35 protein-coding genes and 2 pseudogenes (1 of these 37 only partly in view) are annotated in these 53483 nt (G+C 63.3%); 18 read left to right on the forward strand and 19 right to left on the reverse strand.

Annotated elements, in window-relative coordinates; all coding sequences use genetic code 11:
- On the forward strand, window positions 1-751 hold the 3' portion of the coding sequence (locus tag ACF8C6_RS08490) for a metal ABC transporter ATPase (protein WP_392498868.1). The gene continues 155 nt to the left of window position 1, outside the view; 751 of the gene's 906 nt are visible here — the last part of the coding sequence; the start codon falls outside the window, past its left edge; its stop codon occupies window positions 749-751.
- 2 nt (window positions 752-753) lie between these two features.
- Here ACF8C6_RS08490 and hldE read toward each other — a convergent pair whose 3' ends face one another.
- Together hldE and msbA are read right to left on the reverse strand one after the other, a co-directional pair.
- The gene (gene hldE, locus ACF8C6_RS08495; RefSeq protein WP_392498869.1) at window positions 754-2175 is read right to left on the reverse strand and encodes a bifunctional D-glycero-beta-D-manno-heptose-7-phosphate kinase/D-glycero-beta-D-manno-heptose 1-phosphate adenylyltransferase HldE; all 1422 of its coding nucleotides are present in this window, start codon (window positions 2173-2175) and stop codon (window positions 754-756) included.
- A gap of 77 nt (window positions 2176-2252) precedes the next feature.
- The gene (gene msbA / locus ACF8C6_RS08500; protein ID WP_392498870.1) at window positions 2253-4088 is read right to left on the reverse strand and encodes a lipid A export permease/ATP-binding protein MsbA; all 1836 of its coding nucleotides are present in this window, start codon (window positions 4086-4088) and stop codon (window positions 2253-2255) included.
- A gap of 110 nt (window positions 4089-4198) precedes the next feature.
- On the opposite strand from msbA, the gene ACF8C6_RS08505 reads away from it, so the two are divergent.
- Entirely contained in the window at window positions 4199-4804 is a 606-nt protein-coding gene (locus tag ACF8C6_RS08505; protein ID WP_392498871.1) for a toluene tolerance protein, read from the forward strand.
- A gap of 83 nt (window positions 4805-4887) precedes the next feature.
- Here the strand turns inward: ACF8C6_RS08505 and ACF8C6_RS08510 are convergent, their stop codons facing one another.
- From ACF8C6_RS08510 to glnE, 14 genes are all read right to left on the reverse strand, one after another.
- A complete protein-coding gene (locus ACF8C6_RS08510) occupies window positions 4888-6018 on the reverse strand; it encodes an O-antigen ligase family protein (RefSeq protein WP_392498911.1) in 1131 nt (376 codons plus the stop codon).
- A gap of 55 nt (window positions 6019-6073) precedes the next feature.
- The gene (locus ACF8C6_RS08515) at window positions 6074-7183 is read right to left on the reverse strand and encodes a capsular biosynthesis protein (RefSeq protein WP_392498872.1); all 1110 of its coding nucleotides are present in this window, start codon (window positions 7181-7183) and stop codon (window positions 6074-6076) included.
- A gap of 372 nt (window positions 7184-7555) precedes the next feature.
- Entirely contained in the window at window positions 7556-8806 is a 1251-nt protein-coding gene (locus ACF8C6_RS08520) for a capsule biosynthesis protein (RefSeq protein ID WP_392498873.1), read from the reverse strand.
- Window positions 8796-9941, reverse strand: coding sequence for a glycosyltransferase (locus ACF8C6_RS08525; RefSeq protein ID WP_392498874.1), 1146 nt, complete (start codon window positions 9939-9941; stop codon window positions 8796-8798). Before ACF8C6_RS08525 ends, ACF8C6_RS08520 begins: the two co-directional genes overlap by 11 nt.
- Entirely contained in the window at window positions 9928-11682 is a 1755-nt protein-coding gene (locus tag ACF8C6_RS08530) for a carbamoyltransferase (protein ID WP_392498875.1), read from the reverse strand. Before ACF8C6_RS08530 ends, ACF8C6_RS08525 begins: the two co-directional genes overlap by 14 nt.
- A gap of 140 nt (window positions 11683-11822) precedes the next feature.
- Window positions 11823-13244 carry a lipopolysaccharide kinase InaA family protein gene (locus ACF8C6_RS08535; protein ID WP_392498876.1) on the reverse strand — a complete coding sequence of 474 codons (1422 nt, stop codon included), beginning with the start codon at window positions 13242-13244 and terminating at the stop codon, window positions 11823-11825.
- Complete coding sequence (locus ACF8C6_RS08540; RefSeq protein WP_392498877.1) at window positions 13244-13987, reverse strand: lipopolysaccharide kinase InaA family protein; 744 nt, start codon at window positions 13985-13987, stop codon at window positions 13244-13246. The genes ACF8C6_RS08535 and ACF8C6_RS08540 overlap by 1 nt, the downstream gene beginning before the upstream one ends.
- Window positions 13984-14721: a lipopolysaccharide kinase InaA family protein gene (locus tag ACF8C6_RS08545; RefSeq protein ID WP_392498878.1), complete on the reverse strand. Its 738-nt coding sequence runs from the start codon at window positions 14719-14721 to the stop codon at window positions 13984-13986. Before ACF8C6_RS08545 ends, ACF8C6_RS08540 begins: the two co-directional genes overlap by 4 nt.
- Window positions 14718-15533 carry a lipopolysaccharide core heptose(I) kinase RfaP gene (rfaP, locus tag ACF8C6_RS08550; protein ID WP_392498879.1) on the reverse strand — a complete coding sequence of 272 codons (816 nt, stop codon included), beginning with the start codon at window positions 15531-15533 and terminating at the stop codon, window positions 14718-14720. Before rfaP ends, ACF8C6_RS08545 begins: the two co-directional genes overlap by 4 nt.
- Window positions 15530-16651, reverse strand: coding sequence for a glycosyltransferase family 4 protein (locus tag ACF8C6_RS08555; RefSeq protein WP_392498880.1), 1122 nt, complete (start codon window positions 16649-16651; stop codon window positions 15530-15532). Before ACF8C6_RS08555 ends, rfaP begins: the two co-directional genes overlap by 4 nt.
- A 121-nt stretch (window positions 16652-16772) precedes the next feature.
- Complete coding sequence (gene waaC / locus ACF8C6_RS08560; protein ID WP_392498881.1) at window positions 16773-17777, reverse strand: lipopolysaccharide heptosyltransferase I; 1005 nt, start codon at window positions 17775-17777, stop codon at window positions 16773-16775.
- A 2-nt stretch (window positions 17778-17779) separates the two neighbouring features.
- On the reverse strand, window positions 17780-18814 hold the full coding sequence (gene waaF / locus ACF8C6_RS08565; RefSeq protein WP_392498882.1) for a lipopolysaccharide heptosyltransferase II: 1035 nt from the start codon (window positions 18812-18814) through the stop codon (window positions 17780-17782).
- 130 nt (window positions 18815-18944) lie between these two features.
- Complete coding sequence (locus ACF8C6_RS08570; protein ID WP_392498883.1) at window positions 18945-19868, reverse strand: branched-chain amino acid transaminase; 924 nt, start codon at window positions 19866-19868, stop codon at window positions 18945-18947.
- Between the two features lie 38 nt (window positions 19869-19906).
- A complete protein-coding gene (gene glnE / locus ACF8C6_RS08575; protein ID WP_392498884.1) occupies window positions 19907-22813 on the reverse strand; it encodes a bifunctional [glutamate--ammonia ligase]-adenylyl-L-tyrosine phosphorylase/[glutamate--ammonia-ligase] adenylyltransferase in 2907 nt (968 codons plus the stop codon).
- Window positions 22814-23053: 240 nt separating this feature from the next.
- Here glnE and aceE point away from each other — a divergent pair, with 240 nt between their 5' ends.
- From aceE to ACF8C6_RS08590, 3 genes are all read left to right on the forward strand, one after another.
- Window positions 23054-25699 (forward strand): pyruvate dehydrogenase (acetyl-transferring), homodimeric type, encoded by a 2646-nt coding sequence (gene aceE, locus ACF8C6_RS08580; RefSeq protein ID WP_392498885.1) that lies wholly within the window; start codon window positions 23054-23056, stop codon window positions 25697-25699.
- Between the two features lie 11 nt (window positions 25700-25710).
- The gene (gene aceF, locus ACF8C6_RS08585; RefSeq protein WP_392498886.1) at window positions 25711-27375 is read left to right on the forward strand and encodes a dihydrolipoyllysine-residue acetyltransferase; all 1665 of its coding nucleotides are present in this window, start codon (window positions 25711-25713) and stop codon (window positions 27373-27375) included.
- A gap of 959 nt (window positions 27376-28334) precedes the next feature.
- Complete coding sequence (locus ACF8C6_RS08590; RefSeq protein WP_392498887.1) at window positions 28335-28538, forward strand: hypothetical protein; 204 nt, start codon at window positions 28335-28337, stop codon at window positions 28536-28538.
- On the opposite strand, the gene ACF8C6_RS08595 is transcribed toward ACF8C6_RS08590, so the two are convergent.
- Window positions 28504-29034 (reverse strand): hypothetical protein, encoded by a 531-nt coding sequence (locus tag ACF8C6_RS08595; protein ID WP_392498888.1) that lies wholly within the window; start codon window positions 29032-29034, stop codon window positions 28504-28506. The two genes, ACF8C6_RS08590 and ACF8C6_RS08595, sit on opposite strands and share 35 nt — an antisense overlap.
- A gap of 81 nt (window positions 29035-29115) precedes the next feature.
- On the opposite strand from ACF8C6_RS08595, the gene ACF8C6_RS08600 reads away from it, so the two are divergent.
- The 5 genes from ACF8C6_RS08600 (at window position 29116) to ACF8C6_RS08620 (ending at window position 38377) form a co-directional block, all read left to right on the forward strand.
- On the forward strand, window positions 29116-31809 hold the full coding sequence (locus ACF8C6_RS08600; RefSeq protein WP_392498889.1) for an EAL domain-containing protein: 2694 nt from the start codon (window positions 29116-29118) through the stop codon (window positions 31807-31809).
- 131 nt (window positions 31810-31940) lie between these two features.
- Window positions 31941-32588, forward strand: a complete 648-nt coding sequence (gene msrA, locus ACF8C6_RS08605) for a peptide-methionine (S)-S-oxide reductase MsrA (protein ID WP_392498890.1) — start codon at window positions 31941-31943, stop codon at window positions 32586-32588.
- Window positions 32589-32905: 317 nt separating this feature from the next.
- Complete coding sequence (locus tag ACF8C6_RS08610) at window positions 32906-34540, forward strand: autotransporter domain-containing protein (RefSeq protein WP_392498891.1); 1635 nt, start codon at window positions 32906-32908, stop codon at window positions 34538-34540.
- Window positions 34541-34673: 133 nt separating this feature from the next.
- The gene (locus tag ACF8C6_RS08615; RefSeq protein WP_392498892.1) at window positions 34674-36506 is read left to right on the forward strand and encodes an amidohydrolase; all 1833 of its coding nucleotides are present in this window, start codon (window positions 34674-34676) and stop codon (window positions 36504-36506) included.
- Entirely contained in the window at window positions 36506-38377 is a 1872-nt protein-coding gene (locus ACF8C6_RS08620) for an amidohydrolase (RefSeq protein ID WP_392498893.1), read from the forward strand. Before ACF8C6_RS08615 ends, ACF8C6_RS08620 begins: the two co-directional genes overlap by 1 nt.
- A 256-nt stretch (window positions 38378-38633) precedes the next feature.
- Here the strand turns inward: ACF8C6_RS08620 and ACF8C6_RS08625 are convergent, their stop codons facing one another.
- A complete protein-coding gene (locus ACF8C6_RS08625) occupies window positions 38634-40277 on the reverse strand; it encodes a phytoene desaturase family protein (protein ID WP_392498894.1) in 1644 nt (547 codons plus the stop codon).
- A gap of 117 nt (window positions 40278-40394) precedes the next feature.
- On the opposite strand from ACF8C6_RS08625, the gene ACF8C6_RS08630 reads away from it, so the two are divergent.
- The 3 genes and pseudogenes from ACF8C6_RS08630 to ACF8C6_RS08640 all read left to right on the forward strand — a co-directional run.
- Entirely contained in the window at window positions 40395-40931 is a 537-nt protein-coding gene (locus tag ACF8C6_RS08630; RefSeq protein ID WP_392498895.1) for a PadR family transcriptional regulator, read from the forward strand.
- 67 nt (window positions 40932-40998) lie between these two features.
- The gene (locus ACF8C6_RS08635; RefSeq protein ID WP_392498896.1) at window positions 40999-42252 is read left to right on the forward strand and encodes an HD-GYP domain-containing protein; all 1254 of its coding nucleotides are present in this window, start codon (window positions 40999-41001) and stop codon (window positions 42250-42252) included.
- Between the two features lie 614 nt (window positions 42253-42866).
- Window positions 42867-43355 (forward strand): annotated as a pseudogene (locus ACF8C6_RS08640) (methyl-accepting chemotaxis protein); the annotation flags it as partial.
- Here ACF8C6_RS08640 and ACF8C6_RS08645 read toward each other — a convergent pair.
- A complete protein-coding gene (locus ACF8C6_RS08645; RefSeq protein WP_392498897.1) occupies window positions 43341-44177 on the reverse strand; it encodes a 23S rRNA (adenine(2030)-N(6))-methyltransferase RlmJ in 837 nt (278 codons plus the stop codon). The pseudogene ACF8C6_RS08640 and the gene ACF8C6_RS08645 sit on opposite strands and share 15 nt — an antisense overlap.
- A gap of 159 nt (window positions 44178-44336) precedes the next feature.
- Between ACF8C6_RS08645 and ACF8C6_RS08650 the strand changes: the two genes are divergently transcribed.
- From ACF8C6_RS08650 to ACF8C6_RS08670, 5 genes and pseudogenes are all read left to right on the forward strand, one after another.
- Window positions 44337-46139 (forward strand): acyl-CoA dehydrogenase, encoded by a 1803-nt coding sequence (locus ACF8C6_RS08650; RefSeq protein WP_392498898.1) that lies wholly within the window; start codon window positions 44337-44339, stop codon window positions 46137-46139.
- A 149-nt stretch (window positions 46140-46288) separates the two neighbouring features.
- The gene (locus tag ACF8C6_RS08655) at window positions 46289-48037 is read left to right on the forward strand and encodes a potassium/proton antiporter (protein WP_392498899.1); all 1749 of its coding nucleotides are present in this window, start codon (window positions 46289-46291) and stop codon (window positions 48035-48037) included.
- Window positions 48038-48116: 79 nt separating this feature from the next.
- On the forward strand, window positions 48117-51446 hold the full coding sequence (mscK, locus tag ACF8C6_RS08660; RefSeq protein WP_392498900.1) for a mechanosensitive channel MscK: 3330 nt from the start codon (window positions 48117-48119) through the stop codon (window positions 51444-51446).
- A gap of 63 nt (window positions 51447-51509) precedes the next feature.
- The gene (selO, locus tag ACF8C6_RS08665; protein ID WP_392498901.1) at window positions 51510-52970 is read left to right on the forward strand and encodes a protein adenylyltransferase SelO; all 1461 of its coding nucleotides are present in this window, start codon (window positions 51510-51512) and stop codon (window positions 52968-52970) included.
- Window positions 52971-53364: 394 nt separating this feature from the next.
- Window positions 53365-53483, forward strand: a pseudogene (locus ACF8C6_RS08670) (type VI secretion system tube protein Hcp); the annotation flags it as partial.

Raw genomic sequence — 53483 nt, forward strand, 5'->3', positions numbered from 1 at the left:
CCCGCAGCACTTCGCCGTGGAGCTGGCCAACCTGGGCGTCTCGGTGCGGCTGACCCTCAACTGGCAGGGCCGCGACTACTGGCTGGTGGTGCGCCAACGCCGCCCCGACCGTGGCGATGTAGTGCTCAAACTGATCTCCGGCTATGTACCGGCCCACGAACTCAATCTGCCGCTGCTCACCGCCATTCAGGAGGTAGCCGAGGAGTGCCTGATCGAGAGCGAAGGCAGCTGGTTGACTGGCCGCTTTGCCGACACCTGGCTGCCGGCACCGTACCAGAACGCCCTGCGCTACCGGGAGAGCAGTCACTTTCGCCTCAGCCCGCTATCAGGCGCAGCCCGCCCGGTACATTGCGGCAACCTGACCCTGCTGGAGCGACCCAGGGCCTACGTGCACCTGCCCACAGCCTCTCTGCAACTGGTCTACGACCTGCGTCTGGAGCTGCCTGAAGATTGCCGCCAACCCAGCCTGTTCCATGTCGACGAGCGCCTGGAAGAACAGCAACTGGTAGCCCGCCTGGAGCGCCGCCGTCCGGATCTCTACCTGCTGCCGCTCAGCAGTGGCTTGCCCAGTGGCGAGCTGCTGCACCTGCAACAGGGCGAACTGCGCACGGCCAGCACACGCGGACTGTGGTTGTCGGAAAGTTTCGCCGCTCAGGAAGGCTGGCTGGTGCGTGATGAGCGCATCCGCTGGAAGGACTGGCTGGCCGGACTGGAACGTCCGACCAGCAAACCGGGGCGGCGCACCGGCTGACGCTATTTGCTGCGAATTTTCTCGACGATGGCGGTAGTCGAGCTGTTTTCCACCAGCCCCAGTACCCGCACTTCGCCTCCGTAGGCTCGAACGATGTCGGCACCGACCACCTGGTCGATGCCGTAATCGCCGCCCTTGACCAGCACATCCGGCTGGATGGCACGCAGCAGGTTCTCCGGGGTGTCCTCGCTGAAGCTCACCACCCAATCCACCGCGCCCAGACCGGCCAGCACCGCCATGCGTCGGTCCACCGAATTGATCGGCCGGCCCGGGCCTTTGAGGCGCGACACCGAGCCGTCATCGTTGACCGCCAGCACCAGGCGGTCGCCCTGGGCGCGAGCCTGCTCCAGATAGGTCACATGGCCGGCGTGCAGAATGTCGAAGCAGCCATTGGTGAAGACGATCTTCTCGCCATGAGCACGGGCATCGTCGATGGCCACCAGCAGTTGCTCCAGGCCCAGCACGCCACGTTCGGAACCCTGCTCGCGCTGCACCGCACGGCGTAGCTCAGGCGCGCTGATGGCGGCGGTGCCCAGCTTGCCGACGACGATACCGGCCGCCAGGTTGGCCAGGGCCACCGCCTGCGGCAGTTCCTCACCCGCAGCGATGGAGGCCGCCAGGGTGGAAATCACCGTGTCGCCGGCACCGGTCACATCGAACACTTCTCTGGCCCGGGCCGGCAGGTGCAGCGGTGCGTGGTCCGGGCGCAGCAGGGTCATGCCATGCTCGCCGCGGGTGACCAGCAGCGCACCCAGTTCCAGCTCGCGCATCAGCTTGGCGCCCTTGGCCACCAACTCGGCCTCGTCGTCGCAATGCCCGACGATGGTCTCGAACTCGTTGAGATTTGGGGTGATCAGGCTGGCGCCACGGTAGATGGAGAAGTCCTTGCCCTTGGGGTCGGCCAGCACCGGAATCCCCTTGGCCCGCGCCAGTTGCACCAGCGCCTGATGGTTCTGCAGCGCGCCCTTGCCATAGTCGGACAGCACCAGCACCTTGACGCCATCGAGCAGCCGCTCGACATCCACAGCCAAGGCGGCAGCGTCAGTGTTGAAAGGTTCTTCGAAGTCCATGCGCAGCAGTTGCTGGTGACGGCTCATCACCCGCAGCTTGACGATGGTCGGCTGAGTATCGATACGCTGAAAATGGGCGCTGACACCCGCCGCAGCCAGGCTGTCGGTGAGGCTATCGGCAGCTTCGTCCTCGCCGGTCACACCCACCAGCAGCGCCGGAGCACCGAGGGCAGCAATGTTCAGCGCAACGTTGGCCGCACCACCGGGACGATCCTCGATCTGCTCGACCTTGACCACCGGCACCGGCGCCTCGGGGGAAATCCGCGACGTGCCGCCATGCCAGTAGCGGTCGAGCATGACGTCGCCCACCACCAGAACGGGGGCTTGATCGTAACGGGGCATGGAAAGCTTCATTGCGGCTCCGGGCAGCGGAAAAACGGCGGCAATGATAACACAGCAGCCCACCCGCCCCAGGCAGGCGGGCTGCCCGATCAGGCCTCCTGCTCAGTCGGCGATGCCTCGTCGGCATCCTCGAACTGCTTGGCATGCAGACGCGCGTAGTAACCATTCAACGCCAGCAAATCGGCATGACTGCCGCGCTCGACGATCTCCCCCTGGTCCATCACCAGGATCTGGTCGGCCTTTTCGATGGTGCTCAGACGGTGGGCAATGACCAGCGTGGTGCGTCCTTTCATCACTTCGTCCAAAGCGGCCTGAATGTGTCGCTCCGACTCGGTATCCAGGGCCGAGGTCGCCTCGTCGAGAATCAGCAACGGTGCATTCTTGAGCAGCGCCCGGGCAATGGCCAGACGCTGGCGCTGCCCGCCGGACAGCAGCACACCGTTCTCGCCGACCAGCGTGTCGAAGCCCTGCGGCAGCTTGTCGATGAACTCCGCTGCGTAGGCGGCTTCGGCCGCCTGGCGCACCTGTTCGAAGGGCGCGCCAGCAAGATCGCCGTAGGCAATGTTGTTGGTCACACTGTCGTTGAACAGGGTGACGTGTTGGGTAACCAGGGCGATATGTTGGCGCAGGTTGCGCAGGGTGAAATCCTCGACATCCAGGTCGTCCAGCAGAATCTGCCCATGCTCGTGGTGGTAGAAGCGCGGAATCAGGCTGGCCAGGGTCGATTTGCCACTGCCGGAACGCCCCACCAGGGCGATCATCTGCCCAGGCTCGGCGACGAAGGAAATATCCCTCAGTACCGGCTTCTCGGCCCCAGGATACTGGAAGCTCAGGTTGCGCACCTCCAGACGACCACTGACCCGCTCACGCTCCTGCGTGCCACGATCGATCTCGGGAGCCTCATCCAACTGCTCGAAGATACTTTCCGCGCCGGCTACACCCTTCTGAATGGTCGAGCTGACTTCGGAAAGCTGGCGAATTGGCTTGGGCAACAGTCCCGCCAGAGTGATGTAGGCCACCAGATCGCCGGTAGTGGCATCGCCGCGCAGCAGTAACACCAGAAACATCAGCACGGCCATGGCGCTGTAGATCACCAGTTGCAGGCTGGGTGTATACACAGCGCTGGTCTTGACCATGCGCAGCTGTTTGGCCTTGTTATCATCGGCCGCCTTGAAAAAACGCTGACGCTCGTAGGCCTCACCACCAAAGCTGCGCACCACCCGGTAGCCCTGGATGGTTTCCGAGGCCACATGGGTCACATCCCCCATGGCCACCTGGATCTTCTTGCTCTGCTTGCGGAATTTCTTGCTGGCACTGCTCACCATCAAACCGATCACCGGCAGAATCGCCAGCATGACCATGGTCAGTTTCCAGTTCATCCACAGCAGGCTGGTGAAAAGAAACAACACAGTCATGCCTTCACGTACTACCACCTTGATCGCATCGGTGGCAGCACCGGTGACCATGGTGACGTTGTAGGTGATTCGGGAAATCAGGTGCCCCGAGTTATGGCTGTCGAAATAGCGGTTGGGTAGGGTGAGTAAGTTGTTGAACAGGGCGATGCGCAAATCCTGAACCAAGCCCATGGAGACCTTTGCCAAGTAGAAGTTGCCCAAAAAAGAACCAATACCTTGCCACAAGGCGATTACCACTATCAGCAACGGTACGGCCTGCAGGAGTGGCAAATTAGCCACCCAGGGCGCATATTCGAGCAGCCAAGGTACTTCGGCAAACAGCCCGGCCTCAGGGTTATTCAGACCATCGACGAAGAACTTAAGCATGTACCCCAGCATCGGCTGGGTCGAAGCGAAAATCAGGAACCCTAGAATACTGATGGCGAAAAGCCCCCAGTAAGGCACCACGTATTTCAGCAAACGCAGATAAACCTTGAGGCTTGAAGGGGCAGCGGTATTCTGTTTGCTCATGAGGACATCACTGGTTCAAAGGTGGCGCGAGTCTACCATAGAGGCTATCGGCGCTTAGCCAAGGCACTGCCGAGTCGGCTATGATTCACCCTTTTGCACCGAGCCGCCGCATGCAGACGCTAGACCTTGCGAGTTACCAGACCCTGCGCAGTGGCGCCACAGTGCTTGAAGCCGACGGCCATGGCGACAAGGTGCTGCAGTTGCCGGACGGCAGATTTCTCAAGCTGTTTCGCCGCAAACGTTTGATCAGCTCCGCAGCGCTCTACCCCTATGCCCAGCGCTTCAGCGACAACATCACAGCGCTACAGCAACGCGGTATCCCCTGCCCCGAGGTCGAAGCAATCTTCCGAATACCCGCCATTGAACGTGACGCTGTACTCTATCGCCCACTGCCCGGCCACACACTGCGCCAGGTACTGAAGGCCAGCCAGCCTGACATCAATGGACTAGACGCGAAACTGGCAACCTTCGTTGCCCACCTGCACAACAACGGCGTGTACTTCCGCTCACTGCACCTCGGCAATATCCTCCTTACCGACCGTGGCGAACTAGGATTGATTGATGTCGCCGACATGCAGTGCCAGAAGCGCCCGTTAAATGTCTGGAAGCGCAAACGCAACTTCAAGCATCTGCTGCGTTACACCAAAGATCAGCAACTGCTTGAGCAGTATCTTGGCTTGGACAACCTCAAGCGCTTATATCAACTGGCACTTTGATAAAGCGTACTCAGGCAATGAGCACAGATGATTCACAGCCTCAGCCGAGCTCATTCTCGATGCATCGGTTAGACCCCGCCAGCTCAATGAAGACCATCGATAACCCCTGACTCAGGATCGCGCTCTGAAGTACGCGCTGCCAACACCAGACTAAGTGCGATGGGCAGCCAGGTGATCAACCAGTCTGCATTGGGCTTAAACCACAGCCCGATGCCATCGGTCAGCAGAGCAACGGTGGAAAAGGCCCACAGCCCCAGCAGGGCGAATCCCAGCCGAGAGTATCGATTACGCCAGGCACGCAAGAGCACACAGCCCCATAAAGCAACGAAAAGCGCCAATCCAACAATGCCCCAGCGGATCCCAAGATCGAGATAGATGTTATGCGGATGCCTGTAGGTCTTCCCTTGCGACTCAACGAGAATGCTGTAGTCATTGAAGCCAAGGCCAAACTTCCAATGCTCTGCAAAGATCACAAGCCCTTTGTGCAACAGCTCCGGGCGGTGTGAAAGTCCGCGCTGTGCCAAGAACTCGGGCATACATAGCGCTAGTACCAATACTCCTAGGGTGCCCAGCACCAAAGCAGCAACACCCATGCGAGAGGGACGAGCCATCACACAGACCAGAAAGGCCGCCAATAAGGCGATCCATACACCGCGCGTCTGACTGAAAAGCAGGAAAACTGCCAGTCCTCCCCCCACCAAAGGAAGAAGCAGATAGCGCCAGCCACCCTTCCAATGAAAACCCAGCAAACATCCGAGCACGGCCAGCGCGCCTACAGCGTGAGCCGCCATAATAATGGTGTCCCACAGACCAATCGCCGCTACACGACTACTGGCCGGATGATCGTTCAGCACATAGAAATCGATGACTGACCACAAAGCAAAGGGTCCCGCAACCAGCGCGGCTATCCGCAGCTGCCACTCAATCGAGTAATGCCGTTGCTGCGCAGCAGCCAGCACACCTAGCAGCGACAGAAGCACATAGAAAGGGAGTTTGGCATCCCTCAACCCATCTACCCCGTCCTGCACAGCAATGACTAGCAGGGTCCAAGCCGACAGAAGGACAAATAGAATCAGCTCTGGCTGCGGCAACAGGCGCCTAAACTGTACGCAACCCAACGCAAGTAAACCCGGAAGCCAGAGCAAGAGGATTAGTCCCTGATGGTAGAGCTTGTTGCTGGGAAAAACCCAGGGTGCACAAAGCAACACCAGCACACCGACCAAGGCCCAACTCGCCAGGACGTCTAGGCGTGGATACGCGACTCTCATCTCAACACCTTGCCATCAACATACGCTGCGCGACCCGCTGTAGTTGGGCAGCATCGGCATCGCGCCAGCTTCCCTGGATGCAATACTCGGCCGCCAGATAGCGTAGAAACCCTTCGCGCACCTCCGGCTCCAGCTCCCACTCCGGAAAACACCGCGCCAGCGCCAATAACTCACTGACGGAGTCAGCATGTGCCACCAGACCCGGTATATTGAAAAAAGCCTGCCCCAGTGTGAGCACCGGCTTACCCAGCAGCAAGCTCTCGAGCCCGACAGTCGAGTTGATGGTAACGACATAATCGCTGGACTCGATTAGCTCCTGAGTAGCATTGCCGTTGGCAAACAGAAGTCGCTCATGCACCTGTTCGTGCAAGTCTGGATAACGCTCTCGACTTGAAGGGTGCTCCTTGAACACCACGGTCAAACTGCATTCCTCAACCAACATTTTGCCCAAGGCGAACAGCTGACGCATGTCAGCTATCCAGGGGGAGTACAGACGAATTTGAGTGTCGCGGTCATCCTGAAACGGGATGAAGACATAATGAGGCGGCAACTGAACCGGCTCCGCCCCTTGACCTCTTGACTTGCGCGGCACCAGTTCGAGACGCGCTTCGGCAGCGCCCTCGTCGGCCTGATATGCACGATAGAAAGCAGCATCCCGTGGGACAGAATTGCGGTAATTGACCCCCATGGGATCCAGCGTCGTAGTATCCGGGAGCAAGCCATTCTCGAAGAAGAAGGTGCCGCAACGCTCAGGCCGCAGGGCCAGTAATAGCTGACAATAGCGATGAGAGCCATTCCACATGGCCAGATTGACAGGTTGCTCCCTGCACAGAAGGGCTTCGACTCGAAGCGCCACCCAGGCAAGCTCAAGGCGCAGCAACATGCGGTAGACAACCCCTGCATACTTGCGCTTAACCCTACGCTCCTGGCACTTTTCCTCGATCAAACCACGCCAATCTATGCGAGCGATAATTGCAGGCAAGCGCCACAGGCGCGGCCAGGGCAACTGCCCGGGCTCAACGACTTTACCCTGTAAATCCGTCTCATCGAGCAGGCGTTTGAAGTAGATACTCTGATGCTTGGCCAGAGCGAAAAATAGAAATTGGGTCATTCGTCAATCCAGCTAGAGGCGTTGAGCATCGAATCAGGCATGTCGCGTACGCACAGCTTGGGCGATATGACTGAACATGTGGCGAGCGCGAGAGGCGCTATCCACCATACAGAAGGGCGGGAGCTCAATCAGTATCCACGCGGAAGCAGCATCATGGTGCCCCCTCTCGCCACTGATGAGGCACATATCGGGTTTAGCGGCCCCGCACTTGCGCGCCTCGGCGCGAAGCCAGCCATGCCACATAGGACAGGCCTTGAGGATGCGAATACCCATCTCATATGCCAAGACACAGATCAGCCTGACGACAATCCGGTAACCATGATGTTTGTTCCGGAAGGTATCGTTGAATACGTTTGCTCGGAGCATCTACTTCTACTCGACTGTCGACTCCAGCATCTGGGAGTGAACAGGCAAGGCCTTCCGATCCAGCAATGCGGTCAATGCCTCAAGGTTCCTGGCTAAACCAGCACAACCATGGGTCAAATGGTACTCGGCAAAAGCGTGCCCCTGTTGCAATGCAACCTCATACTCGCGCTCAACCGAGGCGATACGGGCCTGTAGGGCGTCTACCGAAGTGATACAAGGCCCGAAGAAACGCTCCTGTGAAAAGATATCTCGCTCGCCACTGGCATTGACATAGATCACCGGGCGCCGGGCCAGCGCAGCTTCGATCACCGCATTAGACATGATGTTAACCACCACCGACGCAGCTTGGAGGGCCTCCGCCAATCCACACTCTCGAGGTAAAACACGCAGGTTATCGAGCAATGGTGCAGTTTCCTGCCAGAACAGCACCCGGCTGCGCGGATGCGGCTTTACCAGCACCTGATACTCAGGATGCTGCACGGCCCAATCACGAAGCAGTGCATAGGTAGCCTGGTAGCCAGACTGTTTTTCCTTGTCCGGACCGACCCCCAAGATCAGCAATACTCGCCGCGCTGACTCCGCCGGAAGCAAGTCGTAGGTCTGATCGATCATGTGCGAGCCCGCCAGCACCGCCTGCGAGCTGCCGAATCGCAGTTCGCGGGCCTGCAGAGCCTCCAGTGAGCTCTGACCGAACAGAAAGTAGTAGTCGTAGTCATTCATCCCCAGGCGCCGCGACCCTTCGACGGTCGTGGCGTGAGCCAGATGCACGAGCAGCCCCTGGCGGGCATTCAGCGCAAGACGCAGAAACGGCGCGAACAGGCTACCGTTGCGGTCGTTCAGCAGTATGCACGGGCGATAATGCTCCACCAGCCACTCGGCGTGCGCAGCAAAAGCGAAATAGCGCGTCGGTACAGGATGGGGTGGAAGCTTGAGCATTCGTTCACGCAGAATCAGCGACGAATCCTGCAGAGCTATTTCCACCAAGTTAAAACCACCCGAGACCAATGCGTCTTTGAGCAGTTTCTTGCGCTGCAAAGGGATGACTTTGGGCATCGACTGCAGCAACAGAAAGTCACACGCCTGTACCGAATTTGCATCGGAAAGGCGCCTGCGTGCTCGCACACCAAGCCACCAATCCTCACAGGCCTCACGCAAGAAGCGCAAGCCGCTTCCCAGCAGACCGTAACGCTCGCGCAGTAAGAGCCAACGATAACGATCCAGAGCACGCGCCCTAGTCAACCAAGGATTAGTGGACATCGACATGTTCCAAGTTGACCAGCAGTGGCAGTGACCAGAACTGACGACACGCCGCCTGATCAGAAAACTCAGACTCGAGTTTCATCAGCATATCCTGGCGCTGCATGGGCAGCCTTTCGGTGGCTACCTGCTGTAGAAGAACAGTTGCCAACGCCGAAGCGTTGCCCAAAGGAAACAACTGCCCTGCGGCAGCTGCGACCTCACGCCCCCCACCGCAGTCTGTAGCAATCAGCGGCACCCCGGCCGCCATCGCCTCCAGCAGTACCATGCCGAACGGCTCGTGGTCGGAACTCAGTGCGAACACATCGAAGGCTTTGAAATAGCGGCGCCCGTGGGCAACCTGGCCGAGAAAGCGTACCGACTCGGCCACGCCGAGTTCGGCCGCCAGGGCCTTGAGCGAATGCTCCAGGCGGCCGCTGCCCATGATCGCCAGCAGGCTGCCGGCAGGCAGCTGCGGCAGGGCCAGGGCGAAGCCGCGGATCAGGGTGGCCTGGTCCTTATCCGGATGCAGGCGGCCGACGTTGCCGACCACCCAGGCGTCCTGCGGCAGCCCGAGGTGGGCGCGGGCCTCCTCACGGGAAACCTGTTCGGCCTGCACGGCCTCAATGTCGATGCGGTTGTACAGCGTCTCGATGCGCTCGTCCGGCCAGCCACGCAGAGCCCGGCGAATCTCGTCGCGCACGGCGTTGGACACCCCGAGCAGCAGCAAACGCTCACGGAAACGGTTGATGAACAGGCGGCGACTCAGACGACCATAGACGCCGAACGCGTGGTGCACGCCGATCACCGGCAGCGCTGTGCCCAGCAGCGCCACGTAGATCGGCTTGAAGCGATGGGCGATGCACAGGGCAAAATCACGCGTGGCCGCGATACGGCGGATGTCGCGGATCGCCTTGAGCTTCAGACCACTGACGTCCTTGCTGCGGTAGTCGAGAAAGATCACCTCGTCCGAGGCCGAGCCCTGCTCCACTTCGGCGCTCGGCGCGCCCGTCAGGTAGACGGTGCAGACCTTATAGCGCGTGCCTTGGAACAGCACGGCGTACTGCCGCGCGCAGTCCAGGAAGGGCCCGTCGTAGCCATGACAGAACTGCAGAACCCAGTGCTGCCCGGCAGCCTCTGCGTTAGACGTGGTCATACCAGTCACGGCCGTCCTTGACCACGAGGATGTCTTCCATGATCAGGTACTGCAGGTCAGAGCCGTAGAACATGTTCAGCGCGTCGGTCGGCGAGCAGATCATCGGTTCGCCACGACGGTTGAGCGAGGTGTTCAGCGACACGCCGTTGCCGGTGAGCTTTTCCAGCTCGACCATCAGGTCGTACCAGCGCGGGTTGTACTCACGCTTGAGCACCTGGGCGCGCGAGGTGCCGTCCTCGTGCACCACTTCGCCGACACGGGTCTTCCACTCTTCGTTGACCTCGAAAGTGAAGGTCATGAACGGGCTCGGATGGTCGACCTTGAGCATCTGCGGCGCCACGGTGTCGAGCATCGACGGGCAGAAGGGTCGCCAGCGCTCACGGAACTTGATCTGCTCGTTGATACGGTCGGCGACGCCCGGCACGCTCGGGCAGCCAATGATCGAACGACCACCGAGCGCGCGAGGCCCGAACTCCATGCGCCCCTGGAACCAGGCCACGGGATTGGCGTCGACCATGATCTTGGCGATGCGCTGCGCGGTGTTGTCGATGCGCTTGAACACCGGTTTGTTCGGGTGTTTGGCGCAGGCGGCGATGATTTCTTCGTTGGAATAGGACGGGCCGAGGTAAACGTGCTCCATCTTCTCCACCGGCACGCCGCGCTGGTGCGAAACGTAGGCGGCAGCGCCGACCGAGGTACCGGCGTCGCCGGAAGCGGGCTGCACGAACAGCTCCTTCACATCGTCGCGGGCGATGATCTTCTGATTCAGCTTGACGTTCAGCGCACAACCGCCGGCGAAGGCGATCTTGCCGGTTTCCTTGAGAATGTCGCCGAGGTAGTACTCCATCATCTCCAGCGCCAGCTTCTCGAAGAGTGCCTGCATGCTGGCGGCATAGTGGATGTAAGGGTCGTCGGCGATGTCGCCCTGGCGCTTCGGGCCCAGCCACTCGATCAGCTTGGGCGAGAAGTAGTAGCCCTTGCCGTTTTCCTTGTAACGACGGAAACCGATCACGTTGGCGTAGTCGGTATTGATGATCAGCTCGCCGTTCTCGAACTTGGCCAGGCGCGAGAAGTCGTACTTGGCCGCATCGCCGTACGGCGCCATGCCCATGACCTTGAACTCGCCATCGAGCATCTCGAAGCCGAGGAACTCGGTGATCGCGCCGTACAGGCCGCCGAGCGAATCCGGATCGTAGAACTCCTTGATCTTGTGGATCTTGCCGTTCTCGCCGTAGCCGAAGAAGGTGGTGGCGTACTCGCCCTTGCCGTCGATGCCGAGGATCGCGGTCTTCTCGGTGAAGCCCGAACAGTGATAGGCGCTGGCAGCGTGGGCCAGGTGGTGCTCGACCGGCTCGATCTTGACCTTCTTCAGGTCGAAGCCCAGTTGCTCCAGGCACCACTGGATCTTCTTGTGGTAGCGCTTGTAGCGGCGATTGCCCATCAGGATCGCGTCGAGGGAGCGATCCGGCGCGTACCAGTAGCGCTTGGCGTAGTGCCAGCGGGCCTTGCCAAACAGGCTGATGGGGGCGAAGGGAATCGCCACCACGTCGACGTCGGACGGTTTGATCCCGGCCTGTTCCAGGCAGAACTTGGCGGATTCGTAGGGCATGCGGTTCTTCGCGTGCTTGTCGCGCACGAAGCGCTCCTCTTCGACCGCAGCGATCAACTTGCCGTCGATGTACAGGGCGGCGGACGGGTCATGGCTGAGCGCGCCGGACAGGCCGAGAATGGTCAATGCCACGGAAAAGCCTCTTGCTGCTACGGGCGGCCGAGCCGCCACGGAAAGTGGAAGGCGAGCCACGGCTCGCCCAAACAAAGCCAGGGATTATAGCCGCAGCGCCGGGCCGAGGGTATCGCCGACTGCTGACCGAGCGGTCGTTGTCATAGACGCGGCAGACGCTGGTCCAGCAGGCGATGGAGCGCCGAGTCCTGCGGCCAGTTGCGCAGGAAGCGGGCACGGTCCCGAGCGAAGGCCGGCGCGAACGAGGCCTGACTGCGGTGCTGGCGCATGGCGTCGAGGTCGATCAGGCTCCAGCGGCCGCCCTCCCAGAACAGGTTGGTGCCCTTGCAGTCACCATGGCTGATACGCTCGCGAAGCAGCGCCGCGAACAGCCGATCCAGCGCCTGCAGCTCCTCTTCCGGCGGCGCGCTGTCGAGATAAGGGGCGAAGCGCGTCAGCAGATCCTCGCCCGCGCAATGCTCGGTCAGCAGCCAGGCCCGGCTGCGCAGCCAGCACCAGCGCTGCTCGCGCACCGCCAGCGGGCGCGGCGTGGCGATCCCCAGCAGTTCCAGGCGATGGCCCTCTACCCAGCTGTGCCACGCCCGGCTCGGCCGCCAGAAGCGTTTGAGCCAGTGGCCCCAGCCCTTGATGTTGTAGCGTTTGAGCACCAGCGCGCGATTGCCCGACTGCACCAGCGCCACGGTGGCGCTGCCGCCATCCTTGAGCAGGCGACCGGCCGCGATGGCGGCATCCGGGTCGTCCAGCAGCGGCGCCAGCTCGGCTTGCTGGGCACGCCGCACCACCCGCAGCCCGAAGGCGCCGACGCGCGCCGCAAACAGGCTGCAATCGCGCCCGACCTTCTTCAGGTAGTCGCGCAGGCGCCACTGGCGCACCTTGGCGATTTCCTTGAGCAGCGCCTCCAGCGGCAGTGCATGCTCGCCGTTGGCCAGCAGATAATGGATCAGCAACTCTTCGAGATAGGGCTCCAACTCGGCCGGCAACTGGGCGAAAAATACCCCGAGGTTCTCCAGCACACGCTGGCGCGATAGCGGCTGACCGGGCGTCTCGGACTGCACGCCGCCGCCATCGATCAGATAGAGCCGGCCCTGCTGGCGCAGCAGATTGTCCAGATGCAGATCGGATTGCCACAGGCCGCGGGCATGCATGCCGGCGATGGCGCTCAAAGCCTCGGCCAGCACCGCCTGCTGCCCTTCGGACAGAAGAGCTTCGCGCTCGACCAAGCACCAGGCGTCCCACAAGCTTTCCGCGGCGTCGAGGTAGTCGAACAGCAGCCAGCCGCCCTGCCCCTCGACGAAGCCATCGGCCAGCAGAGCTGGCGTGATCAGTCCCTGATCGGCCAATAGGCGCGCGCCTTGCAGTTCGCGCCGGTAGTGACGCTCGGCACGGCCGCCGACCAGCAGCTTGGCCAGCACAGGGCGGCCACGCCAATGTGCCAGGCCGACATAACGTTGCCCCGGCAACACCCGCAGCAGGCGCTGCAAGGCCAAAGGCTCACCGGCCAACTCCAGCGTCTGTGGCAGGTTGGGCTCACGTCCGCTCTGCGCCAGCTGTGCCAACTGCATCAACGCGCCCCCTTACGTCGACGCCGTGCGCCGAGCCGCTCATACCAGCCCTCGACTCCCCCGGCTTGCCCAAGGTAGGCAGCCAACAGCTGGCGCACATCCGCCTCACTCCAGACATTGGCTCGGCGCAGCAACGGCTCCAGGTCCCTGATGCGGTCGCGCGCACCAAAGAACAGAGGGCGAGTCTTCTCCAGATCGATCAGCTGCGCAGCGAAATCATCGCCTTGCTCGCGCAGAAAAATGTGCTTGGGATAGAAGCAGCCATGCACCTGGCCGGCCCCGTGCAGGCGCCGGGCCAGCTCGCCGCAGGCCTTGAGGATCGCCGCGCGCGACGCCTCGTCCAGGCGCGCCCAACCCTGCAGCCAATGCTCGAGGTCCTGCCAGCCATCCAGGGCACGGGTCAGCAGCACGGCCCGCTGCTCGCCGGGCAGCTTGCGCTCGGCGAAGAAGGCCGCCTGCAACGCCGGAATGCCCAACTCGGCATAACGGCGAATATTGCGAAACTCGCAAGCGAAGGTCGGCTCGCCGAAGGGATGGCGCAGGGTACGGGTCAGGTGGTTGCTCTGCCGCTTGAGGTAATAGGCCGCGCCATCCAGCTCCAGGCGATAGACGCTACTCCAGCCACCGCGCTCGGTGTTCGGCTCATCGACCGCCTCCAACTGCAGCGCCCACAGCGCATCGAAATTCGCCAATCCATGGCGTTCAAGGATCGGGCGATCCTCAGCGGCGATAAAGTCGCTCATTCCCTGCCCTCGAAGAATTGCAAAATCTTGTGAATAACGCGCTTGTCCGCGGCGCTCAGGCGCGCGTTGCCGCTGTATTGCTGGTAAAAGCGCAGACGCTGGGTACGCGACAGCTGGTACTTGGCCACCTTGTCCAGACAGGCCAGATCCTTGATGATGCGCCGCCCTAGCAGCGGCCCCCACCAGAAGCCGCCGGAGGGGCAATCGATGAAAAACAGCTCGGCGCGGTCATTGACTAGCAAGTTGCGCCACTTCAGATCATTGTGCGTGAAGTGATGCTCATGCAGCGTCCGCGTGGCTTGGGCTAGCTGGCGACTGACCCGGTCGACCCAGCCACCATCCTTTAGGCGTGCATCACCACGCTTGGCCAGCTGGGCTAGATCCTGAGTGTTCTCTATTTCACGGGTAATCAGCGCACCGCGCACGAACGCCCCCCTGCGCCGCTCCAGGCCATAGCCAACGATCTCAGCCGTCGGCACGCCCCACTTGGCGAAATACTTGAGGTTCTGCCACTCAGCCTTGACCCGCGGCCGTCCGATATAACGCCGCAGCCCCTTGCCGGCGCCCCAGTAGCGCTTGACGTAATAGCGCACGCCCTCGCGCTCGATCAGGATCACCTCGGACAGCGGGTCGCGGGTCAGGCGCTTGCCTTGCAAGGCAAATACCTGCTCCAGGCTGGCCAGTTCCAGCGCCAGCGCCGCCGGCAGATCATCACTCACACGCCAACCGCTCACCCCTGAGCCCCCGGCGCATATTTACGCGCATAGCGCGCCAGCAGCTTGTCGGCCTTGCGCTCCAGCCAGGCCAGCAGCTGCGCCTCGTCACGCAGGATTTCACGCAGCGGTCGCTGGAAATAGGTCTTGAGAAAACGCAGCTTGTCGCGACGGGTCAGGCCGATGTTCAGCGCCGAGAAATACAGCCCGGCCAGATCCTTGTTACGCCAGCGCGGCGGCGTAGCACTGCGTACCTGGGCGCGGTGCAGGTCGATCAGCGATAGACGCAGGTCGCTCGCCGTCACCGGCCTGTCGGTGTGCAGCAGGAAGTGGCAGATATAACAGTCACGATGATTGACCCCGGCGCGGTGCATGGTGCCGGTCATCCGCGCCACCTCCCTGATAAGCGCGCGCTTGAGCTGGGGCTCGGGCGGTTGCTGCAGCCAGTTCAGGCTCAGCTGCTCCAGATCGGTGGTCGGCGCCAGCTCCTCGGTGACGATAAAGGAATGCTGCGCCGCCGGATTACTACCACGCTCGCCGTAGGCCACGGCGGTCATGGTCGGCACCCCTGCCTCGGTCAGGCGCTGGATCGCCGCCCACTCCTGGCCGGCGCCGAGCACCGGCGCCTTGGCGGTGAGCAGGTTCTTGACGATCTCGCCCCAGCCGATGCCGCGATGGATCTTGACGAAGTAACCGCGCCCGTCGACCTCGGTGCGCAGCGTGCGACGTCCTTCCAGTTCACGATAGACCTGGCCCTGCAGGGCCTCGACCGCAGCGAAGGCGTCCTGCCCCGCCCATAGCGACTTGAAGGGTTCGGCGAGCACCAGCTTCATGGGCGCTCCGCCAGAATCACTTCGGCCGCGCGCTGCGGCATGGAATACAGGTCAGCCGAATCAGCAAAGGCCAGCCCATTGGCACTCCACTTGCTACGCGCCGCATCGTCGCCGAGCATCTCGGCCAGCATACGGTTGAGGTCATCTTGGGCGAACGGCGCCGGCACCACCCGCCCGGCATCAGCCTCGGCGATGTAGTGAGCGTAACCACATACCTCGCTGACCAGCACCGGCAGACCGGCGACCACCGCCTCTAACAGTACGGTGCCGGTGTTCTCGTTATAGGCCGGGTGGATCAGCAGGTCGGCGCCGAGCAGGAAGCGCGGAATATCATTGCGGCCCTTGAGGATCTGCACCTGGTCGGACAGGCCCAGCGCCTTGACCTGCAGCAGGAACGGCTTCGGATCATCCTGGCCGATGGCGATCAGGCGGGTGCGCTGCTTCAGTTCGCGCGGCAAGGCGGCCAGCGCCTTGAGGCTGCGATCCAGGCCCTTGGTCTTAAAGCCCGAGCCGATCTGCACCAGCAGCAGGTCGTCGTCGGCCAGCTGGAACTCGCGGCGGAACTCGGCGCGGATCTCGGCCGCATTGGCCGGTGCGCGGCGATCGGCGGCGATGCCCGGCGGCAGCAGATGGAAGCGCGCCTGCGGCGTGTTGTAGTGCTTGATGAACAGCGGCTGCTGCACCTCGGAGATCATCAGGATCTCGGTCTTCGACTCAGGGGCGAACACCGCCCGCTCGTAGTCGGCGAAGTGCTTGTAGCGGCCCCAACGCTTGTAGATCGGCGCGCGCAGGGTCTGCGCCTTGTCCTCGTAGCAGCCATCGGCAGCGTAATAGACGTCGAGGCCCGGCATCTTGTTGAAGCCGACCACGCGATCCACCGGGTCGCGCGCCAGATCCGCCGCCAGCCAGGCGCTGAACTTCTCGTTGCGGTGGTGATTGAAGAACGCCTTGATCGGCGCGACGCGCACGTCGAAGCCGGTCGGCACTTCGCCTTCCCAGATCGGCGTGTACACGCGAATGGCGTGACCGCGCGACTGGCATTCCAGAGCAATGCGCATGAAATCACGCTGCAGGCCGCCGAACGGGAAGTATTTATAAAGAACGAAAGCCAGCTGCATCACAGTGTTTCCGAACAGGTAGGTTGCGGCTGGGCCTGCGCAGCCCAACGCCGGGTTGTGCGAAAAACACTGTTGGGCTGCGCTGCGCTTAGCACCAACCTACGATTGCAATGGCCTGGCATCACACTGCCTCCTGCTGCGCCAGCAGCAAGGCGTTCAGCTCGTCGCCGACACGCTGGGCGTCGAGGCCGTCGAAGCAGGGCTGGTGGCGGTCGCCCTGGCCGGCACCCGGCCCGGTCGCGCACAAATGCACCTGGCCACGACCGTAGGCGCCGACTTTGCCAGGCAGAGTCGGTCCATACAGGGAGATGGTCGGCACGTCGAGCGCCGCGGCCAGATGACCCAGACCGGTATCCACGGCGACGCAGGCAGTGGCGCCGGCGATCACCTTGGCCACGCCCGCCAGATTCAGCTTGGGCAGCACGGCGGCGCCTTCGATGCCGGCAACGATACGCTGGGCGCGCTCGCGCTCGGTCTCGTTACCCCAGGGCAGGCGGATGGCCCAACCCTGCGCCGCCATGCGTTCGGCCAGGGCGCGCCAGTCGGCCTCCGGCCAGTGCTTGCTGGCCCAGGTGGTGCCGTGCAGGAACAACAGGTAGGGCTGGGCGGACGCATCGGCCATGGCCGCGCGATCCAGGCCGTAGTCGCCGACCTGCTGCGGCAGCGGGTAGCCGAGCGCCTGGGCGAACAGCTGGCGGGTACGTTCCAGCGCGTGCTGCTCCTTGGGCACCGCATACAGGCGGTCGTAGAAGCGGCAGGCGAGCGGCTCGCGCGCCGAGTCGCGGTCCAGCCCCGCCACCGGCGCCTTGCTGTAGCGGGTCAGCACCGCACTCTTGAACAGGCCCTGGGCGTCGATAACCAGGTCATAGTCGACCTCACCCAGGCGCTGCTTGAAGCGTTTCCACTCGCCGCTTTTCCAGGTCTGCAGCAGGTGCTTGCGCCAGCGGCGAATGGCCACCGGAATGACCTGCGCCACGGCCGGGTGCCAGGCGGGAATCTCGGCGAAGCCCTCCTCTACCACCCAATCGAACTGGATGCCGGGAATGGCGCGCGCCGCGTCGGTCAACGCCGGCAGGGTGTGGATCACATCGCCCAGGGACGAGGTTTTAATCAGCAGAACCCGCAAAACTATTCGACCTCAATAGGGTCGGCGACCAGACGGTCCAGCGCCTCGATCACCGGGCGCGGCTTGAGCTCGCGCAAACAGTTGTAATGGCCGAAGCGGCAGGTGCGCTCGAAGCAGGGGCTGCACTCCAGGTCCAGACGGACGATTTCCACCTGATCGGCCAGCGGCGGGGTGAACTGCGGCGAGGTGGAACCGTACACCGCCACCAGCGGACGATTCAGCGCGGCCGCCACGTGCATCAGGCCGGAGTCGTTGGAGACCACGGCTCCAGCAACCGACATCAGGTCGATGGCCTCGGCCAGCGAGGTTTCCCCGGCCAGGTTGACGCTTTCCTCGCGCAGCCCCGGGATCAGGCGCTCGCGAATCGCCTCGCAGCCAGGATGGTCGTTCTTCGAGCCGAACATCCACACCTGCCAGCCAGCGCGGATCTTGATCTCGGCGACCTTGGCGTAGTGCTCGACTGGCCAGCGCTTGGCCTCGCCGAACTCGGCGCCGGGGCACAGGGCCAGCACCGGGCGGTCCAAGCTCAGGCCGAACTTGGCCAGCGCGGCAGCGCGGCTGGCCTCGTCAATGACCAGACGAGGCTGCGGATAAGGCTTGGGCAGCTCGGCATCCGGCTCATAGGCCAGCGCCATAAAGCGCTCGATCATCAGCGGCAGGCGCTCCTTATCCAGCGTGCGGATGTCGTTGAGCAGGCCGTAGCGCATCTCGCCCTTCCAGCCGGTGCGCTTGGGCACCTTGGCAAAGAACGGCACCAGCGCGGATTTGAGTGAGTTGGGCAGCAGGATCGCCTGGTCATACTGACCGGCCAGCGACTTGCCGATCTTGCGCCGGGTGGCGATGTCCAGCACGCCATGACCGAGCGGAAAGCTCAGCGCGGCGCGCACTTCCGGCATGCGTTCGAGGATCGGCCGGCTCCACTCGGGCGCCAGCACGTCGATCTCGCAGCCGGGATGGCGCTGCTTGAGGCAGACGAACAGGGTCTGCGCCATCACCATGTCACCGACCCAGCTGGGACCTACGATAAGTATTTTCATAAACCGCACATTCGGTAGGTTGGGTTGAGCGCAGCGAAGCCCAACGTCGGGCTCGGCAGCGCATCGAATATCACTCGTTGGGCTTCGGCGCTTCGCGCCTCAACCTGCGCGGCCCGACCCAACCTACGGATCACTTGACCAGGGTGCGCCACTCGGCGTGGGCGCTGGTCTTGCCGGTGACCAGGTCGAAGTAGGCCTTCTGCAGCTTCTCGGTGACCGGGCCACGGCGGCCGGCGCCGATCTGGCGACCGTCCACTTCGCGAATCGGCGTCACTTCGGCGGCGGTGCCGGTGAAGAAGGCCTCGTCGGCGATGTACACCTCGTCGCGGGTGATACGCTTCTCCACCACCTTGATGCCGTGCTCGGCGGCCAGGGTCAGGATGGTGCTGCGGGTGATGCCGTTGAGGCAGGAGGTCACTTCCGGGGTGTACACCACGCCGTCCTTGACCAGGAAGATGTTCTCGCCCGAACCCTCGGCCACGTAGCCTTCCGGGTCCAGCAGCATGGCCTCGTCGGCGCCACCGGAAATGGCTTCCTGCAGGGCCAGCATCGAGTTGATGTAGTTGCCGTTGGCCTTGGCGCGAGTCATGGAAATATTGACGTGGTGACGGGTGTAGGAGCTGGTACGCACCTTGATGCCGGTCTGCAGGGCTTCTTCGCCCATATAGGCGCCCCAGTTCCAGGCGGCAACGATCACGTGCACCTTCAGGCCAGCGGCGCGCAGGCCCATGCCTTCGCTGCCGAAGAACACCATGGGGCGCAGGTAGGCGCTCTCCAGTCCGTTCTCGCGCACCGCGGCACGCTGGGCTTCGTTGATCTCTTCCTTGGAGAAGGGAATCTGCATGTTGAAGATGTGCGCCGAGTCGAACAGGCGGTCGGTGTGCGCCTGCAGGCGGAAGATGGCGGTGCCGTCCGGGGTGTTGTAGGCGCGCACGCCCTCGAACACGCCCATGCCGTAGTGCAGGGTATGGGTCAGCACATGGGTGGTGGCGTCGCGCCATTGCACCAGTTCGCCGTCATACCAGATCACGCCATCGCGGTCGGACATCGACATCATTGCCACTCCTCAGTCTTCATCGGTTCAGGGGAAGGTCAGCTCAGCCCCAGTTCGCGCCACAGGCGCATCACGCAGCGCCGCTCGGCTTCAAACTGGTCACCGGCAACCTTGCCCGGTTGTTTCTGCAACGCCTGCCGGTGGGCAGCGGAGCGATAGGCCTTGTAGGCCTCCTGCAGCAATTCGACATCGGCGGCGGGCATCAGGCCCACGTCACGCAGACCGTCGAGAATGCGGATATTGTCGGTGTAGCGATGCAGCTCAGCGTGCTGCCGCGACCACGCCAGGGCCGCGTATTGCACCATAAATTCAATATCGACGATACCTCCGGCATCCTGCTTCAGATCGAAGGAAGTCGCGGCCTCAAAGGCATTTTCACCCCTTCCCGCCACGGTTTCACGAGTGCCCAGGTTGTCGCGCATCTTGCCGCGCATCTCGCTGACTTCGGCCTGCAGCTTGGCCAGATCACGCTCGCGCTCAAGCACCTGCGCACGTACCCGTTCGAAGCCGGCGGCCACCCGCGCACAGCCCGCCAGTACGCGAGCACGCACCAGCGCCTGATGCTCCCAGGTCCAGGCCTCGTTTTCCTGGTAACGCTGGAAGGCGCCAAGCGAACTGACCAGCAGGCCCGCCGCACCGGACGGGCGCAGGCGCATATCCACCTCGTACAGCTGACCAGACGTGGTCTGCGCGGTGAGCAGGTGAATGATGCGCTGGCCCAGGCGGGCAAAGAACTGCGCCCCATCGATAGGCTTGGCGCCGTCGGTCTCGGCCTGCGAGTCACCGTCATGGATAAACACCAGATCGAGATCGGAACCGTGGCCCAATTCCAGGCCGCCGACCTTGCCATAGCCGACGATGACGAAGTCCGGATCGCACTGACTGCCATCGGCGCGGCGCGGTGTACCGTGCTTGGCCACGCACTGGCGCCAGGCCAGCGCCAGCACCTGTTCGAGGATGGCCTCGGCCAGCCAGGTCAGGTAGTCGGACACCTTCATCAGCGGCAGCGTGCCGGCAATCTCCGAGGCCGCCACACGCAGGCCATGAGCCAGCTTGAAGTGACGCAGGGCCTCCATCTGCTGCTCCAGATCGTCCTCGGGAATGCGCGTCAGCCGCTCACGCAGTTCGGCGGCCAGCTCCGGCGCCAGCGGCGGACTGAACAGGCGGCCCTCGTTGAGCAGCTCATCGAGCAACAACGGGAAGCGGGTGATCTGCTCGGCGATCCACGGGCTGGCCGCGCACAACGTCATCAAGCGTTGTAGGGCGCCAGGGTTTTCGCTGAGCAGCACCAGGTAGGCCGAGCGCCGCGCCACCGCCTCGACCAGCGGCAGCACCCGCTCCAGCACCAGGTCCGGCTCGTCATGCTCCACTGCCTGCGCCAACAGCCGTGGCACGAAGGCATCCAGGCGCTCGCGTCCCAGGCGCTGCATGGTGCGCACCTGCGAGCCGCTGCGCAGGTCGATCAGGCGCTTGAGCGCGGCGGCAGGCTCGCGAAAACCGGCTTCGGCCAACTGCCGCTCGGCCATCTCTTCGTCCAGCGCCTCTTCCCACAGCGGCAGCCACTCGCCACCGATACAGGACTCGCTCTCGCCGCCTTCCTCCTCGTCCGGGTCGGCGATGACCTGACGGAAGTGCCATTCGATACGCCCACGCCAGTACATCAACTGCTCGTGGAAAGTCGCCCAGGAGTCGAAGCCCATGATGCAGGCGACGCGGGCGCGGTCGATGTCGTTGTCCGGCAGCATCTGCGTCTGCCGGTCACCGATGGCCTGCAGGGCGTGCTCGACATAACGCAGAAATTCGTAGCCCTGGCGCATCTCGTCGACGATCGGCGCCGGCAGGTAGCCCTGGCCTTCGAGGGTGGCCAGCACCTTGAGCAGCGGCCGCTGCTGCAGACTGAGGTCGCGGCCGCCGTGGATCAGCTGGAAGGCCTGGGCGATGAATTCGATCTCGCGGATGCCGCCGGAACCCAGCTTGATGTTGTCGGCCATGCCCTTGCGCCGCACTTCCTGCTGGATCAGCTGCTTCATGGCGCGCAGCGCCTCGATGGCGGAGAAGTCCAGGTAACGGCGATAGACGAAGGGACGCAGCATCTCCAGCAGCTGCTTGCCGGCGGCCTGGTCGCCGCCGACCACGCGCGCCTTGATCATGGCGTAACGTTCCCAGTCGCGACCCTGGTCCTGGTAGTACTGCTCCAGCGCATTGAAACTGAGCACCAGCGCGCCGGCCGAGCCGTACGGCCGCAGGCGCATGTCGACGCGGAAGACGAAGCCTTCGACGGTGATGGCATCCAGCGCCTTGATCAGCCGCTGACCGAGGCGGATGAAAAACTCCTGATTGTCCAGCGAGCGCTTCACACCTTCCGTCTCGCCGCCCTCGGGGTAGCCGAAGATCAGGTCGATATCCGAAGACAGGTTCAGCTCGTGGGCACCGAGTTTGCCCATGCCGAGGATGACCATGTGCTGGGGCTGGCCACTACGTCCGCCGATCGGTGTACCGAACTGCTCGCAATGGCGCGGGTAGAGCCAGTGGTAAGCCAGGTCGATGCAGGCATCGGCGAGGTCGGACAGGTCACGACAGGTTTCCGCCAGGTCGGCCTGGCGATTGATGTCGCGCCAGATGATGCGCACCTGCTGGCGGTTGCGGAAACGACGCAGGCGCCGACCCAGCTCGTCTTCGTCGGCGCACTCCTCCAGTAAGGCCTGCAGCTGGGCGCGCAGTTCGCCCGGAGAAAAGCGGCGCTGCAGATCACCGCTGGCGAGCAGCGCTGGCAGCAACTCGGGATCACGCACCAACTGTTCGTAGACGAAATCGCTGGTCGCGCACAAACGCCCCAGAGCCTCGCGGCTCGGCGGCGGGCAATCGGCAGGCACAGAGAGCGCGGAGCAGCGTTCGGCGAGGGGGTACAAAGAGGTCGGCAAGGCGGCCAGTGGCGGCAGGCTCATGGTCTATCCTTGAGGGCGGAAAACGCCACGTGCCGCAGGCAGGAGCGCTTTTCGGCGTTCATTTGTGTAGTTTTACTACTAAAGATTGTATCCAGGGCGCTGCAAATGCCGTCGAAATGTAGTAAAACTACAGACCGGCCAGTCAAGTCCGGCCAATAACGACTTCACGGAGCACGCCCAAAAAGCGTGTGACGAGCCCAGGCATCCGATTCTGGAAGCCTTTCCGCCTTGGAGCAAGCCATGCAAGACCTCGATCCCGTCGAAACCCAGGAATGGCTGGACGCCCTTGAGTCCGTCCTCGACAAAGAAGGTGAAGACCGCGCCCACTACCTGATGACCCGTATGGGCGAGCTGGCCACCCGCAGCGGTACCCAGCTGCCCTATGCGATCACCACGCCCTATCGCAACAGCATCCCGGTCGGCCACGAGGCACGCATGCCGGGCGATCTGTTCATGGAGCGACGCATTCGCTCGCTGGTGCGCTGGAACGCGCTGGCCATGGTCATGCGCACCAACCTGAAAGACCCGGATCTGGGCGGCCACATCTCCAGCTTTGCTTCCTCGGCAACCCTGTACGACATCGGCTTCAACTACTTCTTCCAGGCCCCCACTGCCGAGCACGGCGGCGACCTGATCTTCTATCAGGGCCACGCCAGCCCAGGTATCTACGCGCGCGCCTTCCTCGAAGGGCGCATCAGCGAAGAGCAGATGAACAACTTCCGCCAGGAAGTGGACGGTAACGGCCTGTCCTCCTACCCGCACCCTTGGCTGATGCCGGACTTCTGGCAGTTCCCCACCGTGTCCATGGGCCTCGGCCCGATCCAGGCGATCTACCAGGCGCGCTTCATGAAGTACCTGGAAAGCCGCGGCTTCATCCCCGCCGGCAAACAGAAGGTCTGGTGCTTCATGGGCGACGGCGAGTGCGACGAGCCGGAATCCCTCGGCGCCATTTCCCTGGCCGGCCGCGAGAAGCTGGACAACCTGATCTTCGTCATCAACTGCAACCTGCAGCGCCTGGACGGCCCGGTGCGCGGCAACGGCAAGATCATCCAGGAACTCGAAGGCGTGTTCCGCGGCGCCCAGTGGAACGTCAACAAGGTGGTCTGGGGCCGTTTCTGGGACCCGCTGTTCGCCAAGGACAAGGACGGCCTGCTGCAGCGCCGCATGGACGAGGTGGTCGACGGCGAATACCAGAACTACAAGGCCAAAGATGGCGCCTACGTGCGCGAGCATTTCTTCAACAGCCCCGAGCTGAAGGAGATGGTCAAGGACCTGTCCGACCAGGAAATCTGGAACCTCAACCGTGGCGGCCACGACCCGTACAAGGTCTATGCCGCCTACCATCAGGCGGTCAACCACCAGGGCCAGCCGACCGTGATCCTGGCCAAGACCATCAAGGGCTACGGCACCGGCGCCGGTGAGGCGAAGAACACCGCGCACAACACCAAGAAAGTCGATATCGACAGCCTCAAGCAGTTCCGCGACCGTTTCGACATCCCGGTCAAGGATGACGAGCTGGAAAACCTGCCCTTCGTCCAGGCCGAACCGGGCAGCCCGGAATACAAGTACCTGCACGAACGCCGCGAAGCCCTGGGTGGCTATGTGCCGCAGCGCCGCGCCAACAGCTTCAGCATCCCGACCCCGCCGCTGGAAACCCTCAAGGCCATCCTCGACGGCTCGGGCGACCGCGACATCTCCACCACCATGGCCTTCGTGCGCATCCTCGCGCAGCTGGTCAAGGACAAGGATCTGGGCCAGCGCATCGTGCCGATCATCCCGGACGAGGCGCGCACCTTCGGCATGGAGGGCATGTTCCGCCAGCTGGGCATCTACTCCTCGGTCGGCCAGCTCTACGAGCCGGTCGATAAGGACCAGGTGATGTTCTACAAAGAGGACAAGAAGGGCCAGATCCTCGAAGAGGGCATCAACGAGGCGGGCGCCATGAGCTCGTTCATCGCCGCCGGCACCTCCTACTCCAACCACAACCAGCCGATGCTGCCGTTCTACATCTTCTATTCGATGTTCGGCTTCCAGCGCATCGGCGACCTGGCCTGGGCCGCAGGCGACAGCCGCTGCCGTGGCTTCCTGATCGGCGGCACCGCCGGGCGTACCACGCTCAACGGCGAAGGCCTGCAGCACGAAGACGGTCACAGCCACATCATGGCGGCGACCATCCCCAACTGCCGCACCTATGACCCGACCTATGGCTATGAACTGGCGGTGATCATCCGCGAGGGCATCCGCCAGATGACCGAAGAGCAGCAGAACGTCTTCTACTACATCACCGTGATGAACGAGTCCTACGTCCAGCCGGCCCTGCCGCAGGGCGTCGAGGACGGCATCATCAAGGGTATGTACCTGCTCGAGGAAGACACCAAGGAAGCGGCCCACCACGTGCAGCTGCTGGGCTCCGGCACCATCCTGCGCGAAGTGATCGAGGCGGCGAAGATCCTGCGCGAGGAGTTCAACATCGGCTCCGACGTGTGGAGCGTCACCAGCTTCAACGAGCTGCGCCGCGAAGGCCTGGCCATTGAGCGCAAGAACCGCCTGCACCCGGGACAGAAGCCGCAGCAGACCTACGTCGAGCAGTGCCTGTCCGGACGCAAGGGCCCGGTCGTGGCCAGCACCGACTACATGAAGCTGTACGCCGAGCAGATTCGCCAGTGGGTGCCGGTCAAGGAGTACAAGGTGCTCGGCACCGACGGCTTCGGCCGCAGCGACAGCCGTAAGAAACTGCGTCATTTCTTCGAAGTGGACCGCTACTGGGTCGTCCTGGCCGCGCTGGAAGCGCTGATCGACCGTGGCGAGATCGAAGCCAAGGTGCTGGCTGATGCCATCACCAAGTTCGGCATCGATCCGAACAAAGCCAACCCGCTGGACTGCTAAGGAGCGTAGCGATGAGTGAGTTGATTCGCGTACCCGACCTCGGCGGCGAAGGCGAGGTGATTGAACTGCTGGTCAAGGTCGGCGACCACGTCGAAGCCGACCAGAGCATCCTGACCCTGGAGTCCGACAAGGCCTCCATGGAAATCCCCGCGCCCAAGGCCGGGGTGATCAAGGAACTGAAGGTCAAGCTGGGCGACCGCCTCAAGGAAGGCGATGAACTGCTGGTGCTGGAAGTCGAAGGTGCCGCCGCTGAGGCCGCACCCGCTGCCGAGGCCCCGGCTGCCGCCGAAGCGCCCAAGGCCGCCGAGCCTGCGCCAGCCGCCGCACCGACAGCAGCCCCGGCTGCCGCCAGCGTGCAGGACGTGCATGTGCCGGACATTGGCTCGGACGGCAAGGCCAAGGTCATCGAGATCATGGTCAAGGCCGGCGACAGCATCGAAGCCGACCAGTCGCTGATCACCCTGGAGTCGGACAAGGCCAGCATGGAAATCCCGTCGCCGGCCGCCGGCGTGGTGGAAGAACTGCTGGTCAAGCTGGATGCCGAAGTCGGCACCGGCGACCTGATTCTCAAGCTGCGTGTGGCAGAGAGCGCCGCCCCGGCGTCTGAAGCCGCCAAAGCACCCGCGGCTGCGGCGCCGGCCAAAGCCCCTGCCGTGCACAGCACCCCGCCAGGCGCTGCGCCTGCGGTTGCAGCCGAAGTCGGCGCCATTGCAGCGCTGTCTGCCGCTGCTGCGGCTGTCGCCGCCCCCGTGCGTGACAGCAGCAAAGTGCACGCCGGCCCCGCCGTGCGCATGACCGCCCGCGAGTTCGGCGTCGACCTGGCGGCCGTGCCGGGCACCGGGCCGAAAGGCCGTATCCTCAAGGAAGACGTGCAGAACTACGTCAAGGCCATGCTGCAACAGGCCAAGTCGGCGCCGGCCGCCGGCGCCACCGGCGGTGCCGGCATTCCGCCGATCCCGGAAGTGGACTTCAGCAAGTTCGGCGAAATCGAAGAAGTGGCGATGACCCGCCTGATGCAGGTCGGCGCCGCCAACCTGCACCGCAGCTGGCTCAACGTGCCGCACGTGACCCAGTTCGACAATGCCGACATCACCGAGATGGAAGCCTTCCGCGTGGCGCAGAAGGCAGTGGCGGAGAAGGCGGGCGTCAAGCTGACTGTGCTGCCGATCCTGCTCAAGGCCTGCGCTCATCTGCTCAAGGAGCTGCCGGACTTCAACAGCTCGCTGGCGCCGAGCGGCAAGGCGCTGATCCGCAAGAAGTACGTGCACATCGGCTTCGCCGTGGACACCCCGGACGGCCTGCTGGTGCCGGTGATCCGCAACGTCGACCAGAAGAGCCTGCTGCAGCTGGCTGCCGAAGCGGCCGAACTGGCCGACAAGGCGCGCAACAAGAAGCTCTCGCCGGATGCCATGCAGGGCGCCTGCTTCACCATCTCCAGCCTCGGCCACATTGGCGGCACCGGTTTCACGCCGATCGTCAACGCGCCGGAAGTGGCGATCCTCGGGGTCAGCAAGGCGACCATGCAGCCGGTATGGGACGGCAAGGCCTTCCAGCCACGCCTGATGCTGCCGCTGTCGCTGTCCTACGACCACCGGGTGATCAACGGCGCGGCCGCCGCACGCTTCACCAAGCGTCTGGGCGACGTGCTGGGGGACATCCGCACCCTGCTGCTGTAAGTACATCGAGTAGTGCTTTGAAGCATCGACGCCTCTCCCCTTCGGCCCCGCCTCTGGCGGGGCTTTTTTATGGGTTCGCCGCGGAGTCGGGGAGCCATGTCTTGATGCTGGACTGGCTAGGAGGTGTGAATTTTGGCGTTGAATCGCTTTCCGAGTTGTCTGATGGTCTTTGTTTCGCCCTTCCCGGGCGACTCACTTTTCTTTGTTTGCGCAAAGAAAAGTAAGCAAAAGAAAGCGCACCCCGACATTCGGGCCTGTCGGCTACGCCGCCAGACTTCCCTCCTTCCGGTGCCACTCCGGGGGCCGTCACGAAGGGACGTCCCTGTCCCTTCGTGTCTCGCTCGGCGTCCTGCCTCGCGTCCCCCTGCGCAACACCTCCACTCGGCCTACTGACGGGGACTCTGGCCCTGAGTCGCCGGCGGGCTTTTAGAGCAGTCATAGGGAGGATGATCGTTCCCACGCTCCGCATGGGAATGCAGCTCGTGACCCTCCTACGTCCATTCGTTGCTACCAGGGGAAGATGAAGGCCTCCCAAGCAGCACCAAGCGCGCCTTGCAGAAGGGGGAGTGGAATCTTTGCGTGGAGGGGTAAGCCGCAGGGATGCGGCGAAAGGCTTAAAGGGCCATGGATGGCCCTTGTAAGCCGATCCTCGGAGCAATGATGGAGCGAACGGCCCCGGAGCGCAGCGCAGGGCCGGATGAACGGGCAAGCGGTTTTGCTTACTTTTCCGGGGCCGGCCATCCGGCGATTGGCAAAAGTGAGTCACCCGGGAGGGGCGAAACAGGAAGTATCGACATCCTCAGAAATCAGCTTGAAATGAAGTCCGCTCCAGCCTCACACAATCTTGCCAGTCCAGTTTCAAGGCATGGTTCGCCGAGAAACACACGTCGATGCTGGAAATGGAAAAGTAATGGCCAACTGCTAGCCTCTGGGAGTTGTCCAGAAACCAGCACTTGGCCATGCAGATTCGCGTAATCGCACCAACCGCCGAGCAGCCGCAATGGCGGCTCTACCTCAACCAGTTCTTCATCCCCTGCGCCAGCGAGGAGGAAGCCCTGCGCCTCGCCCAGGAGGTCGGCCTAGCCAATCGCCACCAACCCCCGCTACCGCCGCGCTGCGGCAGACCGATCAGTTCCGCTGCAGGTTGCGAATCAAAAAGCTGATCGCCTTGGCCAGGTCGGCCGAGCCCTGGTGATCGCGCAACACGGTAATCCACGGACTGCCATCGGCCGGGTTGTTGAGCACGCAGGTGATGCCGCTGGTCGGACAGTTGTAGCGGATATACGGATCAACCCCGAATACCGACAAGCGCTGATTGCTCACGGCCAGGGTCTTGCTCTGCTCGGTGCGGGTTTCCTGGCGCACCAGCAGCTCGCCTGGGCCGGCCACGCTCAACTGGTAGCGCAGGTCGCTGCGCTGCGCCGGGGCCTTGCCCAGTTGGTAGCCGGCACGCAGGGCATAGGTATCGAGTAGCGCGTTGCTGTGCGCCAGCAGTGCCTTGCGTTCATCCTTGGTCATGTACAGTCGCTTGAGCTCGGCCAGATAGCGTGCCTGCTCCTCCCCGCCCAGCTGGGCCTCACTGGCCTGAACCGGAGCCGTTCCGCCCAGGCTCAGCATCAGCAATAACCCGCTCAGTCTTCTTGTCAGTCCCAGCCGCATGATGCACCCTTGCCGAACTTGGTTGATGTAACAGACCTTAGCCTGCTGCCTGCTGGCAGCATACTGGAAGCCAGTCGTTCGATGAAAAGCCATCCCGATGCCGCCAGCCGTTCGGCAGCTGAGGTTGTGACGCAGTTGCCAGTGCCCTCGCGCCTGGGAATGCTGCGCTTCGAACGCATTAACGAGCCCAGTTGGTCCCTCCTGTTTCTCGATCCCGCCTGTGAACGCCAGCTCGGCGTCAGCGCCGGCGAACTCTGCGCCCTGCTCGACTCACCCTATGCCAGCCTGATGGAGCCCGAAGCGCGCTATCGCCTGCACGACGACATCCAGCAGCAACTGGCCGCGGTGCAGCACTACTCGGTGCGCTATCGCCTGCATACGCCCAACGGTGCCCTGCATCTGTTGGAGGTCGGCGAGCTGTTCCTGCAGCGCGGCCGCCAGTTGCTGCGCGGTTACCTGCTGGTCACCAGCGAGGCTAGCGAGAACCAGACCGAACAGCGCCTACAGGAACTGCAGGAACAGAACGGCAAACTGCAGACCTCGCTGGAGCTGTATCAGCATGCCCAGGAAGAGCATCTGCAGCACTTGATCCGCTCCCGCGCCCAGCAGAGCCTGATCGTGCGCCTGGCGCGGCACCGCTACAACGCCCTGGACCCGCTCAAGGAAGCCGCCGAGCTGATTACCCAGGCCGCCTGCGAGGCCTACGACGTGGCCCGTGCCAGCATCTGGCACCTGGTCGGCGAACGCCTGGAACCGGTGGCCATGTACCGCCGCGACATCGACCGCCACGAACTGCCACAGCCGATCGATGCCAGCCTGTTTCCGCGCTACCTGGCCGCGCTGCACAGCGGCCGCGCCCTCGATGCGCACAATGCCCAGCGCGACCCGCGCACCAACGAGCTGGCCCGGGGCTACCTCAAGCCACTGGGCATCAGCGCCATGCTCGACGCCAGCATTCGTCTGGGCGGCGAGGTGGTCGGCGTACTGTGCCTGGAGCATGTCGGCCCGGAGCGCACCTGGCAGGCCGACGAGATCGCCTTCGCCGGCGAACTGGCCGACCAGTTCGCCCAGGTCATGAGCAACCAGCAGCGCCTCGACGCCACCAGTGCCCTGTACCTGTTCCAGCGCGCGGTCGAGCAGAGCGCCAGCGCTTTTCTGCTGTTCGACCGCGACGGCCTGGTGCAGTACGTCAACCCCAGCTTCACCGCCATCACCCAGTACGGTGCCGAGGAAGTCCAGGGTCGGCGCATTTCCCAGCTACCGGCCCTGGAAAACCTCGGCGACCTGCTGTTCGATGCCCGCGCCGGACTGGCCGAGCGCAACAGCTGGCAGGGCGAGTTCCGCAGCCGGCGCAAGAACCTGGAGCCCTACTGGGGCCAGTTGTCGATCTCCAAGGTGTACAACGACGACGGCGAGCTGACCCATTACATCGGCATCTACGAAGACATCACCCAGAGCAAGCTGGCCCAGCAGCGCATTGAGCGCCTGGCCTACAGCGACAACCTCACCGGCCTGGGTAACCGCCCCTACTTCATCCGCTGCCTGGAAGAGCATTTCGCCAAGCGCGACGAGCGGGTCTTCAGTCTGCTGCTGGTGGATATCGACAACTTCAAGCGGATCAACGACAGCCTCGGTCACCAGACCGGCGACAAACTGCTGGCCAGCCTGGCCCGCCGCCTGCGCAACAGCCTGAGCAAGGACACCATCCTGGCACGCTTTGCCAGCAACGAATTCGCTGTGCTGCTCGACGATGCCGGCGAAGTCGCCGGTCTGCAGCTGGCTCAGGAACTGCTGAACACCCTGGACAAGCCGCTGTTCGTCGACAACCAGCTGATCAACGTCACCGGCTCGGTCGGCCTGGCCTGCGCGCCCGCCCACGGCAACGACCCGCACATCCTGATGAAGCACGCCGGCCTGGCCCTGCACAAGGCCAAGGCCAACGGCAAACACCAGGTGCAGTTGTTCACCGAGGCGCTCAACGCAGAAGCCAACTACAAGCTGTTCGTCGAAAGCAACCTGCGCCGCGCCCTGACCCAGAACGAGCTGGAGGTGTACTACCAGCCCAAGCTGTGTCTGAAAAGCGGCCAGCTGGTCGGCCTGGAGGCTCTGCTGCGCTGGCAGCACCCGGAAAAAGGCATGATCAACCCGGATCAGTTCATCGCCGTGGCCGAGGAGACCGGCCTGATCATCCCCATCGGCAAGTGGGTGGTACGCCAGGCTTGCCGTGCCAGCCTGGAGCTGGCCGCCCTCGGCATGGGCCAGGTACAGGTGGCAATCAACCTGTCAGCCAAGCAGTTCACTGATCCCGACCTGGTCGGCTCGATCGCCGCCATCCTCGCCGAGGAGCAGTTGCCCGCTCACCTGCTGGAGGTAGAGCTGACCGAAAGCCTGTTGCTCGAAGGCAACGCCGACACCCGCCAGCAGGTCGCGCGCCTCAAGGCCCTCGGTCTGACCCTGGCGATGGACGACTTCGGCACCGGCTATTCCTCGCTGAGCTACCTGAAGAAGTTCCCGATCGACGTGATCAAGATCGACCGCAGCTTCATCAAGGACATCCCGGAGAACGAGGACGATATGGAGATCACCTCGGCGGTGATCGCCATGGCGCACAACCTCAAGCTCAAGGTGGTCGCCGAAGGCATCGAGACCGCCGCCCAGCTCGGCTTCCTCCGTCGCCAGCAGTGCGATGTCGGCCAGGGCTACCTGTTCGACCGGCCGATCCCCGGCCGCGACCTGGTGGGCAGCCTGCGCCGCTATCCCTGCCGCGGCGCCTGACCCTCCCCTCTGCCACCGGGAGAGGGGCCGGGGGTGAGGGCGCTGTAATATGCACTCAGCTTCGGCGTCTACCCATAACCCCGAAGGGGTAAGCTATCTCCCACCCTCACCGCCACCACGGGGAACAGATCATGGTCCTGCGCTCGCAAATCCTCGCTCACAAGCTCGAACTGCCCAGCGCCGAGCAGGCCCTGCCGGGCCGCGCCGCGCGCATGGCGGTGCCTGCCGCCCATCATGTCAACGGCAACCCGCTGCAGGGCCCCTTTCCCGCCGGCCTGCAGCAGGCCGTGTTCGCCCTGGGCTGCTTCTGGGGCGCCGAGCGGCGCTTCTGGCAACAGCCGGGCGTGTGGAGCACCGCCGTCGGCTATGCCGGCGGCCATACGCCCAACCCGACCTATGAAGAAGTCTGCTCCGGCATGACCGGGCATACCGAGGTGGTGCTGGTGGTGTTCGACCCGCAGCTGACAACCTACGAGCAACTGCTGAAAGTCTTCTGGGAAGCGCACAACCCGACCCAGGGCATGCGCCAGGGCAACGACATCGGCACCCAGTACCGCTCGGCCATCTACTGCATGGATGACGCTCAGCTGCAGGCCGCACTGGCCAGCCAAACGCAGTTCCAGCTGGAACTGGAGAAGGCTGGTTTCGGCGCCATCACCACCGAGATCACCGCGGCCCCGCCCTTCTACTACGCTGAGGCCTACCACCAGCAGTACCTGGCGAAGAATCCCGGCGGTTATTGCGGCCTCGGCGGCACCGGCGTGTGCCTGCCAGGCTGAGGAAAGTAAGGCACCCGTCCTCCGCCAGATCTGCAACCAGGCCGCTGCTCAGGCGTCGGCCCTGGCATCCTTGATGTTACTGCGCAAGCCCAGCAGGGGCAGGCATCCAGCGCAGTCAACCCGATGCAAACCGTGGCGCCCACCGCCCCAAGCAATCCGCTCTAGCGGGGCCATGCTGTTGATGCTCAGGTTAGAGCAAGCTCGCCACATGCGTTACCTGCCTCGCCATCTTTCGACTTCAATCTGCGCGGGCGAATATCGACAATGAAAACCCTAAGGGCTAGCCTTTCCTCGGTTCGCAATAAAGGGAATTTGCAATGGCAGACCAAATATTCAAACGCCTTCTGCTCTCACTTGCTTTGTGCCCAATTCCGCAGGTCTGGGCCAACTGCAGCGAATACTTCGTCGGCGATAACCTCTATTACATTGGTCGAACGAACAGCCAGTCCATATGGGTCGCCAACACCCAGGCGACTGGCAACTATGCCCTGAGTGCACCGGGCGTGCCGAACATCGATACATGGGCCAGCACTAAGAACCCCGAATACCATCTAAGCCTCTCACCGGTTGTGGCCGACGACTTAAACGGCAATCACCAATTACAAATCCTCGGCGTCAGCGGCGACCCCATTCGCCCCAACTGTCTCGTGGCCACTCGCAGCCAAGTCAATCCAATAATACCTCCGACTTGGCGCCCGCCACAGAAACCGGTACTACCAGCCAAACCAGAACGCCCAACATTACCGGAATTGCCCGAAGTATCCCGTCCAGAGATCCCCAACCGGCCAGTGGTCAGCCGCCCAACGCTGCCTGATTTACCCGTAGTTTCTCGACCAGAAATCCCCAACCGGCCAGTAGTAGGACGACCTACATTACCCGAACTGCCACAGGTCCCCGATCGCGGCAGACCGCTGGAAAGCAGCTTCACCGAACTACCAAATCTTGCCGGTGAACAACACCTGAGCAACCAACAAATCGACTCGCTTTGCCGTTATGTGGAGAGGGACGAATCTGGCCAGTTCACAGCCGAAACCCTGCAGCGCTGCCCAGCCCTTGCACAGGCGCTGAAGCAGGCGCCACTGACACCTGGAAGGGACCTGATAGCGGATACTCTCTGGAACGTCTGGGTCGATCCGCACTATGTCCGCACTAATAATCGCCGTGGCTATGGCGAGACCGAACAACGTACAACCAGCGTGACCCTTGGCGCTGACCGTCGATTAAATTCAGACCTGGCAGTCGGCGCCCTCCTGAGCATCAGTGATCTGGACAGCGACAGTCTCGACGGATTGATCAAGGTAGATGGCAATAGCTACAACCTCGGGCCTTATGTGTCATACCAGCTATCGAATAACTGGTCGGCATTCGCCAATATTACTGTTGGAAAAGCAGAAATAGACCATAAGGTATTGATGTTTAAGGGCAGTGGCGACAGCACCACCTATGGTGCTACAGCCAACATCTACGGCGACTTTGCCTGGAGCGAACGCACCAGCATTCGGCCCAAGCTGGGCATCAACTACCAAAAAGAAGATATCGAAGATTTTGACCTACGGGGGCGAGTCTTCAATCGCTACCTAAACCCGCGCGTGAATGGAATCAACCAGGAAAGCGGGCAAGTTTTGGCCTCTATCGAACTCAACTCGATGCTGGAACTATCTTCCGGTCATTTATTCGTACCTTATTTCGAAGTAGGGAGTTACTACAACTATCTACAGGAAGACACCAGCACTTACCCAGAATGGCAGGGGCTCATCCGCACCGGATTGCGCACTCTATACAAGACCAATACGCAAATCGACTTGAACCTGTCCTATGAGAGCTTGGGCGTCAGCGGCTTGGACATTTGGGACTTCGGCCTGTACACTCTCACGGATTCTAGCCCCAATTATCCGAAGTCTCGCAAACCACAAGAATCGGAATTGCCATCTGCAATTGCGCAAGGCTCCTGAATCTCGATTCTTATGCATGGCAATCAGAAGGAAATGGTACATGCCGGAAAGAGTAAAAAAGATAACTTTATCGCTCACGCTCATTAGCCTGCCTTTCCACCAAGCGCTCGCCGAAACCGCCACCTTGCAGGAGGTGGTCAGCCCCCCCGCCCCGCTTCCCGAGGCGACCCTGTATACCGCCCGCGAAGTCGTCACGCTGGACCCGCACCAGCCTAAGGCAACCGCCATCGCGGTCGTCGGCGGGCGAATCCTGGCAACCGGCACGCTGGAGGAACTCCAAGCCGCTGCCGGGCAGCAGCCCTATCATGTCGACACCACTTTCGCCGACAAGGTTCTGGTTCCGGGCTTTGTCGCTCAGCATGACCACCCGCTGCTGACCGCGCTGACCATGACCTCGGAAATCATCGCCATCGAGGATTGGGTACTGCCACAAGGCACCTACCCGGCCGCCAAGGATGCCAGGGACTACCGCGCCCGCCTGACGGCGGCCAGTAAACGTCTGCAGTCCCCCGAAGCCCCCCTGGTGAGCTGGGGTTACCATCACCTGTTCCACGGCGCACTGAACCGCGCCGTTCTGGACCAGATCAGCAGCACACGACCAGTCATCGTGCTGCACCGTTCCTGGCATGAGGTGTTCCTCAACAGCAAGGCGCTCGAACTGCTGAGCATCGACTCGCACACTGTCGACGCCCTGCCGGAGACCGCGCGCAAGCAGGCCGACCTCCAGGCTGGTCACTTCTGGGAAAGCGGTCTCTTCGGCATTGCCGCTCGCCTGGTCCCGCTGATCGCCACCCCGGAGCGTTTCAAACAGGGTCTGCAGCTGACCGAGCAGTACCTGCATGCCAACGGCATTACAGTCGGCGCCGAGCCCGGCGGGCTCTATTCGGAGAAACTTCAGGCAGCTCAAAACGCCGTGCTATCTGATCCCGACACCCCCTTCCGGTTCTATTTCATCCCGGACGGCAAATCGATCACTGCACTCTTCCCGGACACCGCCCTCAGCGAAACCGACAAGACCCTGAACTGGGGCCAGGGCATGACCCAGATACTGCCCAAACAGATCAAACTGTTCGCCGACGGCGCCATCTATTCGCAGCTGATGCAAACTCGCGAACCCTATCTGGACGGCCACCATGGCGAGTGGATCATGCCGCCTGGCGACTTTGCCCGCGCCTTCCGCATTTACTGGGATGCCGGCTACCAGCTGCACATCCATGTGAACGGCGACGCTGGCGTGGACATGGTACTGGACAATCTGGAGGCCAACATGCGCCGCCAGCCGCGCCACAATCATCGCACCACGCTGGTCCACCTGGCAGTGTCGCAGCCGGATCAGATTGCGCGCATGAAGCGACTGGGCGTACTGGTGAGCGCCAACCCCTACTACGTCACCATGCTGGCAGACAAATACAGTGAACAAGGCCTAGGCCCGGATCGGGCCAACAATCTGGTGCGCATCGGCGAGGTGGAACGCGCCGGGATTTCCTTCTCCTTCCACTCAGACATGCCCATGGCACCGGCACAACCGCTGTTTCTGATGCATGCTGCCGTCAACCGCACCACCGTCTCCGGCCGCATCGCCGGACAGGAGCAGCGCAGCAGCCGTGAGGGCGCTTTGCGCGCGATCACTCTGGACGCGGCCTACTCCCTGCAACTGGAAAACCAGATCGGCAGCCTCAGCCCCGGCAAGCTCGCCAACTTCACCGTGCTGTCGGACAACCCGGTCACCATCGAGGCATCCAAGATCAAGGATATTGCTGTCTGGGGTACCGTCCATGAAGGTCGCAAGCTGCCGGCCGAGGCCATCAGTACCGCACACGCGGCTCTCGGCCCGATCCCGAACCAGGCCACCGCCCAGGCCTTACAACTGGAGCAACTGGCACATACCGATAACCGGACGGGCCACACCGACATCTGCCAACTGAACAAAGTGTTCGCCACAGCCATGCTACAGGAGCACCGCTGATGAACCGTCGAGTCCCCCACGCACTGCTGACCACCCTATGCAGCACACTGCTGGCTGCACCGCTGCTGGCCGCTGACATGGCCGATCGCATCTGGAGCGGCGGCCCGATCCTGACCATGAACGATCAGGCCATGCAGGCCGAGGCCATTGCCGAGCGCGGCGGTAAGATCCTCGCAGTAGGTAGCCGGGCTGAAGTCATGCGGCTCATGGGGCCGGACACCCAACTGCTAGACCTGGAAGGCCGCGCACTGCTACCCGGCTTCGTCGATGCTCATGGTCACGTGATGATGGGCGGCCTCCAGGCGCTGGCCGCCAATGTGCTGGCTCCACCCGACGGGCAAGTCAAGGACATGGCGTCCCTACAAGCCACTCTGCGCGACTGGATGCAGCAGAACGCAGCTGCCATAGAGCAGGTGCAGCTGATCGTCGGCTTTGGCTACGACAACGCCACACTCAGCGAACGCAGGCACCCCACCCGCGAAGATCTCGATGCGGTGTCAAAGGACATTCCCATTTTGCTGGTACATCAGTCAGGCCATCTATTTGCCGTCAACTCCAAGGCATTGGAAGTGACCGGCATCTCGGCCCAGACACCGAACCCTGAGGGCGGCGTGATCCGCCGCAAGAGCGGCTCTCAGGAGCCTAATGGGGTGCTGGAGGAAACCGCGGGCTTCCCCGTCGTGCTCAAGCTGCTCAGCCGCGTCGGCGCCGATGGCGGCAAGATATTCTTCCGGTCGGGCACCGAACTCTGGGCCCGCTACGGCTACACCACCGCCCAGGAAGGCCGCTCCGTACCCGGTACGGTCGCCATGATGCGCCAGGTAGCCGATGCCGGTGAACTCAAGCTCGACGTGGTCACCTACCCGGACGTACTGGTAGACCGTGATTTCATCCAGCACAACGCCAGCCGCAACTACACTAACCGACTGCGCGTGGGCGGCGCCAAGCTCACCATTGATGGCTCGCCGCAAGGTTTCACCGCCTGGCGCGACCGCCCCTACTACTCGCCAGTCGGGGATTACCCCAAGGGCTATCGCGGTTACCCGGCTGCCACGCCTGATCAGGTGATGGCCGCCGTTGACTGGGCCTATGCGAACGACGTGCAGGTCATCACCCACGCCAATGGCGAGGCCGCTTCGGACCTACTAATTGCCGCCCACACCGTGGCGCAATTGAAGCACGGCGCCGACAAGGACCGTCGCCCCGTACTCATACATGGGCAGTTCCTACGGGAAGATCAGGTAAATGCCCTGCAGCGTCTGCAGCTGTTTCCCTCGCTGTTCCCCATGCACACTTTCTACTGGGGCGACTGGCACAGCGAGCACACCGTCGGTCCGGAACTGGCACAAAACATCTCACCCACCGGCTGGGTGCGCCAGCGCGGGATGAGGTTCTCCACCCACCACGATGCCCCCGTAGCCTTCCCGGACTCGATGCGCGTGCTGTATGCCACAGTCAACCGCATAGCTCGCGGCTCGGGCAAGGTAATCGGCCCTGAGCAGCGCGTTGATGTGCTCACCGCCCTCAAGGCCATGACAATCTGGCCAGCCTGGCAGCATTTCGAGGAGGACCGCAAAGGCTCTCTGGAAGTCGGCAAACTGGCCGACTTTGTGATTCTTTCCAAGGACCCGACGACCGTAAAAGCGACCACCCTGGACCAGTTGAAGGTGACCGAAACCATCAAGGAAGGCGAGACCATCTACCGGCTGAAGGACAGCCAGACTACCCGCCACACGCCAGACACGCTCTCACGGCTAGTGCATGCCCTGCAGGCCAATACAGGCAACGCTCATCTGCACCAACACGGTGAAACCTGTCCCAGCGAGGCTCTTTGGCAACTGAACGCTGCCTTAGCAGGCGAATCGCACTAAGCAAAGCCAGCCTGGCGGCTGCGCACCGCCAGGCCCCCAGAAGCCGCCGAATGCCACGAGCGCAACACCTATCAAAGCAGTCCCGGGCGAAGAATCCCACCTCGATACCCTTCAGTGGCTGCGCAAGCGCGACCGGGCAGAAAGCGATGCATCGCACGACGAGTTACGCCTTCGACTAATCACGCGACGCCAGTGGCTCGACTGCGCAAAGCCGAGCAGGCCATGCCCAGCACCATCGCGTGCGAACTCCCCCCCTTTAGCCCAAGACCTGCTCAGGCTCCGCCTGCACCGCAGGCTTCCAGTCCTTCAGCAACTTGCCCACCTTGTACCCCCGCCACCCCAGCATGCGCGTGGCCGTCAGCACGCCGGCCATCAGTGCGCCGCCAACGCCGGCGGTGACGGTGTCGGCGCCGGTCAGGTAGAGACCCTTGATCGGCGTCTGGCTGTGGATCCAGTGCTGGTCGAAGCGCTGCACCGTATGGTCGATGCCGTAGATCTCGCCCTGCTCGTTCCACTGGAACCACTCGGTGGACAGCGGCGTGGCCAGCTCGCAGAAATCCAGCGCGCCGCGCAACTGCGGCTGGTGACGATAGAGGGTCTCCAGCAATTGCTCGGTGAGCTGCGCCTTGAAGGCCTCGTAGTCGGCGCCGCGCTTGCCCCAGGTACTGCCCTTCCACGGCGCGAACCACTGCGGCAGCGTCGGCGCGACGATCTCCACCGTCGCCTTGTGCGGGTAGTGCGCATCCCAGCTGGGGTCCTTGGCCGAAGGGAAGCTGATGTAGATCAGCGGCATCGCTGGATTCTGCCCGCTCTCGAAGCTGCTGACGTTGTGGTCGTGGTCATGGCTCGGGTAGACCCAGTAGTTGGTCTTCGGCAGACCCAGCTCGGCGGCACTGCCCTTGAAACCGGCGTACAGGCACAGGGTCGCCGCCGACAGCTTCACCTGTTGCAGCGGCGCCAGCAGGCCATGCGCCTCGGCCACCTGCGGCTCCAGCAGGCGGGTGTAGGTCGGTACCAGGCCAGCGCAGCTGACGATCTGCGGCGCGCGAATCTCGAAACCGTCCTTGTGCAGGCGTACGCCCACGGCGCGGCCGTTCTCCACCAGGATTTTGTCCACGCCGGCATAGGTGAAGACGTTGCCGCCCGCCGCCTCGATCAGCGGGATGATGGTCTCGGAAATCCTGATCGCGCCGCCCACCGGGTAGTTGCCGCCGGTGATGTAGTGCTTGGCCACCATGGCATGCATGACGAAAGCCGCCTGCGCCGGCGGCAGGCCGTAGTCACCCCACTGGGCGGTGAGCACGCCAATCAGCTCCTGATTCTGCGTCAGGCCTTCCAGCACCTCGCGGGTGCTCTTGAAGAAATAGGCCGGCAGCCACAGGCGGCGCAGCCTCGCATAGAGCATGCCGAGCGAACGCGGCAGGGCCTGGCCGGCGAAGAAGCGCGGCACCCGCGCACTGACCTCGCTGAGCAGCTCGACATAGCGGTCGATGGCCTCTGCCTCGGTGGGGAAATGGCGCTTCATCTCGGCCTTGAACTCATCGCGACCGGCCACGTAGTCGTAGCTCTGCTCGCCAATCACGATGCGGTCGTAGTGTGCATCCATCGGCGCCCATTCCAGCTTGCCGTCGCTGATCACGTCGAACACCCGGCGGATCATCGACCAGGGTTTGTGCACCTCGCCGATGTAGTGCACGCCCACATCCCACTCGTAACCTTCACGCTCGTAGCTGTGGGTATAGCCGCCGGCCGTGTAGTGCTGTTCCAGCACACACACGCGCTTGCCCAGCTTGCTCAGCAGGGCGGCGGCGGTGAGGCCGCCGATGCCGGAGCCGATGACGATGGCATCGTAGTGATTGGCCGCCAGGCGCGGGCGGAAGCGAGTACCGGTGCGTTTCATGAGGATTCCTGCGTGATTGTTTTTATGCAAGTTTTTGCATACTAGCAGCAGATCATCTCCATGCAACTCTTTGCATAATCCGTATACTGCGGCGCACCGCCCTCGCCGAGTTCGTCCATGTCGCTCAAGCACGCCATCCTCATCCTCCTGGAAAGCGAACCGGGCAGCGGCTACGACCTGCTCAAACGCTTCAAGGAAGGCCTCGGCTACTTCTGGAACGCCAAGCACCAGCAGGTCTACCAGGAGTTGAAGAAGCTCAGCGAAGCCGGCTGGCTGGACTGCGAGGCGCAGGCGCAGGAAACGCGCCCGGACAAGAAGGTCTACCGCCTCACCCCGAGCGGCCACGCCGAGCTGCTGCGCTGGCTGGGCGAGCCGGTACAGCCGAACAAGATCAACGACGCGCTGCTGGTGAAGCTGTTCGGCGGCGCGCACACCTCGACCGCCAACCTGCGCGAGGAAATGCAGCGGCACGTGGCCGTGCACCGCAAGACCCTGGACAGCCTGCTGGCCATCGAGCGCGACTACCTGGCCCTGCCCGCCGAACAGCGACGGGCCCTACGCCTGCCCTACCTGACCCTGCGCCGCGGCATTCTTGGCGAACAGTCCTGGCTGGCCTGGGCAGCCGAAGTGGAGATGGCACTGGACGCCGACTGACAGGGCTGCCAGACGCATGGCGAAGCGCTAGACTGCCAGCAAAAAGCCAGCACCCCGCGAGCCCGGCATGTCCGCCAGCACCCTTTCCATTTCGCCCGACCAGCTCTGCGTGGGCCTCTATATCCACCTCGACCTGAGCTGGTGGGAACACAATTTCACGTTCAGCCAGTTCAAGATCAAAGATGAAAAGCAGATCCAGGCTCTGCGTGCGCTGGGTCTGAAGCAACTGCGCTACGAACCGGCGCGCAGTGACTGCGAGCCGCTGGCGCTGACAGCAGAAACAGCGCCTGCCGCCCCCGAAGCACCACGCCCCGACCCGGAGGAGTTGGCTCGCCAGGCCCGCGCCGCCAAACTGGGTGCCCTGCGCAAGCGCCTGGCGGAAGTGGATCGCACCTTCATCCAGGCCAGCCAACGGGTCAAATCACTCAACCAGACTCTGCGCAGCCAGCCGGAACATGCCATCCAGCAGGCAGGCGAAGTGGTGCGCGAGCTGGTCAGCGCCCTCAGCGGCGAGGACGGCGCAGCCCTGCACAGCATCAACGGCAAGGCCGCCGAGGACGCCTATCTGCATCCGCTCAATGTCACCGTGCTGTCGGTGATGCTCGGCCGTCAGCTTGGCTTCGACTCCGAGGCCTGCCACAGCTTGGGCCTGGGCGCCCTGTTGCACGACATCGGCAAGCTGCAGATTCCCAGCAAGGTGCTGCTCAAGAGCGAGCCGCTGACCCGCCCGGAGCAGCAACTGCTGCAACTGCATTGCGAGTTCGGCGTGCGCCACGGCCACGAGCTGATGCTCGACGACGAGGTACTGCGGATCATCCAGGAGCACCACGAATACTGCGACGGCAGCGGCTACCCGAAGGGCCTGCGCGAGGCCGCCATCGGCCGCCTGAGCCGGGTAGTGAGCCTGGTCAACGCCTTCGACAACCTGTGCAACCCGCTCGACCCGCGCCAGGCGCTCAGCCCCCACGAAGCCCTGGCGCTGATGTTCAAACAGCAGCGCGAACGCTTTGATGAGGTAGCGCTCAAGACCTTCATCCGCGGCATGGGCATCTACCCGCCCGGCAGCCTGGTGCAACTGGAAGACGAGCGCTATGCCCTGGTTCTGGGTATGCACCCGAGTCTGCCGCTGCGGCCCACGCTGATCATCTACGAGCCCGAGATTCCCAAAGCCGAGGCGCTGATCGTCAACCTCGAACAGGAACCCAAGCTGGCCATCGCCCGCAGCCTCAGGCCTGCGCAGCTGCCGGTGGAGGCCCTGGAATACCTGGACCCGCGCCAGCAAATCACCTATTACGTCGACCCGCGCCAACGCGGAAAATAGCCGGTCGCACGCGGCCCGCCTAAACTCAGCTGCGCCCACCCGAAGTAGATACGGCCACCATGCATCAGCCGCGTTTTTCCGACTTGCACGAGATACCGCCCAGAGCCTTCAGCCCGGCCGCCATTGGCCTGCAACTAAGCCCCTGGATGCTGGTGGGGCTGGGCGCCTGGGGCGGCCTACCGCTGTGGATCTGCCTGTTCTGCGGCCTGTGCCTGAATCTCGGCCTGCTCCCGGCCTTGGCCACGGCCACCCACTGGCGCGCGTTGATGCAGCCGCGCCCCAGCAGCCCCGAGCCCCCCGAATGGGCTCTCCCCCTGGCAGACCAACTGGACACCCTGCGCACCCACCAGCACGTGCAGCTCGAACAGCTGCAGCAGCAACTGCACCGCCAGGAGGAAGCCCGGACACAGCAGTGGCAGGCATTACGCGAGCAGCTGCAGCAGCACGCCACCCAGGCCCGCCAGTTGCTCGAATCGCTGCCAGCGCAGGATGAAGCCGACAGCCAAGCCATCCAGCGGGTGCTCGACAATCTGCACGGGCATCAGCACCAGGCTGCCACCCAGGCGGGTGAGTTGGCCGAATGCCTGCAAGTCATTGCCCAGCAGGCCGACAGCATTCTGCGCGCTACCGAAGATATGGACTCGATCGCCAAGCAGACCAACCTGCTGGCCCTCAATGCGGCCATCGAGGCAGCACGGGCCGGCGATACTGGCCGTGGCTTTGCCGTGGTGGCGGATGAGGTGCGCGCGCTGTCCAGCCGCTCCACCGACTTCTCCCTGTCCATCCGCCGCACCATCGATGACATGCTCGCAGCCCTGCAGCAGGCGGATGCGCAGGCCAGGCGATTGACGGACAGCGACGCCCAGCACAGCGAACAGGCCCTGCTACAGATCGCCGATCAGTTGACGTATAGCCGGGAGCAGCAGGCGCAGAGCCAGGACACGGCGCAGCAACTGGGCACATTGCTGCAGGCCAGCAGCGCAGCAACGTTATTGCCCCTGAGCGAGACGCCGCCAGCGGCGCTGCCTGCCCTGGGCGAGCACGACCAGGCGCTGGCCGAACTGGCGGCACGCCTGCGCGCGCAGGCGTCAGTCGGCAATTAGCCAGTCCAGGCGAAAATCACCCTGGCTCTGCGCCAGCTTGCCGGCCAGCCAGGGCAACAGCTGCTTGAGCTCGTCCTCCAGACCCCAGGGCGCGTTGGCGATGGCCAGGCCGGAGCCGGCCAGGCGGCTGGCGTCGTCCGCCGGATGGACGAACAGTTCGGCGCGCAGCAACTTGGGCGCGCTGGACTTGCCCAACGCCTGGTAGAAACGCTTGAGCTGGCGCTCGTCCTTGATCGGGTACCAGATCGCCACCACCGTCTGGCGCATGCGGCCGATGGCCTCGTCCAGCGCAGTAACGCAACGCTCCAGCTCGTCGGCCTTCTCGAACGGCGGGTCGATCAGCAGCAACGCGCGCTTCTCCGCCACCGGCAGCAAGGCGCGCGGCACGTGCCAACCCTCGCCCAGGTGCACCGCCACGCGGTGATCGCGCTTCATGTTGTCCTTGAGCAGCTGGCCATCTTCCGGGTGTTTCTCGTTGAGCAGCACGCGGTCCTGCTCGCGGCTCAGTTGCCGCGCCAGCTCCGGTGAGCCGGGGTAGTAGCGCAACTGGCCGTTCGGGTTGAGCGCGCGCAGCACGCCAAAGTAGTCGGCAGTCAGTTCGGGCAGTTCCTGCTCGTCCCACAGCCGACCGATGCCTTCCTGCCACTCGCCGGTGCGACTGGCCTGGTCGCCCTGCAGGTCATACAGGCCGACGCCGGCGTGGCTGTCCAGGCAGACGAACGGCGCCTCCTTGCGCGACAACAGCGCGATGATGCGACTCAGCGTGATGTGCTTGAGAACGTCGGCGTGATTGCCGGCATGGAAGGCGTGGCGGTAGTTCATGAGTGTGTTACCTGAAGCGGGACCTGGAGCGGGTCGCGAATTGTAGCCCGAAGGGACGAGCGCATCAGGTTCTGGCGCCGTATTAGCAGTGTGAATCTTGCTAGGCGACCTCTATTCACCATCTTAGACTCGCAAAAGATCCCACCGGAGACGCCTCCCATGTCCGAGACCCTGCTCAGCTCCCGCAACCTGGCCTTCGAGCTCTATGAAGTACTCGACGCCGAAGCCCTGACCCAGCGCGAGCGCTTCGCCGACCACAACCGCGAAACCTTCGATGCCGCCATCGCCACCGCCCGCGGCATCGCCGAAGAGCTGTTCGCGCCGCACAACCGCAAGAACGACGAGCACGAGCCGCAGTACGTGAACGGCGCCGCCGAGCTGATCCCGGAAGTGGCACCAGCGCTCAAGGCCTTCCACGAGGCCGGCTTCCTCAACGCCACCCGCGACTTCGAGCACGGCGGCATGCAGCTGCCCAACCTGCTGTCGCAGGCCTGCTTCGCCCACTTCCAGTCGGCCAACTGCGCCACCAGTTCCTACTCCATGCTGACCATGGGCGTAGCCAACCTGATCGAGGCCTTCGGCAGTGACGAGCAGAAGCAGCGCTTCTTGCAGCCGATCATCGACGGCCGCTTCTTCGGCACCATGGCGCTGACCGAGCCGCACGCAGGCTCCTCGCTGTCCGACATCCGCACCAAGGCCGAACCGCATGCCGATGGCAGCTACCGCCTCAAGGGCAACAAGATCTTCATCTCCGGCGGCGACCAGCCGATCTCCGAGAACATCGTGCACATGGTGCTGGCTAAGCTGCCGGATGCCCCGCCCGGTGTTAAGGGCATCAGCCTGTTCATCGTGCCCAAGTTCCATGTCAACGACGATGGCAGCCTGGGCGCCCGCAACGACGTGACCCTGGCCGGCCTGTTCCACAAGATGGGCTGGCGCGGCACCACCTCCACCGCGCTGAACTTCGGCGATAACGGCGAGTGCGTCGGCTACCTAGTGGGCAAGCCGCACCACGGCCTGGCCTACATGTTCCAGATGATGAACGAGGCGCGCATCGGTGTCGGCATGGGCGCCATCATGCTCGGCTACGCCGGCTACCTCTATTCGCTGGACTACGCACGCAACCGCCCGCAAGGCCGTCACGCCGATGGCAAGGACCCGAGCAGCCCGCAGATTTCCATCGTCGAACACGCCGACGTGCGGCGCATGCTGCTGACCCAGAAGGCCTACGTGGAAGGCGCCTTCGACCTCGGCCTGTACGCCGCCCGCCTGTTCGACGACACCCAGACCCTGGAGACCGAGGGACAGCGCAAGACCGCCCTGGAGTTGCTCGACCTGCTCACCCCCATCGTCAAGTCCTGGCCCTCGGAGTTCTGCCTCAAGGCCAACGAGCTGGCCATCCAGATCCTCGGCGGCCACGGCTACACCCGCGAATACCCGGTCGAGCAGTACTACCGCGACAACCGCCTCAACCCGATCCACGAGGGCACCCACGGCATCCAGTCGCTCGACCTGCTGGGCCGCAAGGTGTCGATGAACGGCGGTGCTGCGCTCAAGCAGCTGATGGGCCTGATCCAGGGCACCTGCCAGCGCGCCACCCAGCACGAGTCGCTGAACGCCCTGCGCCAACCGCTGGAGCAACTGGTCAACCGCCTCGGTAGCGTTACGCTCGCCCTGCTCGGTGATCTGATGGCCGGCAAGGTCAACCAGGGCCTGGCCAACTCGGCGCTCTATCTCAAGGTCTTCGGCCACGCGGTTATCGGCTGGCGCTGGCTGGAGCAGGCGATCCGCGCCGAAGAGGGCCTGGCTTCCGGCAACCCTGCCGACGCCGACTTCTACAAAGGCAAGCTGCAGGCCGCGCGTTACTTCCTGACCTGGGAGGTACCCAGCTGTCACCACGAGCTGGCGATTCTTGAAGCCCGTGACGATACCTGCCTGGGCATGCAAGACGGCTGGTTCTGATCTCGCTAAGCATCTGAATTCACTTGGAAAGCAAAGCCCCGCCAGTGCGGGGCTTTTGTTTTGACAGCCACGCGAAGCCACGGGTTAGAATCGGGCACGGCCCCTGCATAGACAGAGGGGTCTTCCCTTTTTTTTGCACGGAGCATGCCTTGGACGCCAGCGCCATCAACAGCCTGTTTCTGATCGGTGCGCTGCTGGTAGGCATGAGCATCCTGGTCAGCGCCTTCGGCTCGCGCTTCGGCATCCCGATCCTGGTGATCTTCCTCGCCGTGGGCATGCTCGCCGGCGTGGACGGCCCGGGCGGCATCGTTTTCAACGACTATTCCACCGCCTATCTGGTCGGCAACCTGGCACTGGCGGTGATCCTGCTCGACGGTGGTATGCGCACCCGCGTCTCCAGTTTCCGCGTGGCGCTATGGCCCTCACTGTCCCTGGCCACCCTCGGCGTGCTGATTACCGCTGGCCTGACCGGCGTGGCAGCCGCCTGGCTGTTCGACCTGACATGGATGGAAGGGTTGCTGATCGGCGCCATCGTCGGCTCCACCGACGCTGCTGCGGTGTTTTCCCTGCTCGGCGGTCGAGGCCTCAACGAGCGGGTCAGTGCCACCCTGGAGATCGAATCCGGCAGCAACGACCCGATGGCGGTGTTCCTCACCGTGACCCTGATCGACATGCTGCTCAAGGGCCAAGCCGGCCTCAGCTGGAGCTTCGCCGTGCACCTGCTGCAGCAGTTCGGTCTTGGCACCCTGCTCGGTTTCGGCGGTGGCTGGCTGTTACTGCAACTGGTCAACCGCATCACCCTGGCCGGGGGACTGTATCCACTGCTGGTGGTCAGCGGCGGCCTGATGATATTCGCCATCACCAACGCCGCGGGCGGCAGCGGCATCCTGGCTATCTACCTGTGCGGCCTGCTGCTGGGCAACCAGCCGATCCGCTCGCGCCACGGCATCCTGCACATGCTCGATGGCCTGGCCTGGCTGGCACAGATCGGCATGTTCCTGGTGCTCGGCCTGCTGATTACGCCACATGAGCTACTGCCTATCGCCGTGCCGGCCCTCGGCCTGGCCCTGTGGATGATCCTGTTCGCCCGCCCTCTGTCGATCTTCCTCGGCCTGCTGCCATTCCGCGCCTTCCATGACCGCGAGAAGGCCTTCATTGCCTGGGTCGGCCTGCGTGGCGCAGTGCCGATCATTCTCGCCGTGTTCCCGCTGATGGCGGGCCTGGAGAACGCGCAACTGTTTTTCAACGTGGCCTTCTTCATCGTTCTGATCTCGCTGCTGCTGCAGGGCACCAGCCTGCCGCTGGCTGCCAAACTAATGAAAGTGACCGTGCCGCCAGACCCGGCGCCGATTTCCCGGGCCGGCCTGGAAGTCCACCCCACCAGCCAGTGGGAGCTGTTCATCTACCGCCTGGGGGCCGAAAAGTGGTGCATCGGCGCCCCCTTGCGCGCGCTGAAGATGCCCGAAGGCACGCGCGTGGCCGCGCTGTTCCGCGGCGAGGAGCTGCTCCACCCGTCCGGCAGTACCACCTTGCAGGAGGCCGATATTCTCTGCGTGATTGGCCATGAACATGACCTGCCTGCCCTCGGCAAGCTGTTCAGCCAGGCCCCGCAGCGTGGCAAGGATCTGCGCTTCTTCGGCGACTTCGTGCTGGAAGGTGACGCCGAACTGGGCGCTGTCGCCACCCTCTATGGTCTCAAACTCGGTGACGAGGACGGCACCCAGCCCCTGGGCCGCTTCATCGCGCACGAGATTGGCGGCGAGCCGGTGGTCGGTGATCAGGTGGAATGGAACGGCCTGACCTGGACCGTCGCACTGATGGAAGGGAACAAGGTGCGCAAAGTCGGCGTCAAATTCCCCGAAGGTCAGAACAAACCGGGTCCCGGCCTGTTCCTCTAGGCATGTACCCACCCCAGCGCCGATGGCGCAGCTGACATATCATTAGCCACAATTTTCCGCACGAGCCGCAATCGCGACCATGTCCTTACTGCGCCCACTGTTTACCGGCCTGCTGCTCAGTCTTTGCCTGAGCACCCAGCCACTGGCGGCCGAGCTTCCCTCGGCCACTGCCCTGCAGCAAAACCTCGACAGCTTGAGCGAACGCAAGCTTCCTGAGGCCGAGCACAACGCCCTGAAAGGCCATCTCGAAGCCACTCTGGGCTTTCTCGCCAGCCGCGATGACAGCCAGCAGCGACTGACCTCGCTCAAGCGCCAGCTGCGTGATGCCCCCAAGCTGATCACCGATGCCCAGCGCGAGCTGAAGCAACTCAAGGGAGACACAGCGCAAGACATTGCCAAACGCTATGCCGGCGCCAACGTCACGCGCCTGGAGCAGATGCTCAGTGAACGCAGCAATCAGCTGAGTGCCTGGCAGCAGCAACTGGCCGAGGCCAACAGCCTGCTGATCACCGCACAGACCCGCCCGGAGCGGGCGCAAACCGAGATCAGCAACAACCAGAACCGCGCCCTGCAGATCAACAACCAGTTGAAGAGTGGCAAGGATGGCAACCGTCCACTGAGCAACGAGCAACGCGACCGCCTGAACGCCGAGCTGGCCGCCCTGGAGGCGCAGACCGTGCTGCGCCGCGAGGAACTGGCCGGCAACAGCTTGCTGCAGGACCTGGGCAACGCCCGCCACGATCTCCTGCAAGAGCGTATCCGGCGCGTCGAGCAGGAAAGCCTCGACCTGCAGGCCCTGATCAGCGCTAAACGCCGGGAAAGCTCGGAACAGACCGTCGCCGAACTTTCTCGCGAGGTCGAGAAGGCCACGCCGGACAGCCTGGTCGCGCGGGAAAGTGCCTCCAACCTGAAGATTTCCGACTACCTGCTGCGCGCCACCGACCGGCTCAACGAACTGAATCGCCTGAACCTGGAGACCAAGCAGCAGCTGGATAACGTCAACCAGGCCGCCAACGCCCTGGAAGAGCAGATCGAGGTGCTCAAAGGCAGCCTGCTGCTGGCCAAGATCCTTTACCAGCAGAAGCAGGCCCTGCCGAAGCTGCAACTGGACAACAACCTGGCCGATGAAATCGCCGACATCCGTCTGTACCAGTTCGAACTGAACCAGGCCCGCGACAAGCTGGGCAACCTGCAGGACTACGTCGACGGCCTGCTGGTCGGTCAACCCGCCGACCAGGCCACACCACAGCTGCGCGCCACCCTGCTGGAGCTGGCCACCACCCGCAGCCAGCTGCTCGACCGCATGAGCAGCGACCTCAACGCCCTGCTCAATGCCTCCATCACCCTGCAGCTCAATCAGAAGCAACTGCAACAGGTGGCCAGCAACCTGCGCGCCACCCTCGACGAGCAGATGTTCTGGATTCCCAGCAACAAGCCGCTCGACCTGGACTGGCTGAAACTGGTGCCCGGCCTGCTCGAACGCCAGCTGGACAGCATCGCCTGGGGCTCCTCGATCAAGGAGCTGGGCGCCGGCCTGATCGATCGACCCTGGTTGTTCGTGCCCTTGCTCCTGCTGATTGGCGCCCTGATCTGGCGCAGAAACTGGCTCTACAGCAAGCTCAGCGCGGTGCACCAGGACATCGGCCACTATAAGCACGATAGCCAGCTGCACACTCCACTGGCCCTGTTGATCAATGTGCTGCTGGCGCTGCCGGTGGCCTTGTTCCTGGCCCTGGGCGGCCTGGCGCTGCTGCTCGATGCGCGTGGCCAGAACGCCACGCTCGGCAGTGCCTTGCTGGACATGGCCCAAGCCTGGATGGTGTTCTACACCCTCTATCGCATCCTCGCCCCTGGCGGCGTTGGCGAAGTGCACTTCCGCTGGCCACGCCCCCAGGTGCATTACCTGCGTCAGCAGGCGCGCAGCCTGGGTCTGGTGGTACTGGCCCTGGTTGCCGTGGTCACAGTGGCAGAACACCAGCCAGCCATGCTGGCCGATGACGTGATCGGCGTATTCGTGGTGCTCGCCTGCTACACCCTGATGGCCGTGCTGCTCAGCCGCCTGCTGCTGTCCGGGCCAATGCGCGAAAACACCTCGCCATTCCGCCTGCTGCTGGGGCTGACCTTCACCTTGCTGCCCATCGGCTTGATCGTGGCGGTGGGCTTTGGCTACTACTACACGGCCCTCAAGCTCAGCGACCGCCTGATCGACACCCTCTACCTGCTGATCCTGTGGCTGCTGCTGGACGCCATCTTCGAGCGCGGCCTCAGCGTGGCGGCTCGTCGCCTGGCCTACCAGCGCGCACTGGCCAAACGACAGAGCGCGGAGAGCGCCGACAGCGATGTGCCGCTCGAAGAGCCGACTCTGGGCATCGAGCAGATTAACGAGCAGTCCATGCGCCTGATCCGCCTGGCCCTGCTGGCCGGTTTCATCGGCTGCCTGTATCTGGTCTGGGCCGACCTGATCAGCGTCTTCACCTACCTGGACAACATCACCCTGTACGAATACAGCAGCGGCACAGGCGACGCCATGGTCATGGTGCCGATCAGCCTGCTGGATGTCCTGGGTGCACTGATCATCATCGGCATCAGCACGGTGCTGGCCCGTAACCTGCCAGGCTTGCTCGAGGTACTGGTACTGTCGCGCCTGAAACTGGCCCAAGGCAGTGCCTACGCCACCACCACCCTGCTCTCCTACGCGCTGGCCGGCATCGGCTTCGTGGCCACGCTGTCCACCCTCGGCCTGAGCTGGGACAAGCTACAGTGGCTGGTCGCCGCGCTGTCGGTGGGTATCGGCTTCGGCATGCAGGAGATTTTCGCCAACTTTATCTCCGGTCTGATCATCCTGTTCGAGCGCCCGGCGCGCATCGGCGATGTGGTCACCATCGGCAACCTGTCCGGCACGGTCAGCCGCATCCGCATCCGCGCCACCACCATTACCGACTTCGACCGCAAGGAAATCATCGTCCCCAACAAGACCTTCATCACCGACCAGTTGATCAACTGGTCGCTGACCGACACGGTCACTCGCGTGACCCTGCAGATTGGCGTCGGCTACGGCTCCGACCTGGAACTGGTACGCAAGCTGCTGCTGCAGGCTGCACGCGAGAACCCGCGCGTACTGCGCGACCCGGAGCCGCTGGTGTACTTCCTCACCTTCGCCGAAAGCACCCTCAACCACGAGCTGCGCATCCACGTGCGCGATCTTGCCGACCGCAACCCGGCGATCGACGAAATCAACCGTTTCATCGACCGCGAGTTCCGCGCCAACGGCATCGAGATAGCCTTCCGCCAGCTCGACGTGCATGTGAAGAACATCGATGGCGGCGAATACCAGCTGATTCAGCGCAAGCACGACACGGACAAAGGGCAAAACGCCGGCACGCTCCCCGAGCCACCCGCTGACGAGTAAGCGTACTGGCGCTGAACGACAAGCCCGAGCACAATGCTCGGGCTTTTTCGTTGGAGCCCGCCGTTGAAAGCCCTCGCCGATCTCGTGTTCGACAACCGCTTCGCCCGCCTGGGGGATGCCTTCTCCAGTGCCGTGCTGCCCGAGCCTCTGGATGAACCGCGTCTGGTCGTTGCCAGCCCGCAGGCCATGGCCCTGCTCGATCTCGACCCCGCCGAAGCCGAGTCCGAGCTGTTCGCCCAGCTGTTTTCCGGACACAAGCTATGGAGCGAGGCCGAGCCGCGCGCCATGGTCTATTCCGGGCATCAGTTCGGCGTCTACAACCCACGACTGGGTGACGGCCGCGGCCTGCTGCTGGGCGAGGTGGTCAATGACGCCGGCGAGCACTGGGACCTGCACCTCAAGGGTGCCGGCCAGACGCCCTACTCGCGCATGGGTGATGGTCGCGCCGTGCTGCGCTCATCGATCCGCGAATTCCTTGCCAGCGAGTACCTGCACGCCTTGGGCATCCCCAGTTCACGCGCCTTGTGCGTCACCGGCTCCAGCACCCCAGTGTGGCGCGAGCGTCAGGAGACGGGCGCCATGCTGCTGCGCCTGGCGCCCAGCCATGTACGCTTCGGCCACTTCGAGTACTTCTATTACAGCAACCAGCACGAACGCCTGCGCGAGCTGGGTGAGCATGTGCTGATCAACCATTACCCCGAGTGTCAGGCCGCAGAAAATCCCTGGGCGGCGATGTTCCGCGAGATCGTCGAACGCAATGCCGAGCTGATCGCCAAATGGCAGGCCTATGGCTTCTGCCACGGGGTGATGAACAGCGACAACATGTCGATCCTCGGCATCACCTTCGACTACGGCCCCTACGCCTTCCTCGACGACTTCGATGCCAACCACATCTGCAACCATTCCGACGACAGCGGCCGCTACAGCTTCAGCAACCAGGTGCCCATCGCCCACTGGAACCTGGCTGCCCTGGCCCAGGCATTGACGCCCTTTGTCGAGGTGGAGCAGTTGCGCGAGACGCTTGGCCTGTTCCTGCCGCTGTACCAGACCCACTACCAGGACCTGATGCGCCGGCGCCTCGGCTTCACCCAGGCGGAAGAGGGCGACGACGAGCTGATCGAACGCCTGCTGCCATTGATGCAGACCAGCGCCGTGGACTACTCGCTGTTTTTCCGTCGTCTCGGCGAGCAGGCTCCCGCCGATGCACTCAAGCAATTGCGCGAAGACTTCGTCGACCTGGCCGGCTTCGACCAGTGGAGTGACGCCTACATCGCCCGCGCCGCCCGCGAAACCAACGACCAGCATGCCCGCCGCTCACGCATGCACGCGGTCAACCCGCTCTACATGCTGCGCAACTACCTGGCACAGAACGCCATCACCGCCGCCGAACAGGGCGACTACGGCCCGGTGCGTGAACTGCACGCCGTGCTGTCACGCCCGTTCGAGGAACAACCCGGCATGCAGCGCTACACCGAACGCCCGCCGGAGTGGGGCAAGCACCTGGAAATCAGCTGCTCGTCATAGGCTCAGGACTGAGTAGAACAGCGGTGAGCCCGTCCCAGTATAGGAAGTGCCTTGGCCACGACAGGGAACTCCCAGTGGGAGCGGCTTCAGCCGCGATTGCTTCACCGCCCCGCGCAAGCTTTCACTGCTGCGCCACTTTCTGCGCACACGCCACGACCGATAGCACCCAAGCCCCCGTTCCCTGGGCTGTTATGCCCCTGCGCAAGCCCCTGCACAGCCCTGCGCCAGTTGTTGCGCAACCTTTCGTGACCGCCCGCACAGGGCGCTGATCCTGCCGGTTGCTGTTGCCCTGCAGCCTGCGTCGTTACTGACTTCTCTCCAGCTGGCACGCCCCTTGTACGCCTTCGAGCGCCCGGATCATCCCGATCCCCGTCTCAACGCAAAGGAGAGCACCATGCCAACACCCGCGTACCTGTCCCTCGAAGGCACCAAGCAAGGCCTGATCACCGCCGGCACCTTCACCGAGGACTCGGTCGGCAACATCTTCCAGGAAGGTCACGAGGATCAGATCCT

Origin of the sequence: Pseudomonas sp. zbq_18, assembly GCF_043102245.1 — a bacterium.
Lineage (GTDB): Bacteria > Pseudomonadota > Gammaproteobacteria > Pseudomonadales > Pseudomonadaceae > Aquipseudomonas.

Excerpts from the sequence above, each read along its gene's own strand:
- hldE (WP_392498869.1), bottom strand. The coding sequence starts at position 2,175 with ATGAAGCTTTCCATGCCCCGTTACGATCAAGCCCCCGTTCTGGTGGTG.
- msbA (WP_392498870.1), bottom strand. The coding sequence starts at position 4,088 with ATGAGCAAACAGAATACCGCTGCCCCTTCAAGCCTCAAGGTTTATCTG.
- ACF8C6_RS08505 (WP_392498871.1), top strand. The coding sequence starts at position 4,199 with ATGCAGACGCTAGACCTTGCGAGTTACCAGACCCTGCGCAGTGGCGCC.
- ACF8C6_RS08515 (WP_392498872.1), bottom strand. The coding sequence starts at position 7,183 with ATGACCCAATTTCTATTTTTCGCTCTGGCCAAGCATCAGAGTATCTAC.
- ACF8C6_RS08520 (WP_392498873.1), bottom strand. The coding sequence starts at position 8,806 with ATGTCCACTAATCCTTGGTTGACTAGGGCGCGTGCTCTGGATCGTTAT.
- ACF8C6_RS08525 (WP_392498874.1), bottom strand. The coding sequence starts at position 9,941 with ATGACCACGTCTAACGCAGAGGCTGCCGGGCAGCACTGGGTTCTGCAG.
- ACF8C6_RS08535 (WP_392498876.1), bottom strand. The coding sequence starts at position 13,244 with ATGCAGTTGGCACAGCTGGCGCAGAGCGGACGTGAGCCCAACCTGCCA.
- ACF8C6_RS08540 (WP_392498877.1), bottom strand. The coding sequence starts at position 13,987 with ATGAGCGACTTTATCGCCGCTGAGGATCGCCCGATCCTTGAACGCCAT.
- rfaP (WP_392498879.1), bottom strand. The coding sequence starts at position 15,533 with ATGAAGCTGGTGCTCGCCGAACCCTTCAAGTCGCTATGGGCGGGGCAG.
- ACF8C6_RS08555 (WP_392498880.1), bottom strand. The coding sequence starts at position 16,651 with ATGCAGCTGGCTTTCGTTCTTTATAAATACTTCCCGTTCGGCGGCCTG.
- waaF (WP_392498882.1), bottom strand. The coding sequence starts at position 18,814 with ATGAAAATACTTATCGTAGGTCCCAGCTGGGTCGGTGACATGGTGATG.
- ACF8C6_RS08570 (WP_392498883.1), bottom strand. The coding sequence starts at position 19,868 with ATGTCGATGTCCGACCGCGATGGCGTGATCTGGTATGACGGCGAACTG.
- glnE (WP_392498884.1), bottom strand. The coding sequence starts at position 22,813 with ATGAGCCTGCCGCCACTGGCCGCCTTGCCGACCTCTTTGTACCCCCTC.
- aceE (WP_392498885.1), top strand. The coding sequence starts at position 23,054 with ATGCAAGACCTCGATCCCGTCGAAACCCAGGAATGGCTGGACGCCCTT.
- aceF (WP_392498886.1), top strand. The coding sequence starts at position 25,711 with ATGAGTGAGTTGATTCGCGTACCCGACCTCGGCGGCGAAGGCGAGGTG.
- ACF8C6_RS08590 (WP_392498887.1), top strand. The coding sequence starts at position 28,335 with ATGCAGATTCGCGTAATCGCACCAACCGCCGAGCAGCCGCAATGGCGG.
- ACF8C6_RS08595 (WP_392498888.1), bottom strand. The coding sequence starts at position 29,034 with ATGCGGCTGGGACTGACAAGAAGACTGAGCGGGTTATTGCTGATGCTG.
- ACF8C6_RS08600 (WP_392498889.1), top strand. The coding sequence starts at position 29,116 with ATGAAAAGCCATCCCGATGCCGCCAGCCGTTCGGCAGCTGAGGTTGTG.
- msrA (WP_392498890.1), top strand. The coding sequence starts at position 31,941 with ATGGTCCTGCGCTCGCAAATCCTCGCTCACAAGCTCGAACTGCCCAGC.
- ACF8C6_RS08610 (WP_392498891.1), top strand. The coding sequence starts at position 32,906 with ATGGCAGACCAAATATTCAAACGCCTTCTGCTCTCACTTGCTTTGTGC.
- ACF8C6_RS08620 (WP_392498893.1), top strand. The coding sequence starts at position 36,506 with ATGAACCGTCGAGTCCCCCACGCACTGCTGACCACCCTATGCAGCACA.
- ACF8C6_RS08625 (WP_392498894.1), bottom strand. The coding sequence starts at position 40,277 with ATGAAACGCACCGGTACTCGCTTCCGCCCGCGCCTGGCGGCCAATCAC.
- ACF8C6_RS08630 (WP_392498895.1), top strand. The coding sequence starts at position 40,395 with ATGTCGCTCAAGCACGCCATCCTCATCCTCCTGGAAAGCGAACCGGGC.
- ACF8C6_RS08635 (WP_392498896.1), top strand. The coding sequence starts at position 40,999 with ATGTCCGCCAGCACCCTTTCCATTTCGCCCGACCAGCTCTGCGTGGGC.
- ACF8C6_RS08645 (WP_392498897.1), bottom strand. The coding sequence starts at position 44,177 with ATGAACTACCGCCACGCCTTCCATGCCGGCAATCACGCCGACGTTCTC.
- ACF8C6_RS08650 (WP_392498898.1), top strand. The coding sequence starts at position 44,337 with ATGTCCGAGACCCTGCTCAGCTCCCGCAACCTGGCCTTCGAGCTCTAT.
- mscK (WP_392498900.1), top strand. The coding sequence starts at position 48,117 with ATGTCCTTACTGCGCCCACTGTTTACCGGCCTGCTGCTCAGTCTTTGC.